The sequence below is a fragment of the Micromonospora coriariae genome, from assembly GCF_900091455.1.
GTDB classification, from domain to species: Bacteria; Actinomycetota; Actinomycetes; order Mycobacteriales; family Micromonosporaceae; genus Micromonospora; species Micromonospora coriariae.
Window position 1 is genome coordinate 5,633,141 of sequence record NZ_LT607412.1, and the last position, 57,671, is coordinate 5,690,811.

48 protein-coding genes (2 of these 48 running past the window's edge) are annotated in these 57,671 nt (G+C 71.6%); 25 read left to right on the top strand and 23 right to left on the bottom strand.

Annotation, left to right across the window (positions count from 1 at the left end; genetic code table 11):
- Both alr and GA0070607_RS26110 read right to left on the bottom strand, forming a co-directional pair.
- On the bottom strand, window positions 1-1,042 hold the 5' portion of the coding sequence (alr, locus tag GA0070607_RS26105; RefSeq protein ID WP_089020550.1) for an alanine racemase. Its footprint begins 101 nt before the window's first position; only the first 1,042 of its 1,143 coding nucleotides appear in the window; it begins with the start codon at window positions 1,040-1,042; the stop codon falls past the left edge of the window.
- Window positions 1,039-2,190 (bottom strand): acyltransferase family protein, encoded by a 1,152-nt coding sequence (locus GA0070607_RS26110; RefSeq protein WP_089020551.1) that lies wholly within the window; start codon window positions 2,188-2,190, stop codon window positions 1,039-1,041. The genes alr and GA0070607_RS26110 overlap by 4 nt, the downstream gene beginning before the upstream one ends.
- 186 nt (window positions 2,191-2,376) lie before the next feature.
- Here GA0070607_RS26110 and GA0070607_RS26115 point away from each other — a divergent pair, with 186 nt between their 5' ends.
- Entirely contained in the window at window positions 2,377-3,252 is an 876-nt protein-coding gene (locus GA0070607_RS26115; protein ID WP_089020552.1) for an LLM class F420-dependent oxidoreductase, read from the top strand.
- A gap of 86 nt (window positions 3,253-3,338) precedes the next feature.
- Here GA0070607_RS26115 and GA0070607_RS26120 read toward each other — a convergent pair whose 3' ends face one another.
- The 3 genes from GA0070607_RS26120 to GA0070607_RS26130 are packed head-to-tail and all read right to left on the bottom strand — an operon-like array spanning window position 3,339 to window position 7,799.
- Window positions 3,339-5,600: a catalase gene (locus GA0070607_RS26120; RefSeq protein ID WP_089020553.1), complete on the bottom strand. Its 2,262-nt coding sequence runs from the start codon at window positions 5,598-5,600 to the stop codon at window positions 3,339-3,341.
- Window positions 5,601-5,614: 14 nt separating this feature from the next.
- Complete coding sequence (locus tag GA0070607_RS26125; RefSeq protein WP_089020554.1) at window positions 5,615-7,231, bottom strand: IS200/IS605 family element transposase accessory protein TnpB; 1,617 nt, start codon at window positions 7,229-7,231, stop codon at window positions 5,615-5,617.
- A complete protein-coding gene (locus tag GA0070607_RS26130; protein ID WP_089020555.1) occupies window positions 7,224-7,799 on the bottom strand; it encodes an IS607 family transposase in 576 nt (191 codons plus the stop codon). Before GA0070607_RS26130 ends, GA0070607_RS26125 begins: the two co-directional genes overlap by 8 nt.
- A 345-nt stretch (window positions 7,800-8,144) precedes the next feature.
- Between GA0070607_RS26130 and GA0070607_RS26135 the strand changes: the two genes are divergently transcribed.
- From GA0070607_RS26135 to GA0070607_RS26180, 10 genes are all read left to right on the top strand, one after another.
- The gene (locus GA0070607_RS26135) at window positions 8,145-9,014 is read left to right on the top strand and encodes an alpha/beta hydrolase family protein (protein ID WP_089020556.1); all 870 of its coding nucleotides are present in this window, start codon (window positions 8,145-8,147) and stop codon (window positions 9,012-9,014) included.
- 137 nt (window positions 9,015-9,151) lie between these two features.
- Window positions 9,152-9,937 (top strand): ABC transporter ATP-binding protein, encoded by a 786-nt coding sequence (locus GA0070607_RS26140; protein ID WP_089020557.1) that lies wholly within the window; start codon window positions 9,152-9,154, stop codon window positions 9,935-9,937.
- Between the two features lie 59 nt (window positions 9,938-9,996).
- Window positions 9,997-10,719, top strand: a complete 723-nt coding sequence (locus GA0070607_RS26145) for an ABC transporter ATP-binding protein (RefSeq protein WP_172899111.1) — start codon at window positions 9,997-9,999, stop codon at window positions 10,717-10,719.
- A 30-nt stretch (window positions 10,720-10,749) separates the two neighbouring features.
- Window positions 10,750-11,628 (top strand): branched-chain amino acid ABC transporter permease, encoded by an 879-nt coding sequence (locus tag GA0070607_RS26150; protein WP_089020558.1) that lies wholly within the window; start codon window positions 10,750-10,752, stop codon window positions 11,626-11,628.
- Entirely contained in the window at window positions 11,625-12,737 is a 1,113-nt protein-coding gene (locus tag GA0070607_RS26155; RefSeq protein WP_089020559.1) for a branched-chain amino acid ABC transporter permease, read from the top strand. Before GA0070607_RS26150 ends, GA0070607_RS26155 begins: the two co-directional genes overlap by 4 nt.
- Window positions 12,738-12,821: 84 nt before the next feature.
- Window positions 12,822-14,108, top strand: a complete 1,287-nt coding sequence (locus GA0070607_RS26160; RefSeq protein WP_089020560.1) for an ABC transporter substrate-binding protein — start codon at window positions 12,822-12,824, stop codon at window positions 14,106-14,108.
- A gap of 199 nt (window positions 14,109-14,307) precedes the next feature.
- Window positions 14,308-15,075, top strand: a complete 768-nt coding sequence (locus tag GA0070607_RS26165; RefSeq protein ID WP_089020561.1) for an SDR family oxidoreductase — start codon at window positions 14,308-14,310, stop codon at window positions 15,073-15,075.
- An 85-nt stretch (window positions 15,076-15,160) separates the two neighbouring features.
- The gene (locus GA0070607_RS26170) at window positions 15,161-15,772 is read left to right on the top strand and encodes a TetR/AcrR family transcriptional regulator (RefSeq protein WP_089020562.1); all 612 of its coding nucleotides are present in this window, start codon (window positions 15,161-15,163) and stop codon (window positions 15,770-15,772) included.
- Window positions 15,773-15,854: 82 nt separating this feature from the next.
- Window positions 15,855-18,623 (top strand): AAA family ATPase, encoded by a 2,769-nt coding sequence (locus GA0070607_RS26175; RefSeq protein ID WP_231930376.1) that lies wholly within the window; start codon window positions 15,855-15,857, stop codon window positions 18,621-18,623.
- Window positions 18,624-18,683: 60 nt separating this feature from the next.
- Window positions 18,684-19,832 (top strand): acyl-CoA dehydrogenase family protein, encoded by a 1,149-nt coding sequence (locus GA0070607_RS26180; RefSeq protein ID WP_089020564.1) that lies wholly within the window; start codon window positions 18,684-18,686, stop codon window positions 19,830-19,832.
- A gap of 99 nt (window positions 19,833-19,931) precedes the next feature.
- Here GA0070607_RS26180 and GA0070607_RS26185 read toward each other — a convergent pair whose 3' ends face one another.
- Together GA0070607_RS26185 and GA0070607_RS26190 are read right to left on the bottom strand one after the other, a co-directional pair.
- Complete coding sequence (locus tag GA0070607_RS26185) at window positions 19,932-20,924, bottom strand: acetylxylan esterase (RefSeq protein WP_231930377.1); 993 nt, start codon at window positions 20,922-20,924, stop codon at window positions 19,932-19,934.
- Window positions 20,925-20,946: 22 nt separating this feature from the next.
- Window positions 20,947-21,981, bottom strand: coding sequence for a LacI family DNA-binding transcriptional regulator (locus GA0070607_RS26190; protein ID WP_089020566.1), 1,035 nt, complete (start codon window positions 21,979-21,981; stop codon window positions 20,947-20,949).
- Window positions 21,982-22,198: 217 nt separating this feature from the next.
- Here GA0070607_RS26190 and GA0070607_RS26195 point away from each other — a divergent pair, with 217 nt between their 5' ends.
- From GA0070607_RS26195 to GA0070607_RS26235, 9 genes are all read left to right on the top strand, one after another.
- On the top strand, window positions 22,199-23,191 hold the full coding sequence (locus GA0070607_RS26195) for an ABC transporter permease (protein ID WP_172899112.1): 993 nt from the start codon (window positions 22,199-22,201) through the stop codon (window positions 23,189-23,191).
- A complete protein-coding gene (locus GA0070607_RS26200; protein WP_231930378.1) occupies window positions 23,188-24,099 on the top strand; it encodes a carbohydrate ABC transporter permease in 912 nt (303 codons plus the stop codon). Before GA0070607_RS26195 ends, GA0070607_RS26200 begins: the two co-directional genes overlap by 4 nt.
- Before the next feature lie 49 nt (window positions 24,100-24,148).
- Window positions 24,149-25,786 (top strand): ABC transporter substrate-binding protein, encoded by a 1,638-nt coding sequence (locus GA0070607_RS26205; RefSeq protein ID WP_089020568.1) that lies wholly within the window; start codon window positions 24,149-24,151, stop codon window positions 25,784-25,786.
- 114 nt (window positions 25,787-25,900) lie between these two features.
- Window positions 25,901-27,442 (top strand): GH39 family glycosyl hydrolase, encoded by a 1,542-nt coding sequence (locus GA0070607_RS26210; protein WP_089020569.1) that lies wholly within the window; start codon window positions 25,901-25,903, stop codon window positions 27,440-27,442.
- Window positions 27,439-28,122 (top strand): DUF624 domain-containing protein, encoded by a 684-nt coding sequence (locus tag GA0070607_RS26215; protein WP_089020570.1) that lies wholly within the window; start codon window positions 27,439-27,441, stop codon window positions 28,120-28,122. The genes GA0070607_RS26210 and GA0070607_RS26215 overlap by 4 nt, the downstream gene beginning before the upstream one ends.
- Window positions 28,119-30,152 (top strand): beta-galactosidase, encoded by a 2,034-nt coding sequence (locus tag GA0070607_RS26220; RefSeq protein WP_089020571.1) that lies wholly within the window; start codon window positions 28,119-28,121, stop codon window positions 30,150-30,152. The genes GA0070607_RS26215 and GA0070607_RS26220 overlap by 4 nt, the downstream gene beginning before the upstream one ends.
- Window positions 30,149-32,233, top strand: coding sequence for an alpha-glucuronidase (locus tag GA0070607_RS26225; protein ID WP_089020572.1), 2,085 nt, complete (start codon window positions 30,149-30,151; stop codon window positions 32,231-32,233). The genes GA0070607_RS26220 and GA0070607_RS26225 overlap by 4 nt, the downstream gene beginning before the upstream one ends.
- A 244-nt stretch (window positions 32,234-32,477) precedes the next feature.
- The gene (locus GA0070607_RS26230) at window positions 32,478-33,803 is read left to right on the top strand and encodes an extracellular catalytic domain type 1 short-chain-length polyhydroxyalkanoate depolymerase (protein ID WP_089020573.1); all 1,326 of its coding nucleotides are present in this window, start codon (window positions 32,478-32,480) and stop codon (window positions 33,801-33,803) included.
- 39 nt (window positions 33,804-33,842) lie between these two features.
- Complete coding sequence (locus tag GA0070607_RS26235; protein ID WP_089020574.1) at window positions 33,843-35,243, top strand: endo-1,4-beta-xylanase; 1,401 nt, start codon at window positions 33,843-33,845, stop codon at window positions 35,241-35,243.
- Between the two features lie 55 nt (window positions 35,244-35,298).
- On the opposite strand, the gene GA0070607_RS26240 is transcribed toward GA0070607_RS26235, so the two are convergent.
- The 6 genes from GA0070607_RS26240 to GA0070607_RS26265 all read right to left on the bottom strand — a co-directional run bounded on the left by GA0070607_RS26240 (window position 35,299) and on the right by GA0070607_RS26265 (window position 41,459).
- The gene (locus GA0070607_RS26240; protein WP_089020575.1) at window positions 35,299-36,744 is read right to left on the bottom strand and encodes a hypothetical protein; all 1,446 of its coding nucleotides are present in this window, start codon (window positions 36,742-36,744) and stop codon (window positions 35,299-35,301) included.
- A gap of 17 nt (window positions 36,745-36,761) precedes the next feature.
- Window positions 36,762-37,331 carry a hypothetical protein gene (locus GA0070607_RS26245; RefSeq protein WP_089020576.1) on the bottom strand — a complete coding sequence of 190 codons (570 nt, stop codon included), beginning with the start codon at window positions 37,329-37,331 and terminating at the stop codon, window positions 36,762-36,764.
- Between the two features lie 31 nt (window positions 37,332-37,362).
- Window positions 37,363-37,893: a P-loop NTPase family protein gene (locus GA0070607_RS26250; RefSeq protein WP_157743269.1), complete on the bottom strand. Its 531-nt coding sequence runs from the start codon at window positions 37,891-37,893 to the stop codon at window positions 37,363-37,365.
- Entirely contained in the window at window positions 37,890-38,159 is a 270-nt protein-coding gene (locus tag GA0070607_RS26255) for a hypothetical protein (protein ID WP_089020578.1), read from the bottom strand. The genes GA0070607_RS26250 and GA0070607_RS26255 overlap by 4 nt, the downstream gene beginning before the upstream one ends.
- 47 nt (window positions 38,160-38,206) lie before the next feature.
- The gene (locus tag GA0070607_RS26260) at window positions 38,207-40,957 is read right to left on the bottom strand and encodes an AAA family ATPase (RefSeq protein ID WP_089020579.1); all 2,751 of its coding nucleotides are present in this window, start codon (window positions 40,955-40,957) and stop codon (window positions 38,207-38,209) included.
- A gap of 103 nt (window positions 40,958-41,060) precedes the next feature.
- Window positions 41,061-41,459 (bottom strand): winged helix-turn-helix transcriptional regulator, encoded by a 399-nt coding sequence (locus tag GA0070607_RS26265; protein ID WP_089020580.1) that lies wholly within the window; start codon window positions 41,457-41,459, stop codon window positions 41,061-41,063.
- Window positions 41,460-41,565: 106 nt separating this feature from the next.
- On the opposite strand from GA0070607_RS26265, the gene GA0070607_RS26270 reads away from it, so the two are divergent.
- Window positions 41,566-42,468 (top strand): NADP-dependent oxidoreductase, encoded by a 903-nt coding sequence (locus GA0070607_RS26270; protein WP_089020581.1) that lies wholly within the window; start codon window positions 41,566-41,568, stop codon window positions 42,466-42,468.
- 34 nt (window positions 42,469-42,502) lie between these two features.
- Here GA0070607_RS26270 and GA0070607_RS26275 read toward each other — a convergent pair whose 3' ends face one another.
- Genes GA0070607_RS26275 through GA0070607_RS26285 form a run of 3 tightly spaced genes read right to left on the bottom strand, consistent with a single transcriptional unit; the run spans window position 42,503 to window position 44,309 of the window.
- A complete protein-coding gene (locus tag GA0070607_RS26275; protein WP_089020582.1) occupies window positions 42,503-43,747 on the bottom strand; it encodes an RNA polymerase sigma factor in 1,245 nt (414 codons plus the stop codon).
- Window positions 43,744-43,926 carry a YciI family protein gene (locus GA0070607_RS26280; protein WP_157743270.1) on the bottom strand — a complete coding sequence of 61 codons (183 nt, stop codon included), beginning with the start codon at window positions 43,924-43,926 and terminating at the stop codon, window positions 43,744-43,746. The genes GA0070607_RS26275 and GA0070607_RS26280 overlap by 4 nt, the downstream gene beginning before the upstream one ends.
- 5 nt (window positions 43,927-43,931) lie before the next feature.
- Complete coding sequence (locus GA0070607_RS26285; RefSeq protein WP_089020584.1) at window positions 43,932-44,309, bottom strand: YciI family protein; 378 nt, start codon at window positions 44,307-44,309, stop codon at window positions 43,932-43,934.
- Between the two features lie 106 nt (window positions 44,310-44,415).
- Between GA0070607_RS26285 and GA0070607_RS26290 the strand changes: the two genes are divergently transcribed.
- Complete coding sequence (locus GA0070607_RS26290) at window positions 44,416-44,820, top strand: MmcQ/YjbR family DNA-binding protein (RefSeq protein WP_089020585.1); 405 nt, start codon at window positions 44,416-44,418, stop codon at window positions 44,818-44,820.
- A 51-nt stretch (window positions 44,821-44,871) separates the two neighbouring features.
- Here GA0070607_RS26290 and sthA read toward each other — a convergent pair whose 3' ends face one another.
- The 3 genes from sthA to GA0070607_RS26305 are packed head-to-tail and all read right to left on the bottom strand — an operon-like array spanning window position 44,872 to window position 48,143.
- Window positions 44,872-46,275, bottom strand: a complete 1,404-nt coding sequence (gene sthA, locus GA0070607_RS26295) for a Si-specific NAD(P)(+) transhydrogenase (RefSeq protein ID WP_089020586.1) — start codon at window positions 46,273-46,275, stop codon at window positions 44,872-44,874.
- 33 nt (window positions 46,276-46,308) lie between these two features.
- Complete coding sequence (locus tag GA0070607_RS26300; RefSeq protein ID WP_089022110.1) at window positions 46,309-46,947, bottom strand: response regulator; 639 nt, start codon at window positions 46,945-46,947, stop codon at window positions 46,309-46,311.
- Window positions 46,944-48,143, bottom strand: a complete 1,200-nt coding sequence (locus tag GA0070607_RS26305; protein ID WP_089020587.1) for a sensor histidine kinase — start codon at window positions 48,141-48,143, stop codon at window positions 46,944-46,946. Before GA0070607_RS26305 ends, GA0070607_RS26300 begins: the two co-directional genes overlap by 4 nt.
- 145 nt (window positions 48,144-48,288) lie before the next feature.
- On the opposite strand from GA0070607_RS26305, the gene GA0070607_RS26310 reads away from it, so the two are divergent.
- Both GA0070607_RS26310 and GA0070607_RS26315 read left to right on the top strand, forming a co-directional pair.
- Window positions 48,289-49,047 (top strand): ABC transporter ATP-binding protein, encoded by a 759-nt coding sequence (locus GA0070607_RS26310; RefSeq protein ID WP_089020588.1) that lies wholly within the window; start codon window positions 48,289-48,291, stop codon window positions 49,045-49,047.
- 8 nt (window positions 49,048-49,055) lie between these two features.
- Entirely contained in the window at window positions 49,056-51,578 is a 2,523-nt protein-coding gene (locus tag GA0070607_RS26315) for an FtsX-like permease family protein (RefSeq protein WP_231930379.1), read from the top strand.
- A gap of 52 nt (window positions 51,579-51,630) precedes the next feature.
- Here the strand turns inward: GA0070607_RS26315 and GA0070607_RS26320 are convergent, their stop codons facing one another.
- The gene (locus GA0070607_RS26320; protein ID WP_089020590.1) at window positions 51,631-53,244 is read right to left on the bottom strand and encodes a ricin-type beta-trefoil lectin domain protein; all 1,614 of its coding nucleotides are present in this window, start codon (window positions 53,242-53,244) and stop codon (window positions 51,631-51,633) included.
- 179 nt (window positions 53,245-53,423) lie between these two features.
- Complete coding sequence (locus GA0070607_RS26325; protein WP_089020591.1) at window positions 53,424-54,689, bottom strand: MFS transporter; 1,266 nt, start codon at window positions 54,687-54,689, stop codon at window positions 53,424-53,426.
- Between the two features lie 589 nt (window positions 54,690-55,278).
- Here GA0070607_RS26325 and GA0070607_RS26330 point away from each other — a divergent pair.
- Window positions 55,279-56,100: an alpha/beta fold hydrolase gene (locus GA0070607_RS26330; protein WP_089020592.1), complete on the top strand. Its 822-nt coding sequence runs from the start codon at window positions 55,279-55,281 to the stop codon at window positions 56,098-56,100.
- A gap of 5 nt (window positions 56,101-56,105) precedes the next feature.
- Here the strand turns inward: GA0070607_RS26330 and GA0070607_RS26335 are convergent, their stop codons facing one another.
- Window positions 56,106-56,939: a helix-turn-helix transcriptional regulator gene (locus GA0070607_RS26335; protein ID WP_089020593.1), complete on the bottom strand. Its 834-nt coding sequence runs from the start codon at window positions 56,937-56,939 to the stop codon at window positions 56,106-56,108.
- A 268-nt stretch (window positions 56,940-57,207) separates the two neighbouring features.
- Window positions 57,208-57,671, bottom strand: partial view of an aldehyde dehydrogenase family protein gene (locus GA0070607_RS26340; RefSeq protein ID WP_089020594.1) — the final stretch only. The gene runs 961 nt beyond the window's last position; the window shows 464 of its 1,425 coding nt (coding positions 962-1,425); its start codon lies beyond the right edge, outside the window; its stop codon occupies window positions 57,208-57,210.

Below are 57,671 nucleotides of genomic sequence, written 5' to 3' on the forward strand. Positions count from 1 at the left end.
CGGCGACCGTCGGTGGAGGGTGGTCGCCCTGGTCGGGGCCGAACACCACTACCGGATCGCCGATCGCCACCGGAAGATCGCCCGCGTCGACCACGCACTGGTCCATCGCGATGCGTCCGACGATCGGGCGACGCCGGCCGCCCAGCCACACCTCGGCGCGGCCCTCGGCGGCCCGGGTCAGGCCGTCGGCGTAGCCGAGCGGCAGCAGAGCCAGGGTGGTCGGCGCGCCGGTCACGTACCCGGGTCCGTAGGAGACCGCGGTGCCGGCCGGTACCCGCTTCACGTTGACAACGGTCGTGCGCAGGGTCATGGCGGCGCGGAGCCCGACCTGGCCGGACCGGGTCCCGCCGAACGGATCCACGCCGTACAGCGCGAGCCCGATCCGGCAGAGGTCGAAGCGGGTCCGCGGCGCCGTCAGCGCGGCCGCCGAGTTCGCCAGGTGCACCAGGTCCGGGTCGAGGCCGGCGGACCGGGCGACCCGAAGCGCCTCCTCGAAGACCGCCACCTGCCGGGGGAGCCGGGGGCTGCCCGGTACGTCGGCGTCGGTCAGGTGCGACCACACGCCGCGCACCCGGACCCCGCCCTCCACCTCGTACTTGCGGGCCCAGCCGACCAGCTCGGGCCAGTCGTCGCCGGCGGCGCCGTTGCGGGACAGCCCGGTGTCCGCCTTGAGCTGCACCGTCGCCGGCACGCCGAGCCGGTGGGCGGCGTCGGCGACGGCGTGCAGGTGGGTCGTGGTCGACACGCCGACGTCGACGCCGGCGGCGATCAACTGGTCGAAGTCGTCGTCGGGGCGGTGCAGCCAGCTCAGCGTGGGCGCGGTGATGCCCGCCGAACGCAGGGCCAGCGCCTCGGACGCCGAGGTCACCCCCAGCCAGCCGGCGCCGGCACGCAGCGCGGCCCGCGCGACCTGCACCGCGCCATGGCCGAACCCGTCCGCCTTCACCACGGCCATCAGCTCGGTACCGGAGACCGACGCAATCGTCAGCACGTTGCTGGCGATCGCATCGAGATCGACCACCGCCTCGCCGAGGGCGCTCATCCGGCCGCCTCCACCCGCCGGACGCCGGGGAGGGCGAACAGCCAGCGTGCGTGCAGCGCCAGGAGCCCCCGGTGGACGGCCAGGCTCACGGCGGTCACGAGCCCGGTCAGCAGGATCGGGTACCCGAGCACGAGCAGGCCCTGACCGACCTGGTCCAGCCCGGAGATCGGCCCGGGCAGCAGCCGGTGCAGCAGCGCCAGCACCGGCATGTGGATGACGTAGATGGGCAGGGTGATGCGGCCGAGCGTCGCGAGCCGGCTGCTGAGGGCGGGCCACCGGCTCAACCGGGCGGCGGCGGTGATCCCGAAGGTGACCGCCACGACGGAGACCACCGGCCACACGCCGAACCACTGCTGTGCGCCGACCGCCGCCATCGCGGCGAGCACGAGGACGTACGCGCCCGAGGTCACCGCGAGCCGGCGCCCGGTGGCGGTGGCCGCCCACCGTTCGATCTGCGGTCGCAGGTACAGGCCGGCGAGAAAGAAGATCAGGTTCTGGTACAGGCCGGCGCGGTTGCCCGGCGTGTCGAGCAGGCCGGCGGCGCCGACGGAGGACAGCACCGCTGCGGGTACCACGACCAGCGTGCGGGGGGCCCGGCGGACGGCCTTGGCGAGCGTGAAGTAGAGCGCCAGGGCGTACAGGTACCAGAGGTTGGAGGGCGTGATGGTGAGCTGTTCCAACAGACCGAGGGCGGACGTGGCCCGGTCGGTCGGGAAGTCCGGGGCCGCGGCGAGGACCGCGGTGTGGATCAGCAGCCAGACGGCGTACAGGTAGAGGAACCCCGCGATCCGGCCGCGGGCGACGACCCGCCAGGGCCGCTGGACGGCGTTCGCCGCGAAGACGCCGGAGATGGTGAAGAACAGCGGCATCCGTAGCGGCAGGAGCTGCTCACCCAGCGCCCCCCACAGGCCCGGCACCGGTACGCCGACGTGCCAGTCGATCCGCAGGTAGTCCTTGACGACGACGTGCCACAGGACGACCAGGATGATGCAGACGCCCTTCGCGGCGTCGGCCCACTCCGCTCGGCGTGGCCGTCCCGCTGCGGTGCCGGGCAGCGTCCGGTGCCTCCGGTGGCGGAACCGGGCGTGCGTCACGTCGGGCTCGGGCTCGCCGGGCCGGGCGTCGGTGGATGTCGGCTGTCGGATCACCCGACCGAAGGTGTCAGCCGGATATCCCGGAGTGATCCGCGCATTGTCATGAACCGGTAATGGAACCCGCCGCCGGTGTCCGTCGTGATCCACTGGCCGCGGGCCGGGCCCGTCGGCATCGTCGATCAATGGGCGCGCCGGTGCCGTCGAGGACCACTAGGCTTGGCTGCGGAGGTGTCGCGAGGCATGAAGCTCGGACTGCACTACTGGAGTTACTCGACCCCGGCCGAGGCGGCGGCGATCGCACCGACCCTGACCGAGGCGGCGACCACCGCCGAGCAGGCCGGCGTCGCGTCCTTCACGGTCATGGACCACTTCTTCCAGATGGAGGCGGTGGCCCCGGCCGAGGAGCCGATGCTGGAGGCGTACACCACGCTGGGCTTCGTCGCGGCGAAGACGCAGCGGATGACGCTGGGCGTGCTGGTCACCGGCGTGATGTACAGGTATCCGGGTCTGCTCGCCAAGACCGTGACGACCCTCGACGTGCTCTCCGGCGGCCGGGCCCGGCTCGGGATCGGCGCGTCCTGGTACGAGCGGGAACAGCGCGGGCTCGGCGTGCCCGTGGTGCCGGTGGCCGAGCGGTTCGAGCGACTGGAGGAGACGCTGCGCATCGTGCGGCAGATGTGGAGTGACGACAACGGGCCGTTCGCCGGGCAGCACTACCAGCTCGCCGAGACGATCAACTCGCCGCAGCCGTTGAGTCGTCCGCACCCGCCGATCATGATCGGCGGCGGCGGCGAGAAGAAGACGCTGCTCCTGGTCGCCCGGTACGCCGACGCCTGCAACCTGTTCGGCACCGCCGCCGGGGCCGACGACGTGGCGCGGAAGTTGGACGTGCTGCGTGGGCACTGCGCCGCGGAGGGCCGCGACTACGACACCATCGAGAAGACGGTTGTCGCCCACCGGCCGCCCCTGGCCGACGTCGACGCGTTCCTCGCCGAGGTGTCCTCGTACGCCGCGCTCGGGGTCACCGAGGTGCAGGTCACGCCGGACCGCCACCCGGTGGAGTTCGCCCGACGACTCGGCGACGAGGTGCTGCCCCGGTTGGCCGACATCGGCTGACTCCGGCCCGATGCGGAATTGACGGTTGACGAGGGCTGACCTCCTGACGAACCGGAGGACAGCCCTCGTCGGCGCGGTTGGTCTTGTCAGGCGACCGAGGCGGGGAATCGTTCCCACACCCGGTGTACGGCCATCAGCTGCCGTACCGCGGTCGGGGCTTCGACCGCGGTGCCGGCCGTGACGACGCCGGGGCTGCCGGCAACCCCCGCCTGCTCCAGCACGGTGCCGCCGGTGCCCCAGGCGCCGATCGCCTTGGCGTGCCGCCAGCATTCCTCGACGAGAAGCAGCACGCGGGGATCCACGGCCACCGGGGCCGGCCTACCCGCCTTGCCGTCGCGGGCGGGGATGGCATCCGGTGCGGGCGCCGGCGCCCCGGCCAGCAGGAGCGCGTCGAACTCGACAGTTCGACCGGTGGCGAAGGTCCGCTGGACGGGCAGGTTGCCCACCATTCCGCCGTGCGGGGCGATCAGCAGGGGAACCATCCCGGCCTCGAACACGGCTTCGCGTACCTGGACGACGCCGTCGAGGTCGGCGTCGGGGTCGACGACGATACCGATCGTGCGGCCGTCGGACGGCCACTCACCGCCGACCTGAGACAGCGCCGGGCTGGGTGTGACATCGGCGAGCGGCACGGTCGGCTCCGGCGCGGGCAGCCCCAGGCCGGTGGCGACCTGCGCGCACAGCACCGGGTCGATGTTGGCGAGGCCCTGGAGCTGGCGTTCCTTGATCGCCTGGTGGTAGCACTTGCCGAGCTCGAAGGTGTAGGCGCGGATGATGTGCTCCTTCTCGACCGGCGACATGCTCAGCCAGAACAGGCGCGCCTGGCTGAAGTGGTCGTCGAACGAGACGGGGTTCGCGCGGACCTTGGGTGCCTCCGCCACCGTCACCGGCACGTCGAGGAACGCCTGTTCGTCGTCGCCCGCCGGGAACGGGTTGCCGCCGTCGAGCGAGTTCGGCCGGTACGGCGCGACCCCCGCGTGGACGGCGTGCTGGTGGAAGCCGTCGCGCAGCATGTCGTTGACCGGGGCGTGCGGGCGATTGATCGGGATCTGGGAGAAGTTGGGCCCGCCGAGCCGGGTCAGCTGCGTGTCGACGTACGAGAACAGCCGGCCCTGCAGCAGCGGGTCGTTCGTGACGTCGATGCCTGGCGGGAGGTGACCGAGGTGGAAGGCGACCTGCTCGGTCTCCGCGAAGAAGTTCGTCGGCGTCCGATTGAGCGTCAGTGTCCCGACGGGTTGCACTGGCGCCAGCTCCTCCGGCACGATTTTCGTCGGGTCCAGCAGGTCGATCCCGGCGAACGTCTCCTCAGGAGTGTCGGGGAAGACCTGGATGCCAAGTTCCCATTCGGGAAACGCGCCAGCCTCGATGGCGTCGTAGAGGTCCCGGCGGTGGAAGTCCGGGTCCACGCCGCCCAGCATCTGTGCCTCCTCCCAGGTCAGGGAGTGCACACCGAGCCTGGGCTTCCAGTGGAACTTGGCCAGCGCCGTCTCCCCGGCCTCGTTGACGAGGCGGAAGGTGTGGACGCCGAAGCCCTCCATCGTCCGGTACGACCGCGGAATGCCGCGGTCGGACATGTTCCAGAGCGCGTGGTGCTGCGCCTCGGTGTGCAGCGAGACGAAGTCCCAGAAGGTGTCGTGCGCGCTCTGCGACTGCGGGATCTCCCGGTCCGGGTGCGGCTTGCCGGCGTGGATGATGTCGGGGAACTTGATGGCGTCCTGGATGAAGAAGACCGGGATGTTGTTGCCCACCAGGTCGAACGTGCCCTCGTGGGTGTAAAACTTCGTGGCGAAGCCGCGCGTGTCGCGGACCGTGTCGGCGGAACCGCGCGAGCCGAGGACGGTCGAGAACCGGACGAAGACCTCGGTCTTGCGTCCCTTCTTGAGAAAGCCCGCTCTCGTGACCCCTTCGGCGGTGCCGTAGGCGGTGAACACGCCGTGTGCGCCGGCGCCACGGGCGTGCACCACGCGCTCGGGAATGCGTTCGTGGTCGAAGTGCGTGATCTTCTCGCGCAGGTGATGGTCCTGGAGCAGGACCGGGCCGCGTGGTCCGGCCTTGAGCGAGTGGTCGGTGTCGCGGAGCCGCGTCCCCTGTGCGGTGGTGAGGAACGCACCCTGCTGACCGTTCGCGGTCGTCGGCGCGCCGGCCTCCGCGCCGGTCGGCATGCGGGTCTGCGGAGCTCCCTGCTCCTTCTTCGGCGGGAGCGGGTCGTGCGGTGTCGTCGGCTCCTCGACGGTCGGCGGTGCGCTGCCCGGTGCGCCAGGGACGTCGGGCGTCAGGATGTCGGTGATCTTCTCCGAGGCTGTCTTCACGGCGTTCTTGACCGCCTCGGCGGGCTTGCTGGAATCCACTGAACGAACCGTTCCTAGGGGCTGAGCACGAGTTGCGTGTGTTCAGCCGCGTGTCCCGAACGGTGTTGGGCACGCTGGTCTCCCGCGTTCGCTCCGTATCCGGCGCGCACGGATCGTGTCCGCGGTCCGAAGTTACGGGGGCGGGTTGCCTCGCGCTCAGGGTCACCCGGTCCGGCCTGGACGGTCCGATGCCCCTGCCCATCACTCTGGTGAGCTGGGGGCGGTGCCGTCCGACGCCGGATCGGGTGACCCTGGGCGCGTCGTCCGATCGCCACGGCGGCGGCGTCGTGGCGAGTTGCGGTGCGGGTTCTGCTGGTTAGGGGCTTCTGCCAGTGCTGGGCGCCCCACTTGGAGGTGTATGCGGGGTCGACCGCGACGATCGCAATGCCGGGCGCCTCGGCCATCGACGTGAGCCGGGCGCGCAGCTTACCGACAGGCATCGCGGATATGAGACTGCGGAACCGTTTGCGGCGGCCGTGCTTCTCCCGGGTCTTCTCCGCTTCGAAGTCCAGGTCCTCGATGGCGACAGCTTTCACGCCGCAGACCTTCACCCAGTTCAGCAGCCGAGTCAGGGCGTGACGCAGCTGGGCGTCACGGTGCTCGGCGGTGCCGGACAGGTCGTAGTGGAACCGGCGTGGGTTGCCGACTGGATTGCCGTGAACGTCGAGCCGCCAGGCGGCGATGTGATCGGCATTGGTGTCCACCCCGATCGCGCCGTCGGCGAGGGCGGCCTGCAGCGGGACCGTCTTGGTGGGCGCGTACTGCCAGGACGCGGTGATGTACCAGCGCCCGCGCCGCGCGTCGTGGTGGATACGGTAGGCGACCGCCCGGTTGGTCTCGATACGCTCGACCCACTCCTGGCCCCGATGTGGGAACCGCGCCTTCGCCGCGAGGACATACCGGCCGTGGGGGGCGTTCGCCAGTGCGGCCAGCGGTGCGGGCAGTCTGATCGACGCTTCGCCGCCGGGGGTGACTCGGATCGTCTCGTTGCCGTACCGCTTGCCCGACTCCCCGTCGGCCTGAAGGAACCAGCGCTGCGCTTCCCAGCGGTCGCGCCACTGCGCCCCGGTCAGTCCAGCCTGGGCCAGGTTGTGGCGGTTGCGGGCGAGCCGCTTCCCGCCGCGCACCACATGCACGACCCCGGCCTCACGGTCGGCCCGCTCCCGCTCCAGCCGCTGCATCAGCACGTGCAGACGGCGACTCTTGGCGAACCACTCCTGCCGACTGCGGTAGCCGCCCGGTACGCCCTTGGTGCCGCGCTGGCCGACCGGCAGGGACAGCCGACGTCGAATCATCGCGACCCCAGCTTCGAAGTTACCGATGTGTACCAGCTGGCACCTGCGCGCCAGCGCCCACTGGTCATGCGTGGCCTTGGTGATCGCCCCTGCCCACCGGGCCGACGAGCCCGGCGTCAGATCGCGCTTACGCGCCGCCCACCCGTGCGTGGAGTGCTCCAGCCGGTCAGCACACCGAACCTTGAGGTCCTTCGCCGCGAGCGAGCCCAGGTGTGCACCCACCAGACGCAGGATCTCCTCGTCTCGCGCCGTGAGACCTTTGAGGCGATCGCGGATGGCGACCCCGGTCGGACCGAGGGCGACGAACGGCTCGTCGATCGAGCGCAGGTCAGCCACGTTCGGCGGCCTCCAGCGCCTTCCTGGCCCGATCGCGGGCCGACCCGCGCCCGTACAGGCGAGCACAAAACGACGTCAGCACCTCAACCATGTCGCGGACCAGGTCGTTATCGACCTCGCCCTCGTCCAGCACCACCAGCCGGCGACCGTGGGCGGCCAGCGCGGCCTCGACCAGTTCGACGTTCATGCGACCCAGCCGGTCCTTATGTTCAACCACGACAGTGCTCACGTCCGGGTCGGCCAGCAGACGCCGGGCCTTCGACCGGGCCCCGTTCATGCCCGAACCGATCTCGGACTCCACACGCACCACCCGGTGACCGGCCTTGGCCGCCCACCCCGACAGTCGGGCAACCTGGCGCTCCAGATCGGTCTTCTGATCATGGGACGAGACCCGGGCGTACAAACCCAGGCCACCCGTGGCAGCCGGCGCGCTGTTGGCATCCACATTCACCAAAATCATGCGGGGGCCAACCCGCTGAGCCGGGACCGGCAAGGTGCCCTGACGGAACCAGCGATACGCCGTGTGAGGACTGATCCCCTGCGCACGCGCCCACTCCGTCAAATTCACACCAGCATCATAGGCAACTGTAGTCACCCCGTGCACACTCATGCACGCTCGGCGGCCAACAGGTCGCAACCCCTCCATTGGAGCTTTGCGAGCAGGCCCTCGACTCCCTACCGCCGGCCAGAGGGCCAAAACGCATCAAACGCCCCGCCGCGCGATCACCGCGGGCGAGGGCGCCCGGATGTGAGCACCCGCGTCGCGCGGGCCCGTCGGCGGGCCGATCCTCGGGACTGGTGATTTCACCGATGCGGGGACCGGGCGGCGACGCCAAAACTGACGCACGTCGATATCCCTCGACTCTAGGGAGTGCCCGACGTGTCGTCACCAACCACCACCCGTCCCCGTTCCATGGCAGTCCGAGCCGCCCGGCTCGCGCTGGCCGCCGCCCTGGTCGCCGGCGGCGTCCTGGCCGGACCCTCCGGCGTCGCGCAGGCGGCGGAGAACCCGTACGAGCGGGGCCCCGCCCCGACCACCGCGATCCTGGAGGCCAGCCGCGGTCCGTTCGCCACGTCCTCGCAGAACGTGTCCTCGCTCAGCGTCACCGGCTTCGGCGGCGGCGTCATCTACTACCCGACCAGCACCAGCGAGGGCACCTTCGGCGCCATCGCGATCTCGCCGGGCTTCACCGCCGCCTGGTCCAGCATCAGCTGGCTCGGGCCGAGGCTCGCCTCGCACGGCTTCGTGGTGATCGGCATCGAGACCAACTCCCGACTGGACCAGCCGGCCAGCCGGGGCCGGCAACTGCTCGCCGCGCTGGACTACCTGGTCGAGCGCAGCTCGGTGCGCACCCGGATCGACAGCAGTCGACTCGCGGTGGCCGGCCACTCGATGGGCGGCGGCGGGAGCCTGGAGGCGGCCTCGGCGCGGCCGTCGTTGCAGGCCGCGGTGCCGCTCGCACCGTGGAACACGGACAAGAGCTGGTCCGAGCTGCGGGTGCCCACGCTGATCGTCGGCGGCGAGAGCGACACCGTCGCGCCGGTCTCGTCGCACTCGGAGCCCTTCTACAACAGCATCCCGGCGTCCGCCGAGAAGGCGTACCTGGAGCTGAACGGGGCGAGCCACTTCTTCCCGCAGACGGTGAACACGCCGACCGCACGGCAGATGGTGGCCTGGCTGAAGCGGTTCGTCGACAACGACACCCGCTACGAGCAGTTCGTCTGCCCCGGCCCGAGCGGCTCGCAGATCCAGGAGTACCGCAACACCTGCCCGAGTTCCTGATCGCGATCCCGGGGCGGTCGCCGGTGGCGGCCGCCCCGTCCGCGTGCGGGCGAGGGGGCATTGAAGGTCTTGACGCGGTACCCGAGAAACGTACACTGCGAGTGTAAATAACACCCGCCACAACAGAGGGATGGGTGATGGAGCGCGGTCTCGAACTGCACCACATCGGCGTACGTTTCGGTGGCCTCACCGCCCTCGACGACGTCTCGTTGCGGGTGGCACCCAACCAGGTGGTGGGTGTCATCGGGCCCAACGGCGCCGGCAAGACCACGCTGTTCAACGTGATCTGCGGCTTCGTCGCGCCCGAGACGGGATCGCTCACCCTCGACGGCCGACCGCTGCGGCCACGGCCGCACCGGCTGACACGGCTCGGCATCGCCCGGACCCTGCAGGGGACCGGGCTCTTCGCCGGGCTCACCGTGCTGGAGAACGTGATGACCGGCGCCTCGCACACCGCGCGCGCCGGTTTCGTGCCGGCGTTGCTCGGTCTGCCCAGCAGCGACCGCGACGAGCGGCGGCTGCGCCAGCACGCCCTGGACATCCTGGACGGCCTGGGCATCGCCGGGCACGCCGACGCCGCGCCGAACACGCTGCCCTTCGCCGTACGCCAGCGGGTCGCCCTGGCCCGTGCGCTCGCCGCCCGGCCGCGGCTGCTCCTGCTCGACGAACCCGCCGGTGGCCTCGGCGCCGACGACATTACCGAGCTGGCGGAGCTGGTCCGGCAGTTGCCCCGACGGGACGCCGATCCCTGCGCGGTGCTGCTGGTCGAGCACCACATGGATCTGGTGATGGCCGTCTGCGACGAGATCGTCGTGCTGGACTTCGGCCGGGTGATCGCCGCCGGCACGCCCGACGAGATCCGCGACGACCCGGCGGTCACCGACGCCTATCTCGGAGCCGCCGTCGACGAGGTCACCACGTGAGCGCGAGGAGTGAGCCGGGTTTGCGAGCCCCGCAGTCGCGAACGAAAGACGTTGCGGGGGTGAGCGCTTCCGACCTGCTCGTGGTGCGCGGGCTGGTGGCCGGCTACGGCGCCGCGCCGGTGCTGCAGGCCGTCGACCTCACCGTCCCGGCCGGCACCATCGCCGCCGTCGTCGGCGCGAACGGCGCCGGCAAGACCACCCTGCTGCGCGCGCTCTCCGGCATGATCCGTCCAACCGCCGGGCAGGTCGTGCTCGCCGGGGAGGACCTGCGCGGCACGCCCGTGGAGCAGCTCGTCCGGCGCGGCATGGCGCACGTGCCGGAGGGGCGGGGCGTGATCAGCGAACTCACCGTCGACGAGAACCTGCGGCTCGGCGGGCTGTGGCGCCGCGACCGGGCCGACGCCGGACGCGCCCTCGACGAGGTCTACCAACTCTTCGAGCCGCTGGCCCGGCGCCGTCGGCACCTCGGCCACCAGCTCTCCGGTGGCGAACGGCAGATGCTCGCACTCGGCCGGGCGCTGGTCGGCCGTCCCCGCCTGCTGCTGCTCGACGAGCCGTCGCTCGGCCTGGCGCCTCGGGTGGTCGCCCGGACGATGGCTCTGCTGCGCCAACTGCGCGACCAGACCGGCCTGACCGTGCTGCTGGTCGAGCAGAACGTGCGCAGCGCGCTCGCCGTCGCCGACCAGGGCGTGGTGATGTCCCTCGGCCGGGTGGTGACCGCCGCCCCGGCCGCCACGCTCCGCGACGACACCGACCTGCGGCACGCGTACCTCGGTTTCTGACCACCACCTCGTCCCCAGGAGGGAGGACTGTTGGACCGCTTCGTCTTCCTCACCGTCGACGGCCTGTCCCGGGGCGCGGTGTACGCCGCGTTCGCACTGGCCCTGGTGCTCATCTGGCGGGCGGCGCGGGTCGTCAACTTCGCCCAGGGGGCGATGGCCGTCGCCGCCGCGTACGTGGCCTACACGGTGTCCGCGCAGACCGGGTCGTACTGGCTGGGCTTCGTCGTCGCGATCGTCGCCGGGCTGCTGCTCGGCGCGCTGGTCGACCGCGTCGTGATGCGCTTCGTCGACCACACGTCGCCGCTCAACCCGGTGATCGTCGCGCTCGGGCTGGTGCTGCTGATCCAGGCCGTCCTGGGCATGGTGTACGGCAGCGAGTTCCGGCCCGCCGAGGCGCCGTTCAGCCGGTCCGCGCTCAGCGTGGGCGGGGTCGCCGTGCTCTCGCCGTACGACCTGTTCGTCTTCGCGACGATCGGGGTGGTGGTCTGCGGGCTGGCCTGGATGTTCGCCCGGACCCCGGTCGGGCTGCGGATGCGCGCGGCGGCCTTCGCTCCCGAGGTCTCCCGCCTGCTCGGGGTCAACGTCGGCGGCATGCTGACCCTCGGCTGGGCGCTGGCCTCGGGGGTGGGCGCGCTGGCCGCCATGCTGGTCATTCCCACCGAGCTCGGGCTGCACCCGCACGCGATGGACCTGGTCTTCGTCTCGGCGTTCACCGCGGCGGTGGTCGGCGGCCTGGACAGTCCACCAGGGGCGGTCGTCGGCGGCCTCGTTGTGGGGCTGCTGCTCTCCTACGTCAGCGGCTATGCCGGCAGCGACCTCACCCCGATGGCGGTGCTGGTCCTGCTGCTGGCGGTGCTGCTGGTCCGGCCCGGTGGGCTGTTCGCCCCGGTAGCGGCGAGGCGGGTGTGAGCGCCACCCGGGCGGCCCTGCCGCGCAAGCAGGCGCTAACCGACGCCGGTGAGCGTCCGGTCGACCGGCGACGCGGCTCCACTCTGCTGCGCCACCTCGCCTTCACACTCGCCGCCGGGCTGTTGCTGGTCGGGGTCAGCTACGCCGTCGAGCCGTTCCGCAACTTCCAGCTCGCCACCGTGGCGGCCTACCTCTGCGCCACCGCCGGGCTGACCCTCCTCACCGGGCTCAACGGCCAGCTCTCACTCGGGCACGGCGCGTTGATGGCGACCGGCGCGTACACCGTGGCCTTCTGCCAGAACGCGTTCGCCGACCGGGGGATGACCGGTGGTTGGCTGCTGCCGCTCTCGCTCGGCGCGGCGATCCTCAGCACGGTCGCGGTCGGCGCGGTGGTCGGCGTCGCCGCGGCCCGGCTGCGCGGCCCCTACCTGGCCGGGGTCACCCTCGCCGTGGCCGTCGTCGTGCCGGCGCTCGCCGTCACCTTCGACGGCGTCTTCAACGGTGAGCAGGGGCTGTCGGTGCCGGTGGAGCCACCGCCGCTGGCGCTCGGCCCCTACTTCCCCTACGAGCGGTGGCAGCTCTGGCTCGCCGGCGCGGCCACCCTGCTCGCCCTGCTGCTGCTGGCCAACCTGATCCGCAGCCGTTTCGGGCGTACCTTCCGCGCGGTCCGCGACGACGAGGTGGCCGCCCGCCTCGCCGGCATCCACGTGGCCCGTACCCAGGTCCTCGCGTTCGTGGTCAGCGCCGCCACCGCCGGTCTCGGCGGTGCGCTGCTCGCGGTGCTGGCGCAGAGCGTCTCGCCGGGTGCGTTCTCGCTGACCCTGTCGCTGTTCCTGCTGATGGCTGTGGTGATCGGCGGTCTGGGACGCCTCGCCGGCGCCCTGTGGGGTGCCGTTCTGCTGGTCGCCCTGCCCGATCTCACCCACTCCGTGACCGAACTGCTCACCCTCTCGCCGGCGGTGGCGCAGCGGCTGGAGGGCAACCTCCCGCTGGCGATCTTCGGAGTGACCCTGATCGTCGTCATGATCGCCGCACCCGGCGGCGTGCAGGGTCTGCTGTCGCGTCTCGGCCGGGCGCTGCTGGCCCGGTGGCCGGCCCGGCGTTCCTGAGCTGTCCCTGTCCGGCCTCGGCCGGGCGCCCCACCACCACAGAAGTTCGATTGAGAACCGGACCGAGAAAGGTCGGTGTTTCCCATGCACCGTACGGCACGACGCGGTCTCGCGATCGCCAGCACCATCGCCCTGCTGATCACCACCGTCGGTTGCAGCGGCGACGACGGTTCCGGCCCCGGCGGGGGATCGGTGCCGGGCGTCACCGACACCGAGATCGTCGTTGGCACCCACATGCCGCTCACCGGACCGGCCTCGGCCGGCTACTCCAAGATCGCCCCGGCGACGAAGGCGTACTTCGACTACGTCAACGCCAACGGCGGCGTGCACGGCCGGAAGATCACCTACAAGATCATGGACGACGGCTACAACCCGGCGAACACGCAGCAGGTGGTTCGTCAGCTCGTCCTGCAGGACAAGGTCTTCGCGATCCTCAACGGCCTCGGTACGCCGACGCACACCGGTGTGCTCGACTTCCTCAAGAGCAACCGGGTGCCCGACCTCTTCGTCGCCTCCGGCAGCCGCAGCTGGGACCAGCCGGACAAGTATCCCGGCACGTTCGGCTTCAACCCGGACTACACGGTCGAGGGCAAGATCCTGGCCACCTACGCGAAGACGAACCTGGCCGGCAAGAAGGTCTGCTTCCTCGGCCAGGACGACGACTTCGGCCGGGACAGCCTGGCCGGCGTGGAGAAGGTGCTCGGCGCCGCGGCCGTGGCGGTCAAGCAGACCTACGTCACCAGCAACACCAACGTGGCGCCGCAGATCGGCGCGTTCAAGGCGGCTGCTTGCCAGGTCGTCGTGCTCGCCACGGTGCCCGGCTTCACCGCGCTGTCCATCGGCACCGCCGCGCGGCTGGGCTTCAAGCCGCAATGGCTGGTCTCCAACGTGGGCGCTGACCACCCGACCCTGGCCAAGCAGCTCGGCGCCGCCGCTCCGCTGCTGGAGGGCATGGTCGGCACGAACTACCTGCCGATGCAGAACGACACCGCGAACCCGTGGATCCAGCTCTTCACCAGGATCAACAAGGAGCACAACGGGGACGCGCCGTTCGACGGCAACACCGTCTACGGCATGTCGGTCGGCTACCTCTTCGTGCAGGTGCTGCTCGCCGCCGGCAAGGACCTCACCCGGGAGAAGGTGCTGGAGGCCGTGCAGAAGGGTGGCTTCCAGGGCCCCGGGCTGGTGCCGCTGCGCTTCTCCGCCAAGGACCACTCCGGGTACGGCGGTCAGCGGCTGAGCCGGGTGAGCGGGGGAGTGCAGACCTACTTCGGGCCGGCGTACGAGACGGACGAGGCCGACGGGCCGGTCAACGAGTACTCCGCGGACCCGGTGGCGCCGCCGGCGAACGGGGTGCCGACCGTCTCCTGACGACCGGCACGCCCGGCAGTCGACCGGGTGTGGTCGTACGGCACACCGCCGTGACCACACCCGGTCGTACGGCTGCCCGGACGCCGTGACCGCCCCTGATCGGCCGCCGGCCAGCGGGGGGCGGGTGCGGGCTGCCCGAGAGCCGACGCTGCTGTCCCGACGTTGACCGACACCGATCGCTGCTCCTACTATCTGCACCGTGAATGCAGATTCAGGTCGGCTCGTCGGTCAGGTCGCCATCGTCACCGGTGCGAGTCGGGGGATCGGCCTGGCCATCGCCCAGCGGCTGGTGGCCGAGGGCGCGCGCGTGGGTCTGACCGCCCGACGTCCGGAGGCGCTCGCCGACGCGGTCGCCACCCTCGGCGGGCCGGCGTACGCCGTGGCCGTTCCCGGTCGGGCCGACGACGCCGCGCACCGGGCCGCCGCGGTACGAGAGGTCACCGCGGCGTTCGGGCCGTTGGACCTCCTGGTCAACAACACCGGCATCAACCCGGTGCACGGCCCGCTGGTCGGGCTGGACCTGGCGGCGGCGCGCAAGATCCTCGACGTCAACCTGGTCGCCGCCCTCGGCTGGGTGCAGGAGGTGTGCGCCGCCGGCATGGCCGACCGGGGTGGCTGCGTGGTCAACGTCTCGTCGATCGCCGGCATCGGTCCGTCGCCCGGCATCGCCTTCTACGGGGTGAGCAAGGCGGCGCTCAACCACCTCACCGCCGGCCTCGCCGCGGAGCTGGGACCGACCGTCCGGGTCAACGCCGTCGCGCCCGGGGTGGTGAAGACCCGCTTCGCCGCCGCGCTGTACGAGGGCCGGGAGGAGGAGGTCGCCGCCCGCTACCCGCTCGGGCGGCTCGGGCTGCCGCAGGACGTCGCCGGCGCGGTCGCCTTCCTGGCCTCCGCCGACGCCGCCTGGATCACCGGGCAGACGATCGTCTGCGACGGCGGAGTCACGCTGACCGGCCGCGCCGGATGACGGCGTCCCGGGTCCCGATGATCACCGCCTGTCTAGACTCGGCGGTGCGTCGGGGGACGTCATGGCGATGAAGGGGCGGGGGCGGATGGGCGGGGTCGAGGTCGCGGGCCGGGTCGACGGACGGACCGCCCGGGCCGAGCGCACCCGTGTGGCCATCGTCGAGGCGCACCTGGCGCTCATCTCCGAGGGGGACCTCCGACCGACCGGGGAGCGCATCGCCGAGCGGGCCGGCATCTCGCTGCGGACCCTCTGGACGAACTTCAAGGACATGGAGACGCTCTTCGAGGCGAGCGGCGCGGAGGTGCTCCGCCAGCAGGACGCCGCGTACCGGCCGATCTCACCCGGGCTGCCGCTGGCGAAGCGGATCGACGCGTACTGCCGGCAACGGGCCCGACTGCTCCAGCTCATCGCGCCGTCGGCGCGGGCCGCGCAGATGCGCGAGGCGGTCTCCGACCAGTTGCACCGCAACCGCCTCAAGCACATCGACCGGGTCCGGGACGAGGTCGAGCAGCTCTTCGCCGCCGAGCTGGCGCAGGCCGGGCGGGGCCGGGAGCAGCTGCTGAACGCGCTGGTGGCGGCGAGCATGTGGCCGGCCTGGTCGATGCTGCGCGACGGCCTGGGGTTGGGCGTGGACCGGGCCCGTGGGGTAATGGCCCGCACGGTGGGCGCACTGCTGGCCGAGGTGACGGCCGGCTGACGCCGGCCCCGCACGGTACCGCCCGCCTCTTTCCATCCGGTTACCAATAGGTGACACTGAATGCATGGTTACTGCATCAAGAGTGCAAATAACCGTGCTGCGCGGCCGGGACGACGAGTGCCGGGCTGTCCGGAACCTGCTCGACGGCGTGAGCGACGGCGGTGGTGCCCTGCTGCTGCGCGGCGAGCCGGGGTCGGGCCGCACCGCGCTTGTCGACTACGCCCACCGGTACGCCGAGCACTGCACCGTGCTGGCCGCGACCGGCCTGGCCGAGGAGGCCGCGCTGCCGTACGCCGGCCTGCAACGCCTGCTCGATCCGGTGCTCGACCGGGCCACCGCCCTGTCCGAGCGGCAGTGGCACCTGCTGCGGCGCGCGCTGGACGGAGAGGGCTGCCCGGCCGACCGGCAACTGGCACTGTCGATGGCCATGCTCGGGCTGCTCGCCGCCGCCGCCCGGGACCGCCCGCTGCTCGCCACCATGGACGACGTCGACCGGGGGGACCAACAGACAGCGCGGATGCTGGCCTTCGTCGCCCGCCGGCTGCGGCACCTCCCGGTCGCCGTCCTGCTCACCGCCGACGTCACCGCCACGGTCGACGGGATACCGGCGCACCGGCTCCGGCCGCTCGACGAGCGGGAGAGCGCCGCCGTCCTCATCGACCGGCTGCCCGAGCGACCCGCCGCGCCCGTCGTGGCAGCGCTCGCCACGGTCGGCGGTGGCAACCCGCAGGCCCTGGTCGACCTCGCCGAGGTGCTCAGCCCCGCCCAGGGGCGGGGCGAGGAGGCGTTGCCCACCGCGCCGCCGGCCGACGGCGCGCTGGGCCGCGCCTACCGGGTCCGACTGGACCGGTTGCCGCCGGACACCCGACGGATGCTGCTGCTCGCCGCGCTCGACGAGGGCGGGGAACTGGCCACCCTGACCCGGGCGGCGGCGGTCGCCGGCACCGCGGTCGAGGCGCTCGCCCCGGCGGAGGTCGCCGGCCTGGTCCGCGTCGAGCCGCGGGGTGTCACGTTCCCCCAGCCGCTGGCCCGTGCGATGGTCGCGGCCAGCGCGCCGCTCGCGGAGCGCCGCGCGGCGCACCGGCTGCTCGCCGGTGCGCTCGACTCGGACGGGCAGCGGCTGCGCCGGGCACTGCATCTCGCCGCCGCGACAACGGGTACCGACCCGGCCCTCGCCACCGAGCTGGAACAGGCCGCGGTCGGTGGGGAGGGTGGCTGGGCGACCGCCTCCGCGGCGCTGTGCCGGGCCGCCGAACTCAGTGCCCAGCCCGGCCCCGCCGCCGCCCGCCTGCTGGCCGCCGCCCGGTACGCCTGGGCCGCGGGCCAGCCCGGTCAGGCCCGGCTGCTGCTCGACCGCCTCCGCGCCATCCCCGCGAACGGGACCGTCACCGGCCACGCCGACCTGCTGCGCGGCGAGCTGGAGTTGCGGTGTGACGACGCCTCGGTCGCATCGGCCACCTTGCTGGCGGCCGCCGGGGCGGTGGCCAACACCGGCCGGGCCGTCGCGTTGGCCGCGCTGGCGCGGGCCGGCGAGGCCGTCTGCTTCGCCGGCGACCAGTACCGGTACGCCGAGGTGGGCCGCCGGGCACTGGCGTTGCGGCGGCCGAACGATCCGCCAGCCACCGAGTTGATGAGCTCTCTGGTCGCCGGGGTGGCGGCCACCCTGCGGGGCGACCACGAGCGCGCCGGCCCCGCGCTGCGACGCGCCGTCGTGCTGGGTGGTCGGTTGACCGGGCCGGCACTGACCCCGACCGCGCTCACCTGCGCGGCGGCGGCCGGCCTGGTGGTCGCCGTGGACGGCGCCGCGCACCGGCTCGCCGAGCGCGCCGTCGGCTTGGCCCGCGACCGGGGCGAACTGTCCATGCTGTCCCGGGCACTGGAGCTGCGGGCCGTCGCCGAGTACTGGCTGGGCCGGCACGAGGCGGCGGCGGAGACCTCCCGCGACGGCCTGCGGGTGGCTCGCGCCACCGGTCAGGTCAACTGCGCCAACGTCCACCTGGGCATGCTCGCCGTGCTGGCCGCCATCCGGGCCGACCGGGAAACCAGTCTGCGGCGGATCCGGGAGATCGGCGAGGCGCCGACGCCGGGCAGCCGGCCACACGCGTTCGCCGGGTGGGCGCTGGCGGTGCTCGACCTGGTCGACGGGCGGCACGCCGAGGCCGCAGACCGACTGGCGTCCCTGGCCCGGCTCGGCACCGGCCGGGGTCAGGTCCTCGTTCAGGTGATGGCCACCCCGTACCTGGTGGAGGCGGCCGCCCACCTGCCGCACCGACCGGCGGCGACGGCGGCGCTCGCGGTCTTCGACAGGTGGGCCAGCAGCACGGCGAGCCCGTTGCGCCGGGCGCTCTCCGCCCGGTGTCACGCGTTGCTCGCGCCACGGGGCAGCGCCGAGGCGGAGCGGGAGTTCCGGACGGCACTGCGGCTGCACCCGACGGAGGCCGGCACGTTCGAGCGGGCACGCACCGAGTTGCTCTTCGGTCAGGAACTGCGCCGTAGGAGGCGTCCACGCGACGCCCGCGCACACCTGCACCAGGCCCGCGAGACGTTCACCCTGCTCGGGGCGAGCTGCTGGGCCGAGCAGGCCACCGCGGAGCTGCGCGCGGCCGGCGAGTCGGTGGGTCCGCCGGACCTGCCCGCGGCGCGACTGCTGACCGGCCAGCAGCTACGGATCGCCCAACTGGTCGCGGAGGGCGCCACCAACCGGGAGATCGCCGCTCGGATGTTCCTCTCGACCCGCACTGTGGACCATCACCTGCGCAACGTCTTCCACCGGCTCGGCGTCCGCTCGCGCACCGAGCTGGCCCGCGCGTTCGCCGCCGAGCGGCACGCCGGGCTGGCCTCCGACCGGTGACCTGCGACCGGTCACCGTCCGGCCTGGACGACGTAAACTATCACCGCTAGTTTAAAGGCCATGGAGCTCACCCTCTCCGCCGAGCAGGCGGCAGTCCGTCAGCTCGCCGCCGAGTTCGTCGACCGGGAGCTGGTGCCGCACGCGGCGGCCTGGGACCGCCGGGAGTCGGTCGACCCGGCCGTCGTCGGCATGCTCGGCGACCTGGGCTTCCTGGGGCTCACCATCGCCGAGTCCGACGGCGGCTCCGGCGGCGACCACCTCGCGTACTGCCTGGTCCTGGAGGAGCTCGGCCGGGGCGACTCGGCCGTGCGCGGCATCGTGTCCGTCTCGCTGGGCCTCGTCGCCAAGTCGATCGCCGCGCACGGGTCGGCCGCGCAGCGGGCCGAGTGGCTGCCCCGGCTCTGCTCCGGGGCCGCACTGGGCTGCTTCGCGCTGACCGAGCCGGACAGTGGCTCGGACGCGGCCGCGCTGCGCACCCGCGCGCTGCGCGACGGCACCGACTGGCTGCTCACCGGCACGAAGACGTTCATCACCAACGGCACCACCGCCGACATCGCGCTGGTCTTCGCCCGCACCGGTGGCCCCGGACATCGGGGCATCACCGCGTTCCTGGTGCCCACCGGGAGTCCGGGGCTCACCCGGCGGGAGATCCACGGCAAGCTGGGCCTGCGCGGTCAGGCCACCGGCGAGCTGCGCTTCGACGGGGTACGGGTGCCCGACTCGGCCCGGCTCGGCGCCGAGGGCGGCGGCTTCCGTCTGGCGTTGGCCACCCTGGCCAAGGGCCGGATGTCGGTCGCCGCCGGCTGCGTCGGCATCGCCCAGGGCTGCCTGGACGCGGCGGTCGGCTACGCCGGGCAGCGGACCCAGTTCGGCAAGCCGATCGCCGGCCACCAACTCGTCCAGCAGCTGCTCGCCAGCATCGCGGTGGACACCGCCGCGGCCCGGCTCCTGGTGTGGCAGGTTGCCGACCTGATCGACAGCGGCCAGCCGTTCGCCACCGAGGCGTCGATGGCCAAGCTGTTCGCGAGCGAGGCCGCCGTCCGGGCGGCCAACAACGCGGTCCAGGTGTTCGGGGGGTACGGCTACATCGACGAGTACCCGGTCGGCAAGTACCTGCGTGACGCCCGGGTCGCCACCCTCTACGAGGGCACCAGCCAGATCCAGGAGCTCCTCATCGGACGCGCGCTCACCGGCGTCAACGCCTTCTGACCGCCGCCTCACGCTCTCGGCGGTTACGTCGACCCCGTGCCCAGGGGATGATCGTGTCGGGCAGGCCGCCGGAGAAATCGGGGCCGCGCCGTAGCCGCATCAGTCCCGGCCGAGCACCGCGCCCAGCCAGCGCAGCTGACGCCGAACGTGGACGGCCTCCCCGCCCTCGTGGCCGTTGAACGGGTAGACGTGCATCTCCCGCTCGGGCGGGAGCGGTCGGCCGGTCGCGGCGCCGTACTGGTTGTAGGCGGCGAAGCCGGTGCTCGGCGGGCAGACGTCGTCGCGCAGGCCGATCCCGAAGTGCGCGGGAGCTGTCGCCCGCCGGGCGAAGGACACCCCGTCGACGTACGAGAGCGTGCGTCGGACCGCCTCCTCGGCCTCGCGGTGCACCGCCAGGTACCGGGCGATCTCGCCGTACGGCGAGGCGTCGGTCGACCCGATGGCCCGTTGGACGTCGCAGAGGAACGGCGCGGTGGTCATCAGCGCCGCGAGGTCGCCGACGAGACCGGACACCGCGAGGGCGAGGCCACCGCCCTGGCTGTTGCCGGCCACGGCGACCCGGCTCGGGTCGACCCCCGGAAGGGCCCGGGCCGCGTCGACCGCCCGGACCGCGTCGGTGATCAGGCGGCGGTAGTGGTAGTCGCGCGGGTCGAGGATCCCCCAGGTCGCCGGCCAGGGGCCGCCGGGAGCGCCGTGCCGATCCGGGGTGTCCCCGGAGCCGTACTGCCCCGCCTGGCCCCGGTTGTCCATCAGCAGGTGCGCGTACCCGGCCACCGGCCAGGTGAGCCGCTCGTGTGGCAGGCCGCGGCCGCGCCCGTAGCCGGCGTATTCGACCACGGCCGGCAGCGGCGTGCGCACCCCCGCCGGGCGGGTGTACCAGGCCCGGACCGGATCACCGCCGAAGCCGGCGAACGTCACGTCCCAGGAGTCGACAAGCCGCAGGTCGGTGGGTTCCGGACGGACCTCGACGAGCACCTGTGGCGTGGCCGCGGCGGCGAGGGTGTCGCGCCAGAACTGGTCGAAGTCGTCGGGTTCGACGACGGTGGGCGCGTACCGCTGGAGCTGGTCGAGGGACGGGTCGGAGTCGGGCACGGGTCCTCGCATGGTTCGGGCGTCAGCGCAGGTGGGCGGGGGGTGCGGTGCTCTCGCGTACGACCAGCTCGGTCACCAGGTCTATCCGGCTGGTCGCCGGCTCGATGCCCCGCGCCAGCCCGAGCAGCATCTGGGTGGCGATGCCGGCCATGTCGCGCAACGGCTGGTTGATCGTGGTGAGAGCCGGATCCGTCCAGGCGGAGACCGGCAGGTTGTCGTACCCGATCACCGACAGGTCCTCGGGCACCCGCAGGCCGCACTGCCGGGCGGCCCGCAGCACCCCCATCGCCTGGATGTCCGAGCCGGCGAAGATCGCGGTGGGGCGATCCGGCCGGCGCAGCAGGCGCAGGCCGTGGTCGTGGCCGGCGGTCGCCAGGAAGCCGCCGTAGCGGACCAGCTCGCGATCGACGGCGACGCCGGCCTCGTCGTGGGCGGACTGGAAGCCGGCCGCCCGGGCCCGGCTGCACAGCACGTCGGGTGGCCCGGAGATGAGCGCGATCCGCCGGTGACCCAGCTCCAGCAGGTGCCGGGTGGCGAGCAGGCCGCCGTTCCAGTTGTTCGACCCGACGGTGGGCACCGCGGCCGAGGTCGCGCTGTCGGTGTCGACGACGACGAACGGGATCCCCTGGCGTCGCAGGTGCATCTGCTGTGCCTCGGCCAGGTGGCAGAGGACGAACAGCACGCCCAGCGGTCGGTCGGTGAGCAGGACGTCCAGCCACCGTGCCGGCGGGCGGTGCGCGCCGTCGAGCTGGGAGACGGCGAGCCGGATCCCCGCCTCGCTGGTCACCGCCTCGACTCCGCGCAGGATCTCCATGGCCCATCCCACGTCGAACTCGTGGAACACGAGATCGATGCGCCCGTCACCAGACGGCTTCCTGCCCCGCCGCTGGTACCGGTGGCGGTCGAGGCTGGCCTCGACCCGCGCCCTGGTGTCGGGCGCCACGTCGGTGCGTCCGTTGAGGACCTTGGACACCGTGGCGATTGACACGCCGACATCGTTGGCGATCGTTGCGATGGTGGTGGAGGCGGGTGGGTCGAGCGGGCGGTGCTCTGTCATCGCAGCCTCACACAACATCCGAAAGTTTCGGGAGACCCTAACACGATCGAGTGCTCCCGCCAGCCGCTGCGACGGTCGAGCTGACCCTTGACACACATAGACGGTGCACTTAGGTTGCCGAAAAGGTTACGCGGATTTCCGGAAAGTTTCGGATCGCGGATCGCTCGCCAGGCACCTGGCCCCTGACCAGGGCTGCGGCCGGAGTAGGAGGCCGAGGATGACATCCGAGACGTTGCGGCCTCCGCCGCCGGCACCGGACCGTGCCGCGGCGGAGACCGCCATCCGCCCGCCGCTGTCGCCACGCCGTCGCCGGACCTGGCGCCAGGCGCTGCGACGGGACTGGCAGCTCTACTCGCTGGCCGTCCTGCCGCTGCTGTTCTTCCTGGTCTTCCGCTACCTGCCGATGATCGGCAACGTGATCGCCTTCCGGCGGTTCAAACCGGGCGGCAGCATCTTCGGTGAGTACTGGGTCGGGCTGCGGTACTTCCGGATGTTCTTCACCGACCCGACGTTCTGGGAAGCCTTCACCAACACCCTGGTGCTGGGGACGCTGACCCTGCTGTTCTGCTTCCCGCTGCCGATCGTGCTGGCGCTGCTGCTCAATGAGGTGCGCGCCCGCCGGCTCAAGCGGTTCGTGCAGTCCGTGTCCTACCTGCCGCACTTCCTGTCGATCGTCATCGTGGCGGCCATGGTGATGCAGCTGACGTCCATCGACGGCACGGCCAACCAGCTCGTCCGTCTCGTCGGCGGCGACCCGGTGGCGTTCCTGCAACAACCGGAGTGGTTCCGCACCATCTACGTCTCCTCCGAGGTCTGGCAGACCGTCGGCTGGGGCACGATCCTCTACCTCGCCGCCCTCACCACGATCGACGAGGACCTGTACGAGGCCGCCCGGATCGACGGCGCGAGCCGGCTCCGGCAGACCTGGCACGTGACGTTGCCCGGCATCCGCCCGACCATGGTGACGCTGCTGATCCTCAACATCGGCACGTTCATGGCGGTCGGGTTCGAGAAGATCCTGCTGCTCTACAACCCGTTGACGTACCCGACCGCGGACGTGATCTCCACGTACCTGTTCCGGATGGGCTTCCAGTCCAGCAACTTCAGCTACGCGGCCGCGATCGGTCTCTTCGAGGCGGTGATCGGGCTGGCCCTGGTCCTGTCGGCGAACCTCATCTCCCGTCGCACTGTAGGGACGAGCCTGTGGTGATCCTCGGTACGAAGAGAGACGCCCCGACGACGCGTGGGCCGGTGGACAGCCGGGGTTACCGGATCTTCCGGGTCGTCAACGCTGTCGTCCTGACCGGCGTCGTGGTCGTGACGCTGTACCCGTTCCTCAACATCGTGGCCCGCTCGCTCAGCGACGAGGCGTACATCATCGCCGGAAAGGTGAACCTGGTCCCGCGCGGGTTCGACGTGACCGCGTACAAGCTGGTGATGTCCGACGCGATGTTCTGGACGAACTACCGCAACACGGTGGTGTACACGGTGGTCGCCACGATCATCTCCGTCGTGCTGACCACCTGCTACGCGTACGTGTTGTCGAAGCCGCAGCTCAAGGGGCGCGGCGTCCTCGTCGGCGTCGCGCTGTTCACCATGTTCTTCTCCGGTGGCCTGATCCCCAACTACGTCCTGGTCACCAGCCTGGGAATGAAGAACACCATCTGGGCCATCGTGATCCCGAACGCCATCAGCGTGTTCAACCTGCTTGTCATGAAGGCGTTCTTCGAGAGCCTGCCGAGCGAGTTGGAGGAGGCCGCGGCCGTCGACGGGCTCAGCACGTACGGCATCCTGCTGCGCATCGTCCTGCCGTTGTCCAAGGCGATCATCGCGACGATGGTGCTCTTCTACGCGGTCTCCTTCTGGAACTCGTGGTTCAGCGCGTTCCTCTACATCGACCGGCAGGACCTGCTTCCGGTCACCGTCTACCTGCGCAACCTCATCGCGGGCGCCACCGACGCACAGCAGGCCGGAGCCGCCGACGCCGACGTCGTCCAGGCGGCGGCCACGCTCCAGGCCGTGACGATCGTGCTCACCACCCTGCCGATCCTGGCGGTCTACCCGTTCGTACAGCGGTACTTCGTCTCCGGCGTGCTGCTCGGCGCGGTCAAGGGATGACGCCAACCGATCCACACCCACCCCCAACCCACCACCGAAAGGACGAGCCATGTTCCGCAAGACGTGGCGCCGCGTGGCGTTAGCCAGCGCGGGTCTGCTCGCGCTCAGCCTGGTCACCGCCTGTTCCGAGGACCCCTCCGAGTCGACGGACCTCTCGGAGAACCGGGTCGGCGCGATGGCCGACTACGGCGTCGGCGACCAGTTCAAGGCCACCGAGGCGCTCTCCTTCTCCACCCTCTACAACAACCACACGTTCTATCCCCTCAAGGACGACTGGCTGTTCTGGTCCGAGCTCACCAAGCGGACCAACGTCAAGATCGAGCCGGTCGCCGTACCGCTGAGCGACTACGAGCAGAAGCGCAGCCTGCTGATCGGCGCCGGGGACGCCCCGCTGATCATTCCGAAGACGTACCACCCGCAGGAGGACGCGTTCGTCTCCTCCGGGGCGATCCTGCCGGTGAGCGACTACCTGGATCTGATGCCCAACTTCAAGGACAAGATCGCCAAGTGGAACCTCAAGCCTGAGATCGACGGTCTGAAGCAGTCCGACGGCAAGTTCTACCTGCTGCCGGGGCTGCACGAGAAGCCCACGCAGGACTACACGGTGCTGGTGCGCGCCGACATCCTCCAGGAGCTGAACCAGCCGGTCCCCAAGACCTGGGACGAGCTGTACACGGTGCTCAAGGCGATGAAGGCCAGGTATCCGAACTCGTTCCCGTACTCCGACCGGTTCAGCAAGCCCAACCCGACCGGCGCCCTGCTGAACATCGTCGGCGCGTCCTTCGGCACCCGGGCGGGCTGGGACTACCAGCACGCCAGCTGGGACCCGGCGGCGAAGAAGTTCAACTACACCGGCTCCACCGAGCAGTACAAGCAGGTGGTCACGTACCTCCACAAGCTCGTCGCCGAGGGTTTGCTCGACCCGGAGAGCTTCACCCAGACCGACGACCAGGCGCGCCAGAAGCTCGCCAACGGCAAGTCGTTCGTGATCACCGGGAACGCGCAGACCCTGGTCAACGACCACCGGCCCGATCTGGCCAAGACCCTGCCGAAGGCGAAGCTGACCAAGATCCCGCTGCCCGTCGGCCCGGCCGGTGAGATCAATCCCTTCCCTCGCCTGGAGAACGGCATCATGATCTCCACGAAGGCTCGGGAGAGCAAGAACTTCGTGGCCATGATGCAGTTCATCGACTGGCTCTGGTATTCCGACGCCGGCCAGGAGTTCGCCCGGTGGGGCGTCGAGGGCACCACCTTCACCAAGGACGCGTCCGGCAAGCGCTCCGTCACCGCCGACGTCGACGTCCTCGGGCTCAACCCGAAGGCCACCAAGCACCTGCAGAAGGACTTCGGCTTCTACAACGGCGTCTTCGCCTACGGCGGCACCCCCGACCTGGTTCGCGGGTTCTTCTCCCCGGAGGAACTGGAGTTTCAGAAGGTGATGGATGCCCGGCCGCCGAGGCTGGTGCCCCCGCCCTTCCCGTTCACCGATGAGGAACGCGAGCAGGTGGCGCTCTGGGAGACCCCACTGAAGGACTTCGTCACCCAGAACACGCTGAAGTTCGCCCTCGGCCAGCGGCCCCTGAGCGAATGGGACGCCTACGTCGCCGAGCTGAAGGCCAAGAACTCCGAGCAGTACATCGAGATGGTCAACAAGGCGTACGACCGCTTCCAGAAGAACAACGGCTGATCGGCGGCGGGTCCGGTCGGGCAGCGCACCAGCACCCGGCCGGACCCTCCGGCCCCCTGCCGGCGCGGCGAGCCCACCCGCCCGCCCTGCGCGTGGGACGACCAGAGGACAGCGATGCGCATCACGGTTCCCGATCACGCCATCGGCCGCCTCACCGACGCCTGGCGCGGCTGCGTCGGCACCAGCCGGTTCGAGTTGGCCCTGCGGCGCGACTACCAGGACTCGCTGGCCCTCATCCAACGCGACATCGGATTCCGGCACATCCGCGGGCACGGGCTGCTCAGCGACGGCGTCGGCGTGCACCGCCCGTACGAACACTGGGGTGAGCGCCGGGTGCACCACTCGTTCACCTACGTCGACCAGGTCGTCGACGCCTACCTCGACCTCGGTGTCCGACCGTTCGTCGAGCTGGGGTTCATGCCCTCGGGCCTGGCCTCCGGCGACCAGACGGTGTTCTGGTGGCGGGGCAACGTCACGCCGCCCCGGTCCTTCACCGAGTGGGCGGACCTGGTCCGCGCCACTGTCGCCCACCTGGTCGACCGGTACGGCCTGGACGAGGTACGCGGCTGGCCGATCGAGGTGTGGAACGAGCCCAACCTGCTGCCCTTCTGGCAGGGCGCCGACCGGGACGCGTACCACCGCTTGTACGAGGTGAGCGCGCACGCGGTCAAGGAGGTCGACGCGGCCCTGCAGGTCGGCGGTCCGGCGATCTCGCCCGGGGCGGACGAGTGGCTCGTGCCCTTCGCCGAGTTCGTCACCGACCGCCAGGTGCCTGTCGACTTCGTCAGCCGCCACGCGTACACCTCGGGGCCCGCCCAGCACGTGCCGTTCGGCACCCACCAGACCCTCGCCCCGGCAACGGAGCTGCTGACCCAGTTCGCCGCACCGCGCCGGCACCTGGCCGGCACCGCCCTGGCGGAACTGCCCGTGCACATCACCGAGTTCAACTCCTCCTACCGGCCGGACAACCCGATCCACGACACGGCTTTCCACGCCGCGTACCTCGCGCCCGTGCTGGCCGCCGGCGGCGACCTGGTCGACTCCTTCTCGTACTGGACCTTCAGCGACATGTTCGAGGAGGTGGGGGTGCCGAGCGCGCTGTTCCACGGCGGGTTCGGCCTGCTCACCCACCGCCAGATCAAGAAACCCACCTACCACCTGTACGCCTTCATGGCGCGCCTCGGCGACGAGGTGCTGGCACGCGGGGACGACCACCTGGTGACCCGGCACCCCGACGGGCGGATCGCGGTGCTGGCCTGGGCCCCGGTGGACGTCACCGGCCGGTCGCCGGTGCCCGACCGGCACCCGCTGGCCCTGTCGATCCCGCTCGGCCCGCCGGGTACGACGTCGGCGTTCCTGCTCCGCTCGTCGGTGAGCGAGGAGGCGGGCAACGCCTGGGCCGCCTGGGCCGAGATGGGGCGCCCCCGCTCACCCCGGGCCCGCCAGCTCGACGCCCTACGGGAGGCCGCCGAGCCGGCCCGCACCCACCGCGCCCTGCCGGTCGCGACCGGGCGGGTCGAGGTGGACCTCACCCTCGCCCGGCACGAGGTCACCCTCCTGGAGCTGAGCCCGGTGGTGAACGAGACCCCGCAGTGGTGGGACGACGACCGCCTGCTCGGCCTGCCGGCCGGGGCCGATCATAAGGAGCAGCCGTGAGCGCGCACGCCTGGCGACAGTTCGGCGACGGGCCACTGTCCCGCGCCGCCGCCCGCGTCTACACCCTGCTCGTGGTCGAGCTGCTGTTCCTGCTCACCACCCTGCCCGGCCTGCTCCCGCTGCTCCTGCTGAGCCGTGACCCGAGCAACCTGCCGCTGGCCGCGGCCCTGCTGGTGCCGGTCGGTCCGGCGGTCTCCGCCGCCCTGTACGCCCTGCGCCACCAGCGCCCGGACGTGACGGATCTGCGGCCCGCCGCCGTCTTCTGGCGTGGCTACCGGGCCAACCTGCCCGGTGCGCTGCGGGTCTGGGTGCCGACGCTGCTGTGGCTGACAGTGCTCGCCGTGAACCTCGCCCACCTCGGCGCGGCCGCCGTCCCCCGGTGGTGGGCGGTGCCGATGGTCCTGGTCGGGGTGGGGGTGATCCTCTGTGCGGCCAACGCATTGGTGATCACCTCGCTGTTCGACTTCCGCACCCGGGACGTGCTCCGGCTGGCCGTGCACTTCCTGGTGCGTACCCCCGGTGTCACCGTCGGCAACGCGCTGCTGCTGGCCGCGGCGGCCGGGATCACCGCGGTCTTCTCCGAGGCGGTGCTGGTGATGCTCGGCTCGGTGGTGGTCCTGGCGTTCCTGCGCACCGGCGACCCGATGATCCACCTCATCCGGAAGGAGTTCACCGCATGAGCCTGCCCCGCACCGCGAAGGTGCCCTTCGGCGGCGACTACAACCCGGAACAGTGGCCCGAGGACGTGTGGAAGCAGGACCACCGACTCTTCGACGCCGCGCGCATCGACCTGGTCACGGTGGGCGTCTTCGACTGGGCGCTCATCCAGCCGGCCGAGGACGTGTACGACTTCTCGCTGCTGGACCGGATCATCGAGCGGGCCGGCACCCAGGGGCGTGGCATCTGCCTGGCGACCGGCACGGCCGCCCACCCGCCGTGGCTGGCGAAGGCGTACCCGGAGGTGACCCGCACCGACTTCGAGGGCCGCAGGCACCGTTTCGGGCAGCGGCACAACTCGTGCCCCAGCTCGCCGGTGTTCCGCCGGCTCTCCACCGAACTCGCCCGCCGGGTCGCCGGCCGCTACGCCGACGCTCCGGCCGTCGTCGCCTGGCACGTCGGCAACGAGTACGGCGGCGCCTGTTACTGCGAGCTCTGCGCGGCGGGGTTCCGCGACTGGCTGCGCCGCCGCTACGGCACCCTCGACGCGCTGAACGCGGCCTGGTACACCAGTTTCTGGTCGCACACCTTCAGCGACTGGGAGCAGATCGAGCCGCCGTCGGCGCTGACCGAGCACTGGCGTGGGCCGGACCACACCGCCTTCCAGGGCATCACCCTGGACTATCTGCGGTTCTCCTCCGACGCCATGCTGACCAACTTCCGGGACGAGAAGGCCGCCATCCGGGAGTCCAGCCCGGACCTGCCGGTGACCACGAACTTCATGGGCATGTACCGGCCGATCGACTACCACCGCTGGGCTCCGCACCTGGACTTCGCCTCCTGGGACAACTACCCGCCGGACGACGGGTCCGCGGCCCGGATGGCGCTGACCCACGACCTGATGCGCGGGCTCAAGGACGGCCAGCCGTTCTGGCTGATGGAACAGACGCCGAGCGTCACCGCCTGCCGCGACGTCAACCCGCTGAAACGGCCGGGCCTGATGCGGCTGTGGAGCTGGCAGGCGGTGGCGCACGGCGCCGACGCGGTGCTCTTCTTCCAACTGCGCGCCTCCCGTGGGGCCAGCGAGAAGTACCACGGCGCCGTCATCGGCCACGCCGGCCGCGCCGACACCCGGGTCTTCCGGGAGGTCGCCGAGCTGGGGGCGGAGCTGGAACGGTTCGGCCCGGTGTCGCTGGGCGCGCGGACGCCGGCGCGGGTGGCGATGCTGTTCGACTGGGACAGCTGGTGGGCGTTGGAGATCTCCGACGGCCCGTCCCGGCTGGTCCGGTACCAGCAGGTCGTGCTGGCGTACCACCGGGCGCTCTGGGAGGCCGGGGTCGACCTGGACGTGGTCGCGGTGGCCGCCGACCTGTCCGGCTACGACGTGGTCGTCGCGCCGGCCCTGCACATGCTCAAGGGGGACCTGCCGGAGCGCCTGGAGGCGGTGGCCGCCCGCGGCGGTTCGGTGCTGACCACGTACCTGTCCGGTCGGGTGGACGAGAACGACCAGGCCTTCCTCATGGACGTGCCGGGCCCGCTCGGGCAGCTGATGGGAATCCGGGTCGACGAGTGGGACGCCCGCGGCCCGGAGGTGGTCAACCCGGTTCGCCTCGGCGCCGGCGCCGATCGGTTCGACGTCGAGGCGCGGCTGCTCTTCGAGCTGGTGATCCCGCAGGGCGCGGAGGTGCTCGGCACCTACCAGGCCGACTTCTACGCCGGCACGGCCGCGGTGACCCGCAACTCCTTCGGCCACGGGCACGGCTGGTACGTCGCCGCCGGGCTGGACCAGGTCGGGGTCTCCTGGGTGGTCCGGCAGGTGCTGGCCCGGCACGACCTGCTCGGGCCGTACCCGGACGTGCCGGAGCTGGAGTCCGCGCTCCGGATCGCGCCGGACGGGACACGGCTGCTGTTCCTGCTCAACCACCGCGTCGAGCCGGTCGAGGTCACCGCCCGGACCGGCGGCGTCGACCTGCTCACCGGTGACCGGGCGGAGACCGGGCAGTCGCTGCGGCTGCCGGCGTACGGGGTCGTCGTGCTGCGGGAGGACCGGTGATCGCCGAGGAAGCGCGGCTGCACGCCGCCTGGCTGCCGCCGGAGGCGTTCCGGGCGCTCGGCTCGCGCCGCGTGCTGGTACACGGCGACGGGATGCTCGTCGACACAGTGCTCGACGAGGTCGCCCGCGCCTGTGCCCGGTACGGCGGTCGGATGTGGCATTCCCCGTCCTGGGACGTGGACGTCGATCTGGTGCTCGCGCTCCGCGGCACCGACGAGTTGCCGAGCGCGACGGTGCAGGCGGCGCGGGCAGCGGGGGAGGCGGCGCTGGCGCAGGCGGGCGACAACGCGGTGCTCGGTGCCGAGGGGTTCGTGCTGGCCCGGGCCGGCGACGTGACCGCCGTGCTGGCCGACGCGCCCGCCGGTCTGCTGTACGGGCTGTTCCACCTGGTCCGGCTCGGCGCTGCCGCGTTCGACACCACCCGTCCGGCGGAACAGCACCGACCCGCGCTGCGTCGGCGGATGCTGAACCACTGGGACAACGTGGCCGTGCACCCGGTGATGGGTCAGGTGGAGCGGGGATACGCCGGCGGCTCGATCTTCTGGCGGAACGGCCGGCCGCGCGGAGACCTGGCCCGAATCCGGGAGTACGCGCGGCTCCTGGCCGCCTGCGGCATCAACGCGATCTCGGTGAACAACGTAAACGTCGGCCGGACGGAGGCGCGGCTGCTCACCGACCGGCTCGGCGACGTGGCCGAGATCGCGGACGTGCTGCGGCCGTACGGCATCCGGGTGCACCTGTCGGTCACCTTCGCCGCGCCGGTGGTCCTCGGCGGCCTGCCGAACGCCGACCCGGTGGACGAGGCGGTACGTGCCTGGTGGGCCGTGACGACCCGGCAGGTGTACGAGCGCATCCCGGACTTCGGCGGCTACGTGGTGAAGGCCGACTCCGAGGGGCAACCGGGCCCGTTCACCTACGGGCGTGACCACGCCGACGGGGCGAACCTGCTGGCCGACGCCCTCGCCCCGCACGGGGGAGTGGTGCACTGGCGGGCGTTCGTCTACAACCATCACCAGGACTGGCGGGACCGGTCCACCGACCGGGCGCGGGCCGCGTACGACCATTTCGTCCCGCTCGACGGGCGGTTCCGCGACAACGTGGTCCTGCAGGTGAAGTTCGGTCCGGTGGACTTCCAGGTACGCGAGCCTGTCTCCCCGGTGCTCGCCGCGATGCCGGCCACCCGGCTGGCGGTAGAGGTGCAGGTCACCCAGGAGTACACCGGCCAGCAGCGCCACGTCTGCCACCTCGGCCCGTGGTGGAGCGAGGTGTTGCGGTTCGCGCCGTGGGGCCCGGGCGGGCGGACGGTCGCCGACGTGGCCGCGGGGGAGGCGGGGGAGGGCGGTGGCCTGGTCGCCGTCGCCAACGTCGGCGACGACCTCTTCTGGACCGGGCACCCGCTGGCGCAGGCGAACCTGTACACCGTCGGCCGGCTCGCCTGGGATCCGCAGCTGGATCCCCGGGCGGTCCTCGACGAGTGGATCGCGCTGACCTTCCCGCAGTCGGCGATGGCCGACCCGGAGCTGGTCGGACGGACGCTGCACGAGATCATGGACGACTCCTGGCGCACCTATGAGCGGTACACCGCCCCGCTGGGTGTCGGCTTCATGGTTCATCCCGGTGACCACTACGGCCCCGACGTGGACGGGTACGAGTACACCCGGTGGGGCACGTACCACTTCGCGGATCGCGACGGTGTCGGCGTGGACCGCAGCCGCGCGTCGGGCACCGGGTTCGCCGGTCAGTACCCGCCGTACTGGGCCCAGGTGTACGAGTCGCCCGAGCGGTGCCCGGACGAGCTGCTGCTCTTCTTCCACCACGTCCCGTACGGGCACGTCCTGCACGACGGGTCCACGGTCATCCAGCACATCTACGACACCCACTTCGCGGGCGTCGAGGAGGTGGCGGTCATGCGGGGGCGATGGCGGACGTTGAAGGGGTTGATCGATCCCGCCGTGTACGAGCGGGTGGAGCAGCGCCTCGACGAGCAGGCGCGCAGCGCCACCGAGTGGCGGGATCAGACCAACACCTACTTCTTCCGCAAGTCCGGTGTGCCGGACGCGCACGGGCGTCGCATCTACTGACCGGCGGCTTCCGGAAGCCTCCCGATAACCCCCGTCGGACGGATCTCGCGGATCATCCCGTCGGTGGTCGTCGATGCGCAGGTCACGGCCAGCCCCGGCCGCCGAAAGGCTTCCGGAAGTCTTGACAATCGAGTTCTCTCGATTGAAGCTGACAAGGTCACGCGAGCCGCGGTCAGGGTCGGGCGAAGGGCAGTCCTCGACTTACTCCCCTTCCATGCGCCATTCTCCTGAGGAATCGCGAACGATGACACTGAAAAGAAGAACGCTCGGCGTCGTCATGGCCGTGGTCACACTGGCCGCCGCCGCGTTGACGTTCGCCGCGCCGGCGTCGGCGGCGACGCTGACGCAGGTGACCGGCTTCGGCACCAACCCCACCAATCTCCAGATGCACCTGTACGTTCCGGACCGGGTGGCGTCCCGGCCGGCGATCCTGCTCGCCCTGCACTACTGCACCGGATCGGGTCCGGCGTACCACTCCGGCACGCAGTACGCGTCCCTCGCCGACCGGTACGGGTTCATCGTGATCTACCCGTCGGTGACCCGCAGCAGCCTGTGCTGGGACGTGTCCTCCCCGCAGGCGCTGCGCCGGGGCGGCGGCAGCGATCCCGTCGGGCTCATGTCGATGGTCGACTACGTACGCCAGCGGTACTCCGCCGACCCCGCGCGGATCTTCGCCACCGGCACCTCGTCCGGGGCCATGATGACGAACGTCCTGCTGGGCGACTACCCGGACGTGTTCGCGGCCGGTGCCTCCTTCGCCGGGGTGCCGTTCGGCTGCTTCGCCACCGGGGGCGGCTCGGAGTGGAACAGCGAGTGCGCGAACGGTCAGCTCATCAGAACCCCGCAGCAGTGGGGTGATCTGGTCCGGGAGGCCTATCCCGGCTACACGGGTCGTCGCCCGCGGATGCAGATCTGGCACGGCACCAACGACGAGACGCTGCGCTACCCGAACTTCGGCGAGCAGGTCAAGCAGTGGACCAACGTGCATGGGCTGAGCCAGACCCCGACGTACACCGACTCGCCGCAGTCCGGCTACACCCGCACCCGCTACGGGAGCAGTGGCGGAACGGCCCCGGTCGAGGCGATCAGCATGCAGGGCGTGTCGCACAACCTGCCGGTCGACGCGGCGCAGGTGATCCGCTTCTTCGGGCTGGACACCACCACCCCGCCCACCACCCCGCCGCCGACGACCCCACCCCCGACGACCCCACCCCCGACGACCCCGCCGCCGACCACTCCGCCGCCGTCCGGCGCTGGTTGCCGCGTCGGATACGCGGTCAACGCCTGGAACACCGGCCTCACCGCCAGCGTGACCATCACCAACACCGGTGCGGTGGCGGTGAACGGTTGGACCCTGACGTTCGCGCTGCCCACCGGCCAGCGCATCACCAACGGCTGGAACGCGCAGTACTCCACGACGAGCGGTGCGGTGAGCGCCCGCAACGTCTCCTACAACGCCGCCATCGCCCCGAACGCGTCGGTCGACATCGGCTTCCAGGCCACCCACGAGGGCGGCACCGGTAAACCCTCGTCCTTCGCCCTGAACGGCATCGCCTGCTCGGTGGCCTGACCCCCTCGGGACACCACCACCATCGATTGGAGTTGCACGATGAGAAACGCGCAATGGAAGGCGGTATCGAGAGCCGCCCTCGCGCTGACCGGGGTGAGCGCCCTCGCCGCCGGCGTGGCGATGGTCCTGGCGGCTCCCGCAGCCGCCGGCACCACGCTCGGTGCGTCCGCCGCCGAGCAGGGCCGGTATTTCGGCGCGGCCGTAGCCGCCAACAAGCTGAACGACAGCGCCTACACGACGATCCTGAACCGCGAGTTCAACTCGGTCACGCCCGAGAATGAGATGAAGATCGACGCCACCGAGCCGCAGCAGAACCAGTTCAGCTACGGCGCGGCGGACCAGATCGTCAACCACGCGCGCACGCGCGGAATGCAGGTGCGCGGTCACACCCTGGCCTGGCACTCGCAGCAGCCCGGCTGGATGCAGAACATGAGCGGCACCGCGCTGCGCCAGGCGATGCTCAACCACGTCACGCAGGTGGCGACGCACTTCCGGGGACAGGTCGTCGCGTGGGACGTGGTGAACGAGGCGTTCGCCGACGGTGGCTCCGGCGCCCGGCGGGACTCCAACCTCCAGCGCACCGGCAACGACTGGATCGAGGCGGCCTTCCGGGCCGCCCGGGCGGCCGATCCCGGCGCGAAGCTCTGCTACAACGACTACAACACCGACGACTGGACACACGCCAAGACCCAGGCCGTGTACACGATGGTGCGTGATTTCAAGCAGCGTGGCGTACCCATCGACTGCGTCGGTTTCCAGTCGCACTTCAACAGCGGCTCGCCGTACCCCGGCAACTACCGCACCACGCTGTCCAGCTTCGCGGCGCTCGGCGTCGACGTGCAGATCACCGAGCTGGACATCGAGGGGGCGTCGGCGGCCACGTACCGCAGCGTCGTGCAGGACTGCCTCGCGGTGGCCCGCTGCAGCGGCATCACCGTATGGGGCATCCGGGACAGCGACTCGTGGCGGGCCTCGCAGACCCCGCTGCTGTTCACCAGCGGTGGCGCCAAGAAGCCGGCGTACGACGCGGTCCTCGCCGCGCTGAACAACGGGTCGACCCCGCCGCCGACCACCCCGCCGCCGACGACCCCGCCCCCGACGACTCCTCCGCCGACCACTCCGCCGCCCACCACCCCGCCCCCGGGGCCCGGTGGCTGCACCGCGACCGTGTCGGTGAACCAGTGGACGGGTGGCTTCGTGGCGACGGTGAGGGTGACGGCCGGATCGTCGGCCATCAACTCCTGGGCGGTGACGATCACCTTGCCGTCGGGTGCGACGGTCACCAACGCCTGGAACGCCAACCGCAGCGCTGACACCGGCACGACGCGCTGGACGAATGTGGCCTACAACGGCCGGGTCGGCGCCGGCCAGTCCACCGAGTTCGGATTCCAGGCCAACGGCACAGCCGGCGGCCTGACCCCGGCCTGCGCCGCGGGCTGACGCACACCGGCCGGTGTGGAGGATGGCCCCGGATCCTCCACACCGGCCAGGGCGGTCAGGTTCGGCAGATCTTCACGTTCGGCTGGATGTCCAGCTTGTTGAACACGTTGTCCACCCGGCCGATGCCCGCCTTCGCCTCGATCGAGCCCGCGTTGATCAGCTCCAGGAAGGCGTTGACCGCCTTCACCAGTCCGGCGGGGATGCGGTAGCCGACCCCGTACTCCAGGAACACGCCGAGCTGGGTGCTGCGGCACAGCGCGATCGGCGCGCCCAGGGCGGAACCGACGGTCAACCCCACCGAGGCGGTGACCGTCGCGTACAGACCGGCGGTGAACCCGAAGGCACCGAGGCCGGCTCGGAAGGAGGCCTGGTAGTGGACGACGATTCCGCTGACGCCGACCGACGGCCCGTAGATCGAGTCGGTGATGCTGTTGCGGACGGTGAGTTTCCACGGCGTAGTGGCGCCGAAGGCACCGTCGGCGTAGCCGAACCCGAGCGAGCCGCCCAGCGACCACTCGCCGGCCGCCTTGATGTTGCCGTCCTTGGCGCTGAACGCCGTCTGCACCCCGATGAGTTGGTTGGCGGTGACGGAGAACGGAACGCCGAGGATCTGGCCGACCGGCACGCTGAAGTCCAGCGGGATCGGGATGCGCTTGTTGACGTTCTGCCCGACGTTTGTGGCGCCCGCGATCTCGATCCGCAGCCCGGCCATGCCGTCGATCCGCAGTTCCGCCCGACGGACGGTGCCACCCCGGATCTCCAGGTGGAACCGGGCCGACGGGCGCTTCATCAGCAGCGTGACAGTGCCCGTGATGCGGATCCCACCGCCGTCGTAGCTGAAATGCGCGCCCACCCCGTTCGCGCAGCAGATCGGGGTGATTGGGAACCCGGCGGTCCCTCGTGCGCCGGCCGCGACCGCCGGCCGCACCGCGCTGTTCGGGGCGGAGGGCACGCCGACGAGCGGCGTCATCGATCCGCCGCCGCTGCCGCCTTCGGCCTCGCCGTCGTACCCGGCCCAGAACGGCGTGCCCGCGTCGTAGCGGACCGGCTTCTCCAGGGAGACCGGACCGTCGGTGGCGAAGGTGCCGTCGCGGATGACCTGGGTGATGTCCACCGGCCCCAGGGTCACCGCGAGGTCGTCCCCGTCGCGGCGGACGTCGAGCACCCGCCCGACCGCCCGACCGGTGAGGAACATGATCCTTCCCCGGGCGAGCCGGTCGGCGCCGCTGGCGTCCGGGTCGACGCGCCAGGTGAGCGCGTCGTCGGAGAGCCCGCGCACCGATCCGCCACCGCCGCCCACGAACACCACGTCGGGCTGGTAGGTCACGTGTCGATCCGGCGCGGGCGCCGCCCCGTGCCGCTGCTCTCCGCCGCTGCCACCGGTCGGTGGAACCGGTGACGTCGGGTCCGCCGCACCCCGGTCGCAGGCCGCGAGAAGCAACAGCGTCACCGTGATCAGCGCCGTCATGGCGCGGCGACGCCGCGACCCGGCTGCCAGCATGTCGCCTCCTCGCGCGCTCAGAGCCGGCCGGCGGCCGTACGGGCCAGGGCGGTGAGGGCGGTGCGGTACTTCGCCGGGTCGTCGGTGCGGACCAGCCGGATGGAGACCCACACCCCGCCCTTGCTGAAGAAGACCGTGCCGTCCTCGGCGTACGCCTCGTCGCCCGCGCCACTGATTTCGGTCAGTTCGTGCCCGAGTTCGCGCTCGATGTCGAGGAACTTCTTCGCGCCAGGGCCGACGAACACCTCGACCTGAGCGGTCGGGCCGGTGACCGGACCGGTGTAGGTGCAGGTGTCCCGGTCTGGCGCAGGCTTCTCCAGTGGGTCGTCCAGAGGCGTGCCGGCCAGCTTCTCGGCGTCCTTCCTTGACACGAGGGCGCAGGCGTCGACGGCCGCCGTGGCGGGCGTCTCCTCGTCCGGCGTGGCTACCGGCAGGTCACCGGCGGGCGTGGTCGCGACGCCCGGCTCGGCACCGGCCGCCGGGACGGCCGGGTCGTCGTCCGTACCGCAGCCGGCGAGCGCGATGAGCGTCAACACCGCGACGAGGAGCTGGCCACGCCGCCGCTCGCCAATTCCGGGGTGGGTCATCGTGGGTCCGCCTTCTGTCGTGGGCTCGGCGTCACAGCGGGAGGGCGTCGAGCAGCTGACGCAGGGTCCGTTCGTAGCCGTCGGTGCTGGCGCCGAGTCGCTCGAAGCTGCTCAACGTCACGGTGTAGCTGCCGGTGTCGCTCACCACGACCGCCTCGCCTCCGATGTCCTTGACGGCGAGGTACGCCTTGCGGCCCTTGTCGACGTCCTGCACCTCGCGGTACGACGCCGTCGCCTGTTGCCGCTGGTAGTCGTAGGTGGTCTCGCCGGCGACCGGGGAGGCGGTGGTGATGGTGAGCATGGCGACGCCCTTGCCGTCGCCGAACAGGCAGTTGCCCTGGTCCTTCATGGGCTGACCGACGAGCTCGGTGACCTTCGCCGCGGTGAAGGGGCACGCCGGCCTGGGCACGTCGGGCAGGTCGGCCAGGTCGCCACCGGCGTCCGCCTCGACGCCGGCACCGGCGGCCGGGTCGGCGCCGCCGGTGTCGTCCGGGCCGCAGGCGACCAGCGGGAGGAGCAGCAGTGAACACCACAGGGGTGCGATCAGACGGCGCACAGTCATTCTTCCTTCGGGAGTTCCGGGTTGGTGGGGCCCGGCGGATGGAGCCACCGGGCCGGGATCAGCCGGTCGACCCGCCAGGCGGCGGCCGCGGCGGCCGCGGCCACCACCTCCGCGTCAGGGCCCTCGACCAGCGCGATCACGACGTCGTCGGTCGGCAACCGGACGGCCGCGACCAGCCGGCAGTCCGGCGTGCCGATCACCGGCACCGCCCCGCCCGCGCCGGGGGAGCAGTCGTACTGCTCGAGTGCGAACAGGTGGCCGGCCATGAACCCGAGGCTAGGTCGCCGCGGGCGGCGAGGAATCGGGCGTTTCCCTATGCTTGCGCGTCGGCCCTGGTCATCGCGGCACCCAGCTCCGCCCGGGTCGAGATGCCGAGCTTGCGGTAGATCCGAGCGAGGTTCGCCTCGACGGTCTTCGGGCTGACGAACAGCTCGTCGGCGATGGCCCGGTTGGTCCGCCCGCGCGCGGCGAGCTGGGCCACCCGTTCCTCGGTGGCGGTGAGGTGCCGGGGCGTCGGCGGGCGTCCACCGACGCGGGCCAACTCGGCGCGGGCGCGATCCGCGAACGCGGCCGCGCCGATCTCGGTGAACTCCGCGACCGCCGCCTCCAACGCCTGCCGGGCCGGCAGCTTGCGCCGGGCCCGGCGGTGCACGATCCCGGCCACGAACAGACAGCGGGCGCGGTCCAACGGCAACACATCCGGCGGTACGGCGTCCCGCGCCGCCGTCAGCGCGTCGAGCGCCGCACCGGCGTCGGCACCGGTGGCGCTGTCCAGCAGCGCGCGGGCCCGGGCGGCGCCCAACATCGTCCAGGGACGCGGCAACCGGCGGTGCCGGGCGGTCAGCCGGGCCAGCACGTTCGCCGCCAGGTCGAGGTCGCCCGCCCCGACGCACGCCTCGATCCAGTCCGGCTCGAACCGCATGGCCAGCGGCTCCACCAGCCCGTTCGCGTCGATCGTCGCGGCCAGTTCGGTGTACGCGGCGGCCGCCTCCGCCGTCCGGCCCGCGGAGAGCGCCACGAAACCCGCCAACTGCTGGTGGATCCGTCGGCACCAGTCGTCGTCCAGTTCGTCGGCGAGCCGCAGGCCGGACTCGGCCACCCGGGTCGCGTCGGCCAGCCGGCCCCGGTGCGCGTCGAGCAGCGCGGCCAGCCAGGTCTCACCGACCAGGCCCGTGCCGAGCTGGTCACCCAGCTCCCGGGCCGCGCTGATGTGCCGTTCGGCATCGTCCCACCGCCCGGCCAGCAACTCGGCCTCGCCGAGGTGGGAGAGCAGCTCGTGTTGCAGCGGCTCGTCGCCCCTCGCCTCGGCGCGGCCCAACATCCGGTGCAGCCGCAGTCGGGCCCGCTCCGCGTCGTCGATCGACTTCCACCAGATCGCGGGCACCGTGCTCGCCAGCCACGCCGGTTCGTCGCCCTCCAGGGCGAGGGCCCGGTCCAGCAGATCGGTGCGCGGCGGTTGCCCCAGCCGTACCTCCTGGAAGAAGAGCAGGACCAGGGCGGCGGCGAGCAGGTCGTGGTCGTCGTCGCGTCCGTCCAGGAGTGCGGCGGCCGCCTCGGCGTGTCTCCGGGCGGACTCGGTGTGGTCCTGAAAGACGGCGAGGTGGGCATGGATGCGGCCGGCCAGGGCCGAGCCGGGTGGGGCCGCCGCCAACGCCCGGGTGCCGTTGTCCACCGCGACCCGGCTGGCCTCACCGCCGGACCAGGCGACGATGGCCCGCAGCAGCAGGGACTCCGCCCGTACCTCGCCGGTGAACTCCGCCGCGACCGCCTCGGCCGCCTCCCGGGCCGCCGGGAAGTCGCCGCTGTCGAACCGGCAGCGGGCCGCGGCAAGTCGCCGCCGGCCCAGGCGTACCCGGTCGTCAGCCGGGGTGAGCTGGCCCGCGCGGTCGTGCAGGTCGGCGGCGAGATCAGGTGCGCCCCGGCTGTGCCAGCGTTCGGCTGCGGCGGCGAGGGTGTCCGCGACCACCGGGTCCGGGTCCGTCGCGCAGAGCGCGAGGTGCCGGGCCCGCTCATCCGGATCGGCGAGCAGGTCGGCGAGCTGGCGGTGCAGGCGTCGGCGGACCCCCGGCGGGATACCGGCCCGGACGGCCGCCGCGTACACCGGGTGGGTGAACCGCACGCCGTTCGGCGTCACCACGATCAGCCCGGCCTCCTCGGGCGCGTCCAGCGCCGCGGTGGACACCCCCGCCCCGGCGAGGTCGGCCAGGGTGGGCACGGTCAGCAGCGCGGCGAGTCGCACCGCGGTGCGACTCGCCGGAGGCAGCCCGGCGAGGACGTCCGCGAGCAGGTGGTGCATGGACGCGGCCACCGGCAGGTCGTCGCCGGGCGAGGGTTGGCGCGGAAGGCGTTGCACGGCGCGGACCACCTCGATGGCCAGCAGCGGATTGCCCGCGGCCTCCCGGGCCACCCGGACGAGCATCGGCCGGCTGAGGGTGACGCCGAGTTGCCCGCGGAGGACATGGTGCAGCGCGCCGACGTCCAGCGGAGGCACCTCGACCCGTCGGACCGGGCCGCCGACGTGGCCCGCACCGAGACCGAGCGGTACGTCGTCGGCTGGGCCCTGGCCACGTCGGCGACTCAGCAGGGTCGCCAGGCCGGCCACCCGGCGCAGCGCGTACCGCAACGCGCGTTCACTGGGTCGGTCCAGCCACGGCGCGTCGTCGACCGCGAGAAGCACAGTCGGATGGCTGTTCGCCGCCGTCGCGGCTTCCAGCAACGACCGGGTGGCCGCCCCGACCACCCGTACGTCCACGGCCTCGTGGGCGTCGCCGGAGAGGAGCACCACCTCGGCGGCGATCCGCTGCGGCCGGGGCAGCTCGGTGACCCGGTCGGCGAGCGGGTGGAGCAGGTCGGCCAGAGCCGCGTACGGGAGCTCGGATTCGGCCTCGGTCGGCGCGCAGCTCAACACCAGCCAACCGGCCCGCGTCGCGTGCGCGACCAGCGCCCGCCACAGCTCGGTCTTGCCGATGCCGGCGGGCCCTTCCAACAGCACCGGCCCAGGCTGGCTCAGGAGGCGCCAGGCCTGGTCGAACACCTCGTCCCGTCCGACGATGGCGCGTCGCATGGGGGAATTCTGGCATCCGATCAGGTGGACGGGACATCCCGCCAACGGGTGAGCACGTCGCCTCTGGCGCGGCGCGCGCGTTGACCGCGTCTCTCAGGGAGGTTCAGGGACGCGCGTCGAATTGGGCGCGGGCCTCGAAGACCCGGTCCATGTGTGTCTCCGCCCAGTTCTTGATCGCGACCATGACCGGAAACAGTTCATGGCCCAGCGGAGTGAGTTCGTAGTCGACGCGGACCGGTACCGAGGCGGTGACCGTGCGGGTGACCAGGCCGTCGCGCTCCAGTGTGCGCAGGGTCTGGGTGAGCATCTTCTGGCTGACGCCGGCGATGCGGGCAGCGAGTTCGCTGTGCCGCCGCGGGCCGTCGGCGAGGGCTGGGATCACCAGTGCGACCCACTTGTCGGTAAGCCTGCTCAACAGCTCGCGGGTCGGGCACCGTTCCAGGAACGCGTCGTAGTCGCGTCTGGCCTGTTCACGGCGTTGTGCCGCGGTCGTCGTCGCCATCGTGCCCTCCATCGGTGCCCTAGGCACTTCAGGGTACCTACTTACTGACAGTGCCCTTTGATTCGTACGGTCTTGGTGATCACGAGAAACCACCAAGGAGACAGCGATGCGCGCAGTCAGCTATGCACAGTTCGGCGGGCCGGAGGTCCTGCACGTGGCCGACGTGCCGGTGCCCGAGCCGGGGCCGGGGCAGGTACGGGTGAGGGTCGCCGCGTCCGTCGTCCACCCGGTCGACCTGATGATCCGCTCCGGTCGGTTCCCGGCCCCGCTGCCGAGCGGTCTGCCGTACACGCCCGGCTGGGATGTGGCCGGCACCCTCGACGCGGTCGACCCGGCAGTCGAGCAGTTCACGGTCGGCGACAAGGTCATCGGCTTCTCGCCATGGCTGCAGACCACTGTCGGTACCCACGCGGAGTACGTGGTGCTCGACGCAGCCGGGCTGACCCCCGCACCCGACGGCGTCCCCGCCACCGAGGCGGCGACCCTGCCGACCAACGGCCTCGCCGCCGCCCAGGCCCTCGACCTGCTCGCACTCCCGGCGGGTTCGACAGTGCTCGTCACCGGCGCCGCCGGGCAGGTCGGCGGGTTCGTCCTGGCGCTGGCCCGCGCTACCGGCCTGCACGCCACGGGACTCGCCGGAACCGACGACCGTGCGTTCGTGGAGTCGCTGGGCGCGGCATTCCTGTCGCGCGCCGACGACCCGACGGGGACCTTCGATGCGGTCATCGACCTGGCGGTGATCGGCCCCTCGCTGCTGGACCTCATCCGCGACGGCGGCGGCTACGTGGCCGCGTCGCCTCCGCTTCGCCCGGAACCGGTACGGGAAATCCGGACCCTCGCGCTGGAGGTGCTACCGGACGGATCGCGGCTGGGTGAACTGGTCAAACTCGTTACCAGCGGCGACATCCCGCTCCGGGTCGCCGACGTGTACCCCTTCGCCGACGCCGCGGCCGCTCACGACCGGCTGGCCAAAGGTGGCGTCCGCGGCGGCGTGGTGATCGTTCCATGAAGCCCAGCCAAACCTCCGCCGTCACGATCAACCGTCAGCCGGCGAGCTGGTCGCGGCGGCGGGTGAGGTAGGCCCGCTCCGCGGGGTTGCCGGCGAGTCCGATGGCCCGGTCGTACGCCGCCCGCGACTCGCCGCCGCGCCCGAGTCGCCGCAGCAGATCGGCGCGCGCGGCGTGAAAGGCGTGGTAGCCGTCGAGGACCTGGGCGAGCCGGTCGATCTCGGCGAGTCCGACCCCGGGGCCGTCGACCTCGGCTACCGCGACCGCCCGGTTGAGCCGCACGATCGGTGAGGGATCGAGCTGCAACATGCGGCCGTAGAGGGCGACGATCGTGGACCAGTCGGTGTCTCGGGCGGATGGGGCATCCGTGTGGACCGAGTTGATCGCGGCCTGCAGCTGGTAGCGCCCGGGTGGGTCACCGCCGGCCGCCACCGCCTTGATTCGCTCGCGAAGCAAGGCGTTGCCCTCGGCGATGAGGGTGCTGTCCCATGCGCCGCGATCCTGCTCGTCGAGGGTCACCAGCTCGCCGGTGCGGGACACGCGCGCCGACCGCCGGGCGTCGGTGAGGAGCATCAGGGCGAGCAGGCCGGCTACCTCGCCGTCGTCCGGGAGGAGAGTTCGGAGCAGGCGGCCAAGGCGGATCGCCTCGTCGGTGAGGTCGACGCGCACCGGCTCACGCCCCTCGCTGGCGAGATAACCCTCGTTGAAGACGAGGTAGACGACCGCGAGCACGCCGGTGAGCCGCTCGCGGATGTCGTCGCCCCAGGGCACCCGGTACGGAATGTGGGCCGCCTTGATCTTCGCCTTGGCGCGGGTGATCCGTCGCGCCATCGTGGTCTCCTGCACCAGAAAGGCGCGGGCGATCTCGGGGACGGTGAGGCCGCCGAGCAGGCGCAGGGTGAGCGCCACCCGGGCCTCCAGCGCGAGAGCGGGGTGGCAGCAGGTGAAGACCAGCCTGAGTCGGTCATCCTCGACCGGGCCGGTCGGCTCCGCAGGGGCGTCGTCGTACATGATCCAGGCCGCCTGATGCTTGGCGTCGCGCTGTGACTCGCGACGGAGCCGATCGATCGCCTTGCGGGTCGCGGTGGTGGCGAGCCAACCGCCGGGACTGGGCGGTACGCCCTCACGCGGCCAACGCTCGGCAGCCGCCACGAACGCCTCGGCGGTGGCTTCCTCGGCGACGTCGAGGTCGCCGAAACGGCGCGTGAGGCCGGCGACCACCCGCGCCCACTCCTCGCGGTGGACCCGGGTGATCGCCTGCTCGATGGTAGGAACGGTCACGGCTCCGGCAGCGCCCGGACCGTTTCGTCGGTTCGGAAGGGACGCACCTCGAGCGTGCCGCGGCACGCTCTGGAACCCTCGGCGGCAAGCGCGAGGGCCACGTCAAGGTCGGCCGCCCCGATGACCCGGAAGCGGTCGAGGTACTCCTCTCCGTGGACGGACAGCAGATACCTGGGCACCGCGTTCACTCTTGCCCAGAGACCCGCCGGGCCTGCCCGGGACCTCGAAACCGGTGCACCTCCTGCGGCCAGTCGAGCACGGTCGCGAGCCTGCCGGCCCAGTATCTCGCCGCCGCGTCGTCGGGCACGTCCACGACAACGAAGCCGCCGAGGTGCTCCTTGGTCTCGACGTACGGGCCGTCGGTGAAGACGGGCCTGCCGTCAACCGGTTCCACACCGCACACCACTGTGGACCGGTCGAGCCCGCCGTTGGTGAAGATCAGGACACCGTCGGCTTGCATCTCCTCGGTCAGGGCCCGCGCGGCCGTGCTCTTCTCGCGCAGCTCCTCCGCCGTGTGGTCGGGCACCCACTCGTCGTTGAAGGTGATCAGGTATTCCGTCATGGTGTCTCCTCTCAGGTCACACCAGGTCCACGAACGGCTGCGCCTTGATACGACACCATCCCGCAAACTCCTTTTCAAGGCAGCCCGGCGGTGTTTACCTTCCGATATGCCGCACCCGACGATGTTCGACGAGGCCGATCCGCTCCTGAGCCGGCTGCGGGCGCTCGCCCTGGCCTTTCCCGACGCGGCCGAAAAGATCTCCCACGGCCGTCCCGCCTTCTTCACCACCAAGGTCTTCGCCTACTACGGGGGATCGGTGAAAGTCGACGGCGTCCACCAGCAGCATGCACACTCGGTGCTCGTGCTGCTTGGTCCCGACGAGCGAGCGGCGCTGTTGGACGAAGACCGCTGCTTCGTGCCGGCCTACCTGGGCCCCTACGGGTGGATCGGGGTGGACCTGACCGGAGACACCGACTGGAACGAGGTCGACGAGCTACTCGACGCCAGCTATCGACGTACGGCCGGGCCACGCAGGGTTGCCGTGCTCGACTCTCGGCAGTCCCGACCATGAGCATTCAGATTCTGACCTGTTCGGCGACGGTATCCGGGTGAGATGCGGAGCTCAGCCGTCGATGCGGGTGATGTTGCGGATCTTGTTGGACGCGTCCAGGGCGGCCACCTTGTACGCCTCGGCCAGCGTCGGGTAGTTGAACACCGCGTCGACCAGGTAGTCGATCGTGCCACCGCAGCCGATCACCGCCTGCCCGATGTGGACGATCTCGGTGGCGGCGGTCCCGAACACGTGCACGCCGAGCAGCCGGCCGTCGTCGGGGGAGACGAGCAGCTTCAGCATCCCGTACGAGTCACCGACGATCTGGCCGCGGGCCAGCTCACGGTAGCGCGCGATGCCCACCTCGAACGGCGTGGACGTGTCGGTCAGCTGCGCCTCGGTCTGCCCGACGAAGCTGATCTCCGGGATCGTGTAGATGCCGATCGGCTGGAGGCCGTGCATCTCCCGGATCGGCTCGCCACAGGCGTGCTGCGCGGCCAGCCGGCCCTGCTCCATCGACGTGGACGCGAGCGCCGGGAAGCCGATCACGTCACCGACCGCGTAGATGTTCTCCACCGAGGTGCGGTAGTTGGCGTCCACCTTGATCCGGCCGCGCCGGTCCGCCTCCAGCCCGGCTGCCTCCAGAGCCAGGTCGTCGGTCTGGCCCTGCCGGCCAGCGGAATACATGACCGTGTCCGCGACGATCTTCTTGCCGCTCTTCAGGATGCACAGCGCCGCCGTCTGGTGTTTCTCGACGGCCGCGACCTCCTCGCCGAAGCGGAACGCCACGGACAGGTCGCGCAGGTGGTACTTGAGCGACTCGACGATCTCCTCGTCGCAGAACTCCAGCATCCGGTCCCGGCGTTCCACCACTGTCACCTTCGTGCCGAGGGCGGCGAACATGGACGCGTACTCCATGCCGATCACACCGGCGCCGACCACGACCATGCTGCGGGGTACGGCCTGGAGGTTGATGACCCCGTCGGAGTCCACGATGGTCCGGTCGTCGAAGTCGACGCTGTCCGGGCGGGCCGGGCGGGTGCCCGCGGCGATGATGATTTTGTCGAAGGTCACCCTGGACTCGCGCCCGGAGCCGCCGTCGACCCAGATGGTGTGCGCGTCCGCGAACCTGCCCGTGCCGGTGATCATCGCGACCCGGTTGCGGGCCAACTGGTTGCGGATGACGTCGGTCTGCCGGGTGATCACGTGCTGGGTCCGGGCGGCCAGGTCGCTGACCGTGATCTCCTCCTTGACCCGGTAGCTGCTGCCGTAGAGGTCCCGCTGGCTCAGCCCGGTCAGATAGAGCACGGCCTCGCGCAGCGTCTTGGAGGGAACGGTGCCGGTGTTGATGCACACCCCACCGATCATGTCGCGGCGGTCCACGATGCCGACCCGCCTGCCCAGCTTGGCGGCGGCGATCGCGGCCTTCTGCCCGCTGGGCCCGGAGCCCAGCACCACCAGGTCGTAGTCATACACAACCGTTAGCGTCGCAAGATGTGGGCACCCGCGCTAGCCCACGAGGCGGCGTTCCCAGGCCCAGGCGGCGATCTCGACCCGGTTGCGGGCCCTGAGCTTCATCTGCACGCTGGCCAGGTGGGTCTTGACCGTGCCGACGGCGATGAAGAGCTGCGCGGCGATCTCGGCGTTGGTCAGGCCCCGGGCGACGAGCTTCACGACGTCGAGTTCCCGTGGTGAGAGCCCGGCGTCGTCATGCGCCGGAGCGGGTGAGCTGAGGTGCTCCAGCAGTCGTACCGTGATGGACGGGCTGATCAGCGCGTCACCCGAGACGGCCGCGCGGACCGCCTCCACCAGCAGCGCCGGGCCGGAGTCCTTGAGCAGGAAACCGCAGGCGCCGTTGGAGAGCGCGGTGTGCACGTACTCGTCGAGGTCAAAGGTCGTCACCACGACCACCCGGACCGGGTCGGCGACGCCCGGCCCGGCGAGCAGCCGCAGCGCTTCCAGGCCGTCGAGGCGGGGCATCCGGATGTCCAGCAGCACCACGTCCGGGCGGAGTCGCCGGGCCAGCTCGACGGCGACGACCCCGTCGGCGGCCTCGCCGATCACCTCCATGTCCGGTTGCGCCCCGATGATCATGCCGAAGCCGGTGCGGACCATCGCCTGGTCGTCGGCGATCAGCACCCGGATCATCGGCTCGCCGCCGTGCACAGCGGGAACGCCGCATCCAGCACCCAGCCGCCGGCCACGCCGGGTCCGGCGGTGATCGTGCCGCCGAGGGCGCGTACCCGCTCGGTGAGGCCGATCAGTCCGAAGCCGTGACCCCGGGTCGGCGCGGTGCGCCCAGACGCGCCGTCATCGGCCACCCGGACCAGCAACCAGTCCGGAGTACGTCGCACCGCCACGTCCACCGACCGGGCGTCCGGCGCGTGCTGACGGGTGTTGGTCAGCCCCTCCATCACCACCCGGTACGCCGAGGTCGAAACCTCCACCGGCAGCCCGTCCAGGTCGCCGTCGACCTGTAGCCGTGCCGGTGCGCTCGCCGTGCCGTTGAACCCCGTCAGCAGCGGCGCCAGGTCGGTCACACCGGCCAGCGGGGCCAACGGCGCGTCCGGCGGGGCGTCCGGGTTGCGCAGGATCCCCACCATCCGCCGCATCGAGGCCATCGTCTCCGCGCCGGCCCGCTCGATCTGCTCCAGGGCGACTATCACGCGCTGCGGGTCCTGCTCGGCGACGAACCGGGCACCCTGCGCCTGCACCACGATGCCGGTCACGTGGTGGGCGATGAAGTCGTGCAGGTCACGGGCGAACTCGGCGCGCTGCTCGGCCCGAACCAGTGCGATTGCCCGCTCCCGACCGGCGGCGATGATCCGCAGGTAGAGCCCCACCCCGGCGGCGCCGGCCGCGGCGAGCACCTGGAGCAGACCGAAGATCACGAGCAGGCTCCCGGTGCCGCTGCGCAGCGGCACCGCGGCGACGGCGAGCCCGGCGGCCACCGCCGCCCACGGGGCGAGCCGGGGCGCGCCCCAGCGGGTCACCACGAAGACCACCCCGAGCAGCCCGGCCGACTCGGCGAGCCCCCAGCTGCCGCCGAGCAGGTAGCTGTTGTCGGCGACGAACCGGATCGCCGCGGTCACGGCAAGTGAGGCGGTGGCGAGCGCCAGCGCGGCCAGGGGCAGCCGGCGCGAACCCGGACGGTGCACCGGCAGCCAGAGCGGCACCGTCGCCGCCGCCAGCCCCAGCCGCACCAGCAGGAGCAGGAGAGCGGCCGGGCTCATGCTCCCGGACGCGCTGAACCGCAGGTCGAAGAGGGTGAGCAGGCCGATGGCCAACAGACCGGCGGCCTGGGCCAGGCGTACCGACAAACGTCGCAGGTCCGGCGTGCTCATGGTGACCCAGCGTAGCCAGCCCGGCGGGGTGGCAGATCAGCCGAAAGACAGACCCGTCGCCGGCGATACCTGGCCCCGGGCCGATGCGCCCACCGTCTAGTGGCGGCGAGGCTTCCCAGGTCACATCGCAGCCACTGGAGGAACAATGACGACGCATGCCCCGCCGGAGACCAGCCACGCCGCGGTCGCCGCGGTCGACCTGGTGAAGGTGTACGGCAGCGGGGACACTGCGGTCCGTGCCCTGGACGGGGTCTCGGTCGGCTTCGGCCGGGCCGAGTTCACCGCGATCATGGGCTCGTCCGGGTCCGGCAAGTCGACACTGATGCACTGCCTGGCCGGCCTCGACACGGCCACCTCCGGTCGGGTGCTGCTCGGCGGCACGGAGCTGACGGGCCAGTCGGACCGCACGCTGACCCGGGTGCGCCGCGAACGGATCGGGTTCGTCTTCCAGTCCTTCAACCTGCTGCCGCAGCTCACCGCCGCGCAGAACATCACCCTGCCGCTGGATCTCGCCGGCCGGCAGCCCGACGCTGAACTCTTCGCACACCTGGTCGGCGTGCTGGGGCTCGGCCAGCGGCTCCGTCACCGCCCCAGCGAGCTCTCCGGCGGCCAGCAGCAGCGGGTCGCCCTGGCCCGGGCGCTGGTGGCACGCCCCGAGGTGGTCTTCGCCGACGAGCCGACCGGCAACCTCGACTCCCGCTCCGGGGCAGAGGTGCTCACCATCCTGCGCGACTCGGTACGCGACCTCGGCCAGACCGTCGTCATGGTCACTCACGACCCGATCGCCGCCGCGTACGCCGACCGGGTGGTGCTGCTCGCCGACGGCCGGGTCGCCGGCGAGATCGACAAGCCGGACCAGATGTCGGTCACCGACGCGCTGCGTGACCTGGCGGCCGGCGCATGAGGGCGACGGTGCTGCGTACCCAGACGAGCGCCGCGGCCCGGCGCCCCGGCCGGCTGGTCCTGACGGGCCTGGCGATCCTGGTTGCGTCGTTCGTCGTCTTCGGCACAGTGCTGGTGCAGCAGATCACCGAACGGACCGTGCGGGACAACCTCAGCGGCACCCCGGCCGCCACCGACCTGGTGATCGGCGACCCCGAGCAGCCGCCACCCACCGTGACGGATCTGCGGCATGTTCGCGCCGTGCCCGGTGTGTCCGAGGCGGTGGGCCGGGTGGCGATCGGGGTCTCGCTCGGTGAGGGATACCTCAACCTCCAGGCCGACCCCGGCACCGGCCCGCTGGCCACGGTTCGGGTGGTCGAGGGCAGCTACCCCGACGGCCCCGGCGAGATCGCGATCACCCCGCGTACCGCCGAGCGGCTCGGGCTCCAGGTGGGCACCACGACCAACGGCACGGCTGGTGAACTCACCACGCCCACCGGGCTCACCGTGACCGGCGTGGTCGAAACCGCCGCCGACGCCGGCACCGACGCGTACGCCCCGGACAGTCTCGTGATGTCCTGGGCGCACCTGACGGCCGTGGAGCGCGTCGATGTGCGGGCGGCACCCGGCGAGCCGCTGGAGGCTGTCCGTCAACGGGTGACCGCGGCGGTCGCGGCGGGCCAGCCGGTCCGCTCCGGCGCGGAGGTGCGCGAGGCGGAGGCCAACGCGGCCGCCGAGGAGGTCGGAAGGCTCTTCATCCTGGTCGGCATGTTCGTCGCGATCGCGGTCGTCGCGGCAGCGCTGGTGGTCACCTCGACCTTCCGCATCGTCTTCGCCCAGCGGATGCGGCAGCTGGCGCTGCTGCGCGCGGTCGGCGCGAATCGGGGCACCCTGGTCGGGGCGTTGACCGCTGAGGGAGCCCTGACCGGGTTCGTCGCCGGCGTCGCCGGGGTCGCCAGCGCCCTCGCCCTCGGGTACGCGCTGCCGGCGACCCTGCGCTCCACCGGCCACGCGGTCTCCTCGCCGGGCCTGCCACTGGCGGCCGCGGTCGCGGTGGTGATCGGTGCCGTCGTGATCACCGTGCTGGCCGTTCTGGCGCCGGCACTCTCGGCCGCCCGGGTCTCCCCGCTGGAGGCACTGCGCACGGCGAGCACCACCGCCGGTCGACGCGGCGTCGGCGTACCGCGCCTGGTGTTCGGGCTGCTCCTGGTCGCCGGCGCGGTCCTGGCCGCTGTCGCGACGATCAGCCAGCTGCCGGAGCCCGAGCAGCAGTCGTACGACCCGACCGGGCCGCTGCTCCTGCTGGTCGGGTCCGGCGCACTGGCGTTCTTCGCGCTGGTTGCCCTCGGGCCGCTGCTGGTGCGTCCGGTGCTGGCCGTGGTGGGTTGGCCGCTACGCCAGCTCGGGGCGCTCGGGCGGATGTCGGTCGGCGGGATCGGCGGGGCGCCGCGCCGGGCGGGAGCGGTCTCCGTCGTGGTCGCGCTCGGCGTGACCCTGATCTCCGGTGTGGTCATCGGCGGCGCGTCGCTGCAGGTGCTCGCCGACCGCGAGATGGCGCTCTCGGCGCCGACCGACTTCGAGGTCACCAGCAACGGTGGCACGCTGCCGGCCGCTGTCGTCACCCGGGCCGAGGCGGCGCGCGGCGCGCTGTCCCGGGTGGTGCCGTACCGGCGGGTCGACGACGTCACGCTGATGCGCGGCGCCGACAAGCTCGGCGACGTCGAGTCCGGTTACCCGACGAACGACCTGGACCTGGCGGTGTTGCCGAGCACCGGCGATCTGGACGTGGCGGACGGCACGCTGGCCGACCGGGGCCCCGGCCGGATCGTGCTGAACAGCTGGGTGGCCCGGGACACCGGTCTGCGGTCCGGCGACACAGTCACACTCGCCATCGCCGCGCGCAGGGTCGACGTACGGGTGGCCGCGGTCCTGCCCGGTGACGGCCCGCTGCACGCGGGCATCCTCACCGACCGGGCCGACCTGGACCGGCTCGGCGTGCCGACGGCGTACACCGGTCTGCTGGCCGACGCGGCCGGCTCCGGCGAGGACGGCCGGACCGCCGGCGTGCGGGCGCTGCGGCAGGCGATCGGGGGCAGCGAGGGGGTTGGCCTCGCGGTGCTCGCCGACGAACGGGACCGCAACGACGCGGTGGTGCGCACCCTGGTCTGGATCGCGGTCGGCCTGGTCGGCCTGACCGTGCTGATCGCGGTTGTCGGCGTCGGCTCCACGACCGCGCTCTCGGTGGTGGAGCGGGTACGCGAGTCCGGGTTGCTGCGGGCGATCGGCCTGTCCCGGACCGGCCTGCGCACGATGCTGACCGTCGAGTCCGGCCTCTACGGGGTGATCGGTGCGACAATCGGTCTGCTGCTCGGCGTCCCGTACGCCTGGTTGGCGGTCCAGACCCTCGGGATCAACGCACCGCTGACCGTGCCGGTGCTGCCGCTGGTCGGGCTCTTCGTGGCGCTGGTCGTGCTGACCGCGCTGGCCGGGGTACTGCCGGCCCGGCGGGCGTCGCGGGTCAGCCCGGTGGTGGCACTGGGGGCGGACGGCTGAGCACCGTCGCGGGCCGGCGCCGGGCACTCGGCGCCGGCCCGCGGCGGCACGGTCAGTTGGGGTTGTTCGCGTGGGTCAGCGTCTCCCAGGCGACGAAGAGGTTGTTGCTGCCGGCGGGACGCTGTTGCAGCGTGAGGGTCTGCGTGTTGGTCATGACGTTGCCCAGCCGGTTGCTCATCGCGTTGAAACCCACCTCGGTGATCGGGCCGAGGCCCCGGGTGAGGCTGCCGCCGCAGAGCCAGGAGGGCGGCGCCTCGCCGAGCTGGTAGCGCGAATGGAAACCGAGCGCCTGCCGCAGCCGTTCACCGACCTGGGGATACAGGTCCCGTCCCTGGATGCGGGAGGTCTCCGCGACATGTGAGATGGCGGAGATTCCGTATCCGGTGTGGACGAAGTCGCGGCAGGTCTCCTGGGCGAGGCCGGCGACGAAGGTGGACTGGCCGTGCCAGTAACCGATGATCTCCGCACTGGTGTCCAGGCCGCTGCCGGGCATCGTGTACGGCAGCGCGCCGTCGCTGGGCAGGTAGACGAAGGCCCGGGTCCGGTTGAGGAAGCGGGCGACCGCCGCGTCGTAGGCGGCCCGGTCCTCCAGGAAGACCGCGATGCCGACCGTCGCCTCCATCATTGTCAGTTCCCAGTTGCCGTTGCTGCTGGAGCCGTTGCGCACCATCGGCAGGTAGACGTTGCGCAGCATCGTGGCGAACCGGTTGGCGTTGGGCCAGCTCGTGTACGTGTACTTGATGATCTCGGCAGCGCGGGGCCAGACCGAGGCCGCCCAGCCGGTCTGCAGCGGAGCGTTGCTGCCGGTGTGTGCCGTGATCGTGGCCGACCAGGCGTCCATGATCTGGATCGACTTCTGTGCGTACCGGGCGTCTCCGGTGACGTACCAGGCGAGCGCGTCGGTGTACGCGGCGATCGCGTCCTCACGCTCGTCCGTGCAGCCGTTGTTGGGATTGGAGTAGGAGCCGCACTCGACCACCGAACGGGGCGCCGGGGTACGCGACAGGGACGCGTACCGGCTACTCATCATCTGGTTGTGGGCCGCCGCCCACGGCTGCGCGCCGGCCTGCACCCGGCCACGGATGAAGTCGAGCTGACCTCGGCTGACCAGCACGCCGGGGTGGGTGAAGCCACCCGAGGGTGGCGGTGTGGTACCGCCGCCGGTTGGCAGCGCCCAGGTCTGGTTGGCGGTGCCGGTGCAGGTCCAGATCTGCAACGGGGTGCCGTCGGCCGAGCTGGGGCCGGTCGCGTCGAGGCACTTGCCCGAGGCCGGGTTGACGAGTTGCCCGGCGTTGGCTGACCACCGCTGCGCCCCGGTGCCGTTGCAGTCGTAGATCTGCACCCGGGTGCCGTTGGCGGTGCCGGCGGCGGCGACGTCGAGGCACTTGCCCAGGGCCCGGATCGTGCCGTCGTCGGCCACCGTCCACTGTTGCGCGGCGGAGCCGTTGCAGGTGAAGAGCTGGACCGGCGTGGCGTTGGCCGGGTTCGCGGCGGCCACGTCGACGCACTTGCCGCCGTACCCGGTGATCGGGCCCGTCGTGGCCGCGGACGCGGCGGTGGCGGTGACCGCCAAGCTTGTCGGTACGGCGAGCAGGGCCGCGGCGAGCGCGGCGACCAACCGGGTGCGGGGCCGGCGGGGGTTGGACCCGTCCAATCGTCGCGCCATGTCTGGTCCTTCCGGGCGGCGGAAACAACTGTAAAGTCTGTTAATCATTACAGTCGTGGGCATCGATATCAATGTCTGCGCCGCACGGGGGACTCTTCGGGACCGCTGCCCCCACGGCCGTCGTCGGGTGTCCGACGTCGACCGTGGGAGCCGCTGTCAACGGTGTGACGTGCGCGTCGCTACGGCTGGACCGGCCGGCGGAGCACCATCTTCGAGGGGTCGACCAGGCCGAGCCCGAGGATGCCGACGACCGGTAGGACCGTCAGCTGCCACAGTCCGGCGCCGTCCCAGCCGAGACCGGCCACCAGCCGCGCGAAGAGCAGCCCGGAGAACGCCGCGGCCACGTAGTAGGAGAGCATGAACAGGCCAGCGCCCCGTCCGACGTGTTCGGGTCGGACGGCTCGTTGCATCGCTGTCGTGCAGTTGGTGAAGAGGAAGCCGCTGGCGAAGGCGCCCATCAGGAAGGCGAGCACGTACTGGGCCGGTGCCGACGTGGCGACCTGGTAGGTGACGTACGCGGTGGCGGACGTGGCGACGAAGGCGAAGGCGAGCAGGTAGCGCTGATTGACCCGGTCACCCAGCCAGCCGGCCGGCAGCGCCATCATCGCGCCGAAGCCCGAGATGGACACGGCCAGTGCCGCCTGCTCCGGGGTGAACCCGAGCTGCTCGCGCAGGAACGTGGGGTACAGGCCGAGGAAGCCGTAGAACACCAGCCCGGACACCGCGCAGGCGATGCCCAGGCCCAGGGTGTTGCGGTTGTACGGGCTCGCGGGCACGTGGTCGAAGCTGCCCTGCGGCCCGGCATTGGCGCCCGTAACGGCCTCGGTCAGTCGCTTGTTGACGATCACGGCGATGAGCAGGCACATCACCAGGCCGGCCGCGGCGAAGACGAAGAACGGCGCCCGCCAGGTGTCCCACACGTTGGCGAGCCTGGTCCCGACGAGGGGGCCGAGGAAGATGCCGGCGCCGAACGCGACACCCACCACGCCGGCGGCCACCGCCCTGCGGTGGAAGAAGAACGCGCCGATGACGGCGTAGAGCGCGGTGGCCTGCACGCCCTCGCCGACGCCGGAGATCAGGCGGTACACGCTCATGTCGACGAAGCCGGAGGCGAGCGGAATCGCCAGCGTCCCGATCGAGTAGACCAGGACACTGATCAGGATGATGGTCTTGCGGGAGACCCGGTCGACCAGGTACCCGGCGGGTAGGCCGGCCAGGGCGAGACCGAGCGTGAAGCCGGTCGCCAGCAGCCCGCCCTGATCCAGGGAGAAGCCGAACTCGCTGCGGATCTCGGGCAGCAGCGGGTAGAAGATCTGCCGGTCCATCGCGTTGAGCATGTATGAGGCGCACAGCACCGCGAATCCGACCGCGATCGACGCCCGGGTCAGGCCCGTGGTCGTTGCCGTGGACGGGGGCTCGGTCGGTTCCTTCAGTGTTTCGGTCATGGTCGTGTCTCCCCTTCAGTTGACGGCGGCGCGCGCCGTCCCGCGGTCAGGATCCGGTGGGGTGGGGCGGTCGAATGCTTCGTTCTGTCGATCCGGACGGTTGTCCGTATGGTGATCAGTGGAAACGTTGGCGTAACGATGGAGCCTCTCCATTGGGCTGTCAAGAGGCGGATGTTGACGCACCCGTGACACGGATTTCATGGTTGTCCGCCATGCGGACAGCGGCTTGGCCCAGGCTTTCCCCGCCCTGCCGCGCGGTGCTGCTCGGCAACGTGTGGCCACCACCGCTACTGCGGATGAGCAGGGCTTTCGCACGCGTTTCCGTCGCGCCGACCCTGGGGAGGTTCGGCCCGGTCGGCCGCCGCGCGATCCACCCACTGCCGTCCAACGGCTGATCGTCCGCCCAGCGGACACAATGCTGGCACGGATCGCGTTCGGGCGAAGCGGCCGTTCCGCCCGCCGGGCGCACCTAGCATCGGGGAAGAACCGTTCCGGACCTGTTCGATGGTGTCCGCAGGTACGGCGTCGGCACGGGGTGCCCGCCGTGGCCGTCCGTCCGATTCCCGACCCGCGACCTGGAGGCATCGGCATGAGCTACGTCAAGGCCAAGGACGGCACCAAGCTCTACTACAAGGACTGGGGCGAGGGGCCGGTCGTCACCTTCTCCCACGGCTGGCCGTTGAGCGCCGACGCCTGGGACGGGCAGATGCTCTTCCTCGTCCAGAACGGGTTCCGGGTGGTCGCACACGACCGTCGTGGGCACGGCCGGTCGAGCCAGTCCCGCAGCGGCAACGACATGAACGGGTACGCCGACGATCTGGCCGCCGTCATCGAGGCACTGGACCTGCGGGACGCCACCCTGGTCGGTCATTCCACCGGCGGGGGAGAGGTCGCCCGCTACATCGGCCGGCACGGGACGGAGCGGGTCGCCAAGGCGGTGCTCATGTCCGCCGTACCGCCGATCATGGTGCAGAGCGCGGACAACCCGGAGGGGCTGCCGATCAGCGCCTTCGACGACCTGCGGGCCCAGCTCTTCGCCGACCGGTCGCAGTTCTACCAGGACCTGGCGCAGATGTTCTACGGCGCCAACCGGCCGGGTGCGAAGGTGTCGAAGGGGATCCTCGACCAGTTCTGGCTGTGGAGCATGCAGTCCGGCATGTGGAACGCCTACGAGAGCATCAAGGCGTTCTCCGAGACGGACTTCCGGGACGACCTGGCGAAGTTCGACATCCCGACGCTGGTGATGCACGGCGAGGACGACCAGATCGTGCCGGTGAAGGACTCGGCGCACAAGACCGCGAAGCTCGTCGCGAACGCCAAGGAGATCTACTACGCGGGCGCGCCGCACGGCATGACAGCGACGATGCAGGACCAGGTCAACAAGGATCTGCTCGCGTTCCTGCGGAGCTGACCGGGTCAGACGAGCTGGGCCCCGATGACGGTGAGCAGCCGCAGCTTCTCGTCGCTCTCCGACCCGGGCACGGCGGTGAAGACCAGCAGCGTCTGGGACTGGTCGGGATCCACCAGCGTCTGGCAGTGCAGCTCCAACGCCCCCACCTCCGGGTGGACGAAGCGCTTCGGAGGGCAGTAAGCGCTCTGCACCGGGTGCTCCCGCCACAGCTGGGCGAACTCCGGGCTCGCGGTCACCAGGGAGTCGACGATCGTGGCAGCCCGCGAGCCCCGGCCGTCGCGGGCGTACGCCGCGTGCAGGTGCGCCACCAGGAGCCGGCTCTGCGTCTGATGGTCCTCCGCCGGGTGCAGCTGCCGGGCCCGGGGGTTGGTGAACCAGCGGTGGTGCAGGCTGCGCGCCAGCCCGCTGTGCCGGGTGTCGTCGCCGAGCAGCGCGATCGCCGGCGCGGTCTGCGCGAGGGTCTCGCCGAGGTGGTTCACCACCTGGGCGGGGGTGTCGTGCAGCCGGTCGAGGATCCGCATCATGCCCGGGTTGACGTGGTCGGCCCGGACCGTACGGTGCGGGACGGCGTGACCGGCGAGCTGGAACAGGTGGTCCCGCTCGGCCAGGGAGAGTCGCAGGCCGCGGGCCAGGGCGGCGAGCATCTGCTCCGAGGGGTGCGGCCCCCGCTGCTGCTCCAGCCGGCTGTAGTAGTCGGTGGACATTCCGCTCAGCGCGGCGACCTCCTCGCGTCGCAGCCCGCCGGTCCGGCGGCGTCGGCCCCGGGGCAGCCCCACGTCCTCGGGCTGGAGCGCCTCGCGTCGGGTGCGCAGGAAGCTGGCGAGTTGGGCGCGGTCCACGGTGGCTCCTCGATCCGGTGGGTGCCGGTGGCGGACCGGCACAGTGACTGCAACAGGGGAACCCGGGCGGGGTGTTCCGCTCCGGCGTCCGGCGATGCGGGAGGCGGCGGACGTGCATCAGGCCCTTTGCTCTGCTTCACCACACGCAACACCAGACGTCCGCTATCCGGACAACAGGCGTGCGCCGGTTGAAGCAGAGCAAAGGGCGCGGGCAGGGCGTGACCGGGCGACCCGACCCCGATGACGCGGGCCGGGACGCCCGGCGCGGTCAGCGCTGGATGGACTTCGTCTCCAGGAACTCCTCCAGGCCGAAGCGCCCGAACTCACGGCCGTTGCCGGACCGCTTGTAGCCGCCGAAGGGGGCGAGCGGGTTCCAGTGACCGGCGTTCACGTCGACCTGGCCCACCCGCAGCCGCTTCGCGACCGCCAGGGCGTGCTCCGGCTCGCCGAAGACGCCGCTGGTCAGGCCGTACAGCGTGCCGTTGGCGATGGTCACGGCCTCCTCCTCGTCGGCGTACGGGATGATCGTCAGCACCGGGCCGAAGATCTCCTCCTGGGCGATAGCGGAGGTCGGGTCGACGTCCGCGAAGATCGTCGGCTGCACGTAGGCGCCCTTCGCCAGGCCCTCCGGCCGGCCCGGACCACCGAACACGAGCCGGGCGCCGTCGGCGACGCCCCGCTCGATGTACCCGACGACCTTCTGCCGGTGGGCCTCCGAGGCCATCGGACCGA

Coding starts and splice junctions, on each gene's coding strand:
- GA0070607_RS26115 (WP_089020552.1), top strand. CDS start 2,377: ATGAAGCTCGGACTGCACTACTGGAGTTACTCGACCCCGGCCGAGGCG.
- GA0070607_RS26135 (WP_089020556.1), top strand. CDS start 8,145: ATGGCAGTCCGAGCCGCCCGGCTCGCGCTGGCCGCCGCCCTGGTCGCC.
- GA0070607_RS26140 (WP_089020557.1), top strand. CDS start 9,152: ATGGAGCGCGGTCTCGAACTGCACCACATCGGCGTACGTTTCGGTGGC.
- GA0070607_RS26160 (WP_089020560.1), top strand. CDS start 12,822: ATGCACCGTACGGCACGACGCGGTCTCGCGATCGCCAGCACCATCGCC.
- GA0070607_RS26170 (WP_089020562.1), top strand. CDS start 15,161: ATGGGCGGGGTCGAGGTCGCGGGCCGGGTCGACGGACGGACCGCCCGG.
- GA0070607_RS26180 (WP_089020564.1), top strand. CDS start 18,684: ATGGAGCTCACCCTCTCCGCCGAGCAGGCGGCAGTCCGTCAGCTCGCC.
- GA0070607_RS26190 (WP_089020566.1), bottom strand. CDS start 21,981: ATGACAGAGCACCGCCCGCTCGACCCACCCGCCTCCACCACCATCGCA.
- GA0070607_RS26195 (WP_172899112.1), top strand. CDS start 22,199: ATGACATCCGAGACGTTGCGGCCTCCGCCGCCGGCACCGGACCGTGCC.
- GA0070607_RS26205 (WP_089020568.1), top strand. CDS start 24,149: ATGTTCCGCAAGACGTGGCGCCGCGTGGCGTTAGCCAGCGCGGGTCTG.
- GA0070607_RS26210 (WP_089020569.1), top strand. CDS start 25,901: ATGCGCATCACGGTTCCCGATCACGCCATCGGCCGCCTCACCGACGCC.
- GA0070607_RS26220 (WP_089020571.1), top strand. CDS start 28,119: ATGAGCCTGCCCCGCACCGCGAAGGTGCCCTTCGGCGGCGACTACAAC.
- GA0070607_RS26230 (WP_089020573.1), top strand. CDS start 32,478: ATGACACTGAAAAGAAGAACGCTCGGCGTCGTCATGGCCGTGGTCACA.
- GA0070607_RS26235 (WP_089020574.1), top strand. CDS start 33,843: ATGAGAAACGCGCAATGGAAGGCGGTATCGAGAGCCGCCCTCGCGCTG.
- GA0070607_RS26240 (WP_089020575.1), bottom strand. CDS start 36,744: ATGCTGGCAGCCGGGTCGCGGCGTCGCCGCGCCATGACGGCGCTGATC.
- GA0070607_RS26245 (WP_089020576.1), bottom strand. CDS start 37,331: ATGACCCACCCCGGAATTGGCGAGCGGCGGCGTGGCCAGCTCCTCGTC.
- GA0070607_RS26250 (WP_157743269.1), bottom strand. CDS start 37,893: ATGACTGTGCGCCGTCTGATCGCACCCCTGTGGTGTTCACTGCTGCTC.
- GA0070607_RS26255 (WP_089020578.1), bottom strand. CDS start 38,159: ATGGCCGGCCACCTGTTCGCACTCGAGCAGTACGACTGCTCCCCCGGC.
- GA0070607_RS26260 (WP_089020579.1), bottom strand. CDS start 40,957: ATGCGACGCGCCATCGTCGGACGGGACGAGGTGTTCGACCAGGCCTGG.
- GA0070607_RS26265 (WP_089020580.1), bottom strand. CDS start 41,459: ATGGCGACGACGACCGCGGCACAACGCCGTGAACAGGCCAGACGCGAC.
- GA0070607_RS26270 (WP_089020581.1), top strand. CDS start 41,566: ATGCGCGCAGTCAGCTATGCACAGTTCGGCGGGCCGGAGGTCCTGCAC.
- GA0070607_RS26285 (WP_089020584.1), bottom strand. CDS start 44,309: ATGACGGAATACCTGATCACCTTCAACGACGAGTGGGTGCCCGACCAC.
- GA0070607_RS26290 (WP_089020585.1), top strand. CDS start 44,416: ATGCCGCACCCGACGATGTTCGACGAGGCCGATCCGCTCCTGAGCCGG.
- GA0070607_RS26300 (WP_089022110.1), bottom strand. CDS start 46,947: ATGATCCGGGTGCTGATCGCCGACGACCAGGCGATGGTCCGCACCGGC.
- GA0070607_RS26305 (WP_089020587.1), bottom strand. CDS start 48,143: ATGAGCACGCCGGACCTGCGACGTTTGTCGGTACGCCTGGCCCAGGCC.
- GA0070607_RS26310 (WP_089020588.1), top strand. CDS start 48,289: ATGACGACGCATGCCCCGCCGGAGACCAGCCACGCCGCGGTCGCCGCG.
- GA0070607_RS26320 (WP_089020590.1), bottom strand. CDS start 53,244: ATGGCGCGACGATTGGACGGGTCCAACCCCCGCCGGCCCCGCACCCGG.
- GA0070607_RS26325 (WP_089020591.1), bottom strand. CDS start 54,689: ATGACCGAAACACTGAAGGAACCGACCGAGCCCCCGTCCACGGCAACG.
- GA0070607_RS26330 (WP_089020592.1), top strand. CDS start 55,279: ATGAGCTACGTCAAGGCCAAGGACGGCACCAAGCTCTACTACAAGGAC.